Annotated in this window: 53 protein-coding genes, 2 tRNA genes and 1 riboswitch (1 of these 56 running past the window's edge); of the genes, 28 read left to right on the forward strand and 27 right to left on the reverse strand. The window is 68.2% G+C overall.

Annotated features, from left to right (window positions below; all coding sequences use genetic code 11):
• Window positions 1–340 precede the first annotated feature (340 nt).
• The 6 genes from AB0F17_RS31780 to AB0F17_RS31805 all read right to left on the reverse strand — a co-directional run bounded on the left by AB0F17_RS31780 (window position 341) and on the right by AB0F17_RS31805 (window position 8,304).
• Window positions 341–2,905, reverse strand: coding sequence for a valine--tRNA ligase (locus tag AB0F17_RS31780; protein WP_358030416.1), 2,565 nt, complete (start codon window positions 2,903–2,905; stop codon window positions 341–343).
• Between the two features lie 80 nt (window positions 2,906–2,985).
• Complete coding sequence (gene clpX / locus AB0F17_RS31785; RefSeq protein WP_358030419.1) at window positions 2,986–4,269, reverse strand: ATP-dependent Clp protease ATP-binding subunit ClpX; 1,284 nt, start codon at window positions 4,267–4,269, stop codon at window positions 2,986–2,988.
• Between the two features lie 174 nt (window positions 4,270–4,443).
• Window positions 4,444–5,067: an ATP-dependent Clp protease proteolytic subunit gene (locus AB0F17_RS31790; protein WP_214637437.1), complete on the reverse strand. Its 624-nt coding sequence runs from the start codon at window positions 5,065–5,067 to the stop codon at window positions 4,444–4,446.
• Window positions 5,068–5,077: 10 nt separating this feature from the next.
• Window positions 5,078–5,710: an ATP-dependent Clp protease proteolytic subunit gene (locus tag AB0F17_RS31795; protein ID WP_358030989.1), complete on the reverse strand. Its 633-nt coding sequence runs from the start codon at window positions 5,708–5,710 to the stop codon at window positions 5,078–5,080.
• Between the two features lie 174 nt (window positions 5,711–5,884).
• A complete protein-coding gene (gene tig, locus AB0F17_RS31800; RefSeq protein WP_358030421.1) occupies window positions 5,885–7,267 on the reverse strand; it encodes a trigger factor in 1,383 nt (460 codons plus the stop codon).
• A 170-nt stretch (window positions 7,268–7,437) separates the two neighbouring features.
• Window positions 7,438–8,304: a helix-turn-helix transcriptional regulator gene (locus AB0F17_RS31805; RefSeq protein WP_358030423.1), complete on the reverse strand. Its 867-nt coding sequence runs from the start codon at window positions 8,302–8,304 to the stop codon at window positions 7,438–7,440.
• Between the two features lie 248 nt (window positions 8,305–8,552).
• Here AB0F17_RS31805 and AB0F17_RS31810 point away from each other — a divergent pair, with 248 nt between their 5' ends.
• Both AB0F17_RS31810 and AB0F17_RS31815 read left to right on the forward strand, forming a co-directional pair.
• Window positions 8,553–9,014 carry an ATP-binding protein gene (locus tag AB0F17_RS31810; RefSeq protein ID WP_358030425.1) on the forward strand — a complete coding sequence of 154 codons (462 nt, stop codon included), beginning with the start codon at window positions 8,553–8,555 and terminating at the stop codon, window positions 9,012–9,014.
• 146 nt (window positions 9,015–9,160) lie between these two features.
• Window positions 9,161–9,994 (forward strand): M48 family metalloprotease, encoded by an 834-nt coding sequence (locus tag AB0F17_RS31815; protein WP_358030428.1) that lies wholly within the window; start codon window positions 9,161–9,163, stop codon window positions 9,992–9,994.
• A gap of 3 nt (window positions 9,995–9,997) precedes the next feature.
• Here the strand turns inward: AB0F17_RS31815 and AB0F17_RS31820 are convergent, their stop codons facing one another.
• From AB0F17_RS31820 to AB0F17_RS31830, 3 genes are all read right to left on the reverse strand, one after another.
• Entirely contained in the window at window positions 9,998–11,353 is a 1,356-nt protein-coding gene (locus AB0F17_RS31820) for a M1 family metallopeptidase (RefSeq protein WP_358030430.1), read from the reverse strand.
• Window positions 11,354–11,536: 183 nt separating this feature from the next.
• A complete protein-coding gene (locus tag AB0F17_RS31825; protein WP_358030432.1) occupies window positions 11,537–11,968 on the reverse strand; it encodes an SMI1/KNR4 family protein in 432 nt (143 codons plus the stop codon).
• A gap of 516 nt (window positions 11,969–12,484) precedes the next feature.
• On the reverse strand, window positions 12,485–13,060 hold the full coding sequence (locus AB0F17_RS31830; RefSeq protein ID WP_358030435.1) for a hypothetical protein: 576 nt from the start codon (window positions 13,058–13,060) through the stop codon (window positions 12,485–12,487).
• Between AB0F17_RS31830 and AB0F17_RS31835 the strand changes: the two genes are divergently transcribed.
• Window positions 13,053–13,583 (forward strand): hypothetical protein, encoded by a 531-nt coding sequence (locus AB0F17_RS31835; protein WP_358030438.1) that lies wholly within the window; start codon window positions 13,053–13,055, stop codon window positions 13,581–13,583. The genes AB0F17_RS31830 and AB0F17_RS31835 overlap by 8 nt on opposite strands.
• A gap of 413 nt (window positions 13,584–13,996) precedes the next feature.
• Here AB0F17_RS31835 and AB0F17_RS31840 read toward each other — a convergent pair.
• Window positions 13,997–14,073, reverse strand: a tRNA-Pro gene (locus AB0F17_RS31840).
• Window positions 14,074–14,162: 89 nt separating this feature from the next.
• On the opposite strand from AB0F17_RS31840, the gene AB0F17_RS31845 reads away from it, so the two are divergent.
• Window positions 14,163–14,236 (forward strand) — tRNA-Gly (locus AB0F17_RS31845).
• Between the two features lie 51 nt (window positions 14,237–14,287).
• Here AB0F17_RS31845 and AB0F17_RS31850 read toward each other — a convergent pair.
• From AB0F17_RS31850 to AB0F17_RS31890, 9 genes are all read right to left on the reverse strand, one after another.
• Complete coding sequence (locus AB0F17_RS31850) at window positions 14,288–15,304, reverse strand: tyrosine-type recombinase/integrase (protein WP_358030440.1); 1,017 nt, start codon at window positions 15,302–15,304, stop codon at window positions 14,288–14,290.
• A gap of 191 nt (window positions 15,305–15,495) precedes the next feature.
• Window positions 15,496–15,747, reverse strand: a complete 252-nt coding sequence (locus AB0F17_RS31855; protein ID WP_358030443.1) for an excisionase family DNA-binding protein — start codon at window positions 15,745–15,747, stop codon at window positions 15,496–15,498.
• On the reverse strand, window positions 15,744–17,324 hold the full coding sequence (locus AB0F17_RS31860) for a replication initiator (RefSeq protein WP_358030445.1): 1,581 nt from the start codon (window positions 17,322–17,324) through the stop codon (window positions 15,744–15,746). Before AB0F17_RS31860 ends, AB0F17_RS31855 begins: the two co-directional genes overlap by 4 nt.
• Before the next feature lie 29 nt (window positions 17,325–17,353).
• Window positions 17,354–18,778 carry an FtsK/SpoIIIE domain-containing protein gene (locus tag AB0F17_RS31865; RefSeq protein ID WP_358030447.1) on the reverse strand — a complete coding sequence of 475 codons (1,425 nt, stop codon included), beginning with the start codon at window positions 18,776–18,778 and terminating at the stop codon, window positions 17,354–17,356.
• Window positions 18,779–18,865: 87 nt separating this feature from the next.
• Window positions 18,866–19,186 (reverse strand): hypothetical protein, encoded by a 321-nt coding sequence (locus AB0F17_RS31870; protein ID WP_358030449.1) that lies wholly within the window; start codon window positions 19,184–19,186, stop codon window positions 18,866–18,868.
• A complete protein-coding gene (locus tag AB0F17_RS31875) occupies window positions 19,183–19,449 on the reverse strand; it encodes a hypothetical protein (protein WP_358030451.1) in 267 nt (88 codons plus the stop codon). The genes AB0F17_RS31870 and AB0F17_RS31875 overlap by 4 nt, the downstream gene beginning before the upstream one ends.
• Window positions 19,446–19,865, reverse strand: a complete 420-nt coding sequence (locus AB0F17_RS31880) for a plasmid replication, integration and excision activator (protein ID WP_358030454.1) — start codon at window positions 19,863–19,865, stop codon at window positions 19,446–19,448. The genes AB0F17_RS31875 and AB0F17_RS31880 overlap by 4 nt, the downstream gene beginning before the upstream one ends.
• A gap of 111 nt (window positions 19,866–19,976) precedes the next feature.
• Window positions 19,977–20,711, reverse strand: a complete 735-nt coding sequence (locus tag AB0F17_RS31885) for a GntR family transcriptional regulator (protein WP_358030456.1) — start codon at window positions 20,709–20,711, stop codon at window positions 19,977–19,979.
• A 273-nt stretch (window positions 20,712–20,984) separates the two neighbouring features.
• Window positions 20,985–21,269: a hypothetical protein gene (locus AB0F17_RS31890; protein ID WP_358030460.1), complete on the reverse strand. Its 285-nt coding sequence runs from the start codon at window positions 21,267–21,269 to the stop codon at window positions 20,985–20,987.
• A gap of 341 nt (window positions 21,270–21,610) precedes the next feature.
• On the opposite strand from AB0F17_RS31890, the gene AB0F17_RS31895 reads away from it, so the two are divergent.
• Together AB0F17_RS31895 and AB0F17_RS31900 are read left to right on the forward strand one after the other, a co-directional pair.
• Entirely contained in the window at window positions 21,611–23,005 is a 1,395-nt protein-coding gene (locus AB0F17_RS31895; RefSeq protein WP_358030462.1) for a helix-turn-helix transcriptional regulator, read from the forward strand.
• Window positions 23,002–23,544, forward strand: a complete 543-nt coding sequence (locus tag AB0F17_RS31900) for a flavoprotein (RefSeq protein WP_358030465.1) — start codon at window positions 23,002–23,004, stop codon at window positions 23,542–23,544. Before AB0F17_RS31895 ends, AB0F17_RS31900 begins: the two co-directional genes overlap by 4 nt.
• Before the next feature lie 1,204 nt (window positions 23,545–24,748).
• On the opposite strand, the gene AB0F17_RS31905 is transcribed toward AB0F17_RS31900, so the two are convergent.
• Window positions 24,749–24,961, reverse strand: a complete 213-nt coding sequence (locus AB0F17_RS31905) for a hypothetical protein (protein ID WP_358030468.1) — start codon at window positions 24,959–24,961, stop codon at window positions 24,749–24,751.
• Between the two features lie 367 nt (window positions 24,962–25,328).
• Here AB0F17_RS31905 and AB0F17_RS31910 point away from each other — a divergent pair, with 367 nt between their 5' ends.
• The 8 genes from AB0F17_RS31910 to AB0F17_RS31945 all read left to right on the forward strand — a co-directional run bounded on the left by AB0F17_RS31910 (window position 25,329) and on the right by AB0F17_RS31945 (window position 32,186).
• A complete protein-coding gene (locus AB0F17_RS31910) occupies window positions 25,329–25,889 on the forward strand; it encodes a flavoprotein (protein ID WP_358030471.1) in 561 nt (186 codons plus the stop codon).
• Between the two features lie 100 nt (window positions 25,890–25,989).
• Complete coding sequence (locus AB0F17_RS31915; protein WP_358030473.1) at window positions 25,990–26,253, forward strand: hypothetical protein; 264 nt, start codon at window positions 25,990–25,992, stop codon at window positions 26,251–26,253.
• A 44-nt stretch (window positions 26,254–26,297) separates the two neighbouring features.
• Window positions 26,298–26,933, forward strand: a complete 636-nt coding sequence (locus AB0F17_RS31920; RefSeq protein WP_358030475.1) for a uridine kinase — start codon at window positions 26,298–26,300, stop codon at window positions 26,931–26,933.
• Window positions 26,934–26,951: 18 nt separating this feature from the next.
• Window positions 26,952–28,262: a TrpB-like pyridoxal phosphate-dependent enzyme gene (locus AB0F17_RS31925; RefSeq protein WP_358030477.1), complete on the forward strand. Its 1,311-nt coding sequence runs from the start codon at window positions 26,952–26,954 to the stop codon at window positions 28,260–28,262.
• Window positions 28,263–28,520: 258 nt separating this feature from the next.
• A complete protein-coding gene (locus tag AB0F17_RS31930) occupies window positions 28,521–29,300 on the forward strand; it encodes a DeoR/GlpR family DNA-binding transcription regulator (RefSeq protein WP_214637422.1) in 780 nt (259 codons plus the stop codon).
• Window positions 29,297–30,367, forward strand: a complete 1,071-nt coding sequence (gene galT, locus AB0F17_RS31935; protein ID WP_358030480.1) for a galactose-1-phosphate uridylyltransferase — start codon at window positions 29,297–29,299, stop codon at window positions 30,365–30,367. The genes AB0F17_RS31930 and galT overlap by 4 nt, the downstream gene beginning before the upstream one ends.
• Before the next feature lie 69 nt (window positions 30,368–30,436).
• Window positions 30,437–30,578, forward strand: a riboswitch (cyclic di-AMP (ydaO/yuaA leader).
• Window positions 30,579–30,584: 6 nt separating this feature from the next.
• Window positions 30,585–31,556 carry a hypothetical protein gene (locus tag AB0F17_RS31940; RefSeq protein ID WP_358030483.1) on the forward strand — a complete coding sequence of 324 codons (972 nt, stop codon included), beginning with the start codon at window positions 30,585–30,587 and terminating at the stop codon, window positions 31,554–31,556.
• A gap of 36 nt (window positions 31,557–31,592) precedes the next feature.
• Window positions 31,593–32,186, forward strand: coding sequence for a hypothetical protein (locus AB0F17_RS31945; RefSeq protein WP_358030486.1), 594 nt, complete (start codon window positions 31,593–31,595; stop codon window positions 32,184–32,186).
• A gap of 9 nt (window positions 32,187–32,195) precedes the next feature.
• Here AB0F17_RS31945 and AB0F17_RS31950 read toward each other — a convergent pair whose 3' ends face one another.
• The 3 genes from AB0F17_RS31950 to AB0F17_RS31960 all read right to left on the reverse strand — a co-directional run bounded on the left by AB0F17_RS31950 (window position 32,196) and on the right by AB0F17_RS31960 (window position 34,237).
• Window positions 32,196–32,573: a M55 family metallopeptidase gene (locus tag AB0F17_RS31950; RefSeq protein ID WP_358030489.1), complete on the reverse strand. Its 378-nt coding sequence runs from the start codon at window positions 32,571–32,573 to the stop codon at window positions 32,196–32,198.
• A 5-nt stretch (window positions 32,574–32,578) separates the two neighbouring features.
• On the reverse strand, window positions 32,579–32,821 hold the full coding sequence (locus AB0F17_RS31955) for a M55 family metallopeptidase (protein WP_358030491.1): 243 nt from the start codon (window positions 32,819–32,821) through the stop codon (window positions 32,579–32,581).
• A 111-nt stretch (window positions 32,822–32,932) separates the two neighbouring features.
• A complete protein-coding gene (locus tag AB0F17_RS31960; RefSeq protein WP_358030493.1) occupies window positions 32,933–34,237 on the reverse strand; it encodes a site-2 protease family protein in 1,305 nt (434 codons plus the stop codon).
• Window positions 34,238–34,385: 148 nt separating this feature from the next.
• Here AB0F17_RS31960 and AB0F17_RS31965 point away from each other — a divergent pair, with 148 nt between their 5' ends.
• Entirely contained in the window at window positions 34,386–34,994 is a 609-nt protein-coding gene (locus tag AB0F17_RS31965; protein ID WP_358030496.1) for a response regulator transcription factor, read from the forward strand.
• Between the two features lie 185 nt (window positions 34,995–35,179).
• On the opposite strand, the gene AB0F17_RS31970 is transcribed toward AB0F17_RS31965, so the two are convergent.
• A complete protein-coding gene (locus AB0F17_RS31970; RefSeq protein WP_358030498.1) occupies window positions 35,180–36,295 on the reverse strand; it encodes a PP2C family protein-serine/threonine phosphatase in 1,116 nt (371 codons plus the stop codon).
• 118 nt (window positions 36,296–36,413) lie between these two features.
• Here AB0F17_RS31970 and AB0F17_RS31975 point away from each other — a divergent pair, with 118 nt between their 5' ends.
• Both AB0F17_RS31975 and AB0F17_RS31980 read left to right on the forward strand, forming a co-directional pair.
• Window positions 36,414–37,640, forward strand: coding sequence for a GNAT family N-acetyltransferase (locus tag AB0F17_RS31975; RefSeq protein WP_358030501.1), 1,227 nt, complete (start codon window positions 36,414–36,416; stop codon window positions 37,638–37,640).
• Window positions 37,641–37,670: 30 nt separating this feature from the next.
• Window positions 37,671–37,817 (forward strand): hypothetical protein, encoded by a 147-nt coding sequence (locus AB0F17_RS31980; protein WP_358030503.1) that lies wholly within the window; start codon window positions 37,671–37,673, stop codon window positions 37,815–37,817.
• Here AB0F17_RS31980 and AB0F17_RS31985 read toward each other — a convergent pair.
• Window positions 37,814–38,281, reverse strand: a complete 468-nt coding sequence (locus AB0F17_RS31985) for a ribose-5-phosphate isomerase (protein ID WP_358030506.1) — start codon at window positions 38,279–38,281, stop codon at window positions 37,814–37,816. The two genes, AB0F17_RS31980 and AB0F17_RS31985, sit on opposite strands and share 4 nt — an antisense overlap.
• Window positions 38,282–38,384: 103 nt before the next feature.
• Here AB0F17_RS31985 and def point away from each other — a divergent pair, with 103 nt between their 5' ends.
• Together def and AB0F17_RS31995 are read left to right on the forward strand one after the other, a co-directional pair.
• Entirely contained in the window at window positions 38,385–38,870 is a 486-nt protein-coding gene (gene def, locus AB0F17_RS31990) for a peptide deformylase (protein ID WP_358030508.1), read from the forward strand.
• Between the two features lie 9 nt (window positions 38,871–38,879).
• Window positions 38,880–39,608, forward strand: a complete 729-nt coding sequence (locus AB0F17_RS31995; protein ID WP_358030510.1) for an SDR family oxidoreductase — start codon at window positions 38,880–38,882, stop codon at window positions 39,606–39,608.
• Here AB0F17_RS31995 and AB0F17_RS32000 read toward each other — a convergent pair.
• Both AB0F17_RS32000 and AB0F17_RS32005 read right to left on the reverse strand, forming a co-directional pair.
• Window positions 39,605–41,008: an aldehyde dehydrogenase family protein gene (locus AB0F17_RS32000; RefSeq protein ID WP_358030512.1), complete on the reverse strand. Its 1,404-nt coding sequence runs from the start codon at window positions 41,006–41,008 to the stop codon at window positions 39,605–39,607. The two genes, AB0F17_RS31995 and AB0F17_RS32000, sit on opposite strands and share 4 nt — an antisense overlap.
• A 137-nt stretch (window positions 41,009–41,145) precedes the next feature.
• On the reverse strand, window positions 41,146–41,649 hold the full coding sequence (locus AB0F17_RS32005; protein WP_358030514.1) for a disulfide bond formation protein DsbA: 504 nt from the start codon (window positions 41,647–41,649) through the stop codon (window positions 41,146–41,148).
• Window positions 41,650–41,857: 208 nt separating this feature from the next.
• On the opposite strand from AB0F17_RS32005, the gene pepN reads away from it, so the two are divergent.
• From pepN to AB0F17_RS32050, 9 genes are all read left to right on the forward strand, one after another.
• Window positions 41,858–44,416, forward strand: a complete 2,559-nt coding sequence (pepN, locus tag AB0F17_RS32010) for an aminopeptidase N (RefSeq protein ID WP_358030517.1) — start codon at window positions 41,858–41,860, stop codon at window positions 44,414–44,416.
• A 132-nt stretch (window positions 44,417–44,548) separates the two neighbouring features.
• Window positions 44,549–45,748, forward strand: a complete 1,200-nt coding sequence (locus tag AB0F17_RS32015) for an ROK family transcriptional regulator (protein WP_358030520.1) — start codon at window positions 44,549–44,551, stop codon at window positions 45,746–45,748.
• Window positions 45,745–46,701, forward strand: a complete 957-nt coding sequence (locus AB0F17_RS32020) for a sugar ABC transporter permease (RefSeq protein WP_358030523.1) — start codon at window positions 45,745–45,747, stop codon at window positions 46,699–46,701. The genes AB0F17_RS32015 and AB0F17_RS32020 overlap by 4 nt, the downstream gene beginning before the upstream one ends.
• Complete coding sequence (locus AB0F17_RS32025; protein WP_358030526.1) at window positions 46,694–47,500, forward strand: carbohydrate ABC transporter permease; 807 nt, start codon at window positions 46,694–46,696, stop codon at window positions 47,498–47,500. The genes AB0F17_RS32020 and AB0F17_RS32025 overlap by 8 nt, the downstream gene beginning before the upstream one ends.
• A gap of 11 nt (window positions 47,501–47,511) precedes the next feature.
• Entirely contained in the window at window positions 47,512–48,774 is a 1,263-nt protein-coding gene (locus AB0F17_RS32030) for a sugar ABC transporter substrate-binding protein (protein WP_358030529.1), read from the forward strand.
• An 18-nt stretch (window positions 48,775–48,792) separates the two neighbouring features.
• Window positions 48,793–49,866 carry a glycoside hydrolase family 15 protein gene (locus AB0F17_RS32035; protein ID WP_358030991.1) on the forward strand — a complete coding sequence of 358 codons (1,074 nt, stop codon included), beginning with the start codon at window positions 48,793–48,795 and terminating at the stop codon, window positions 49,864–49,866.
• Complete coding sequence (locus AB0F17_RS32040; protein WP_358030532.1) at window positions 49,863–52,112, forward strand: TIM-barrel domain-containing protein; 2,250 nt, start codon at window positions 49,863–49,865, stop codon at window positions 52,110–52,112. Before AB0F17_RS32035 ends, AB0F17_RS32040 begins: the two co-directional genes overlap by 4 nt.
• Window positions 52,113–52,125: 13 nt before the next feature.
• On the forward strand, window positions 52,126–55,398 hold the full coding sequence (locus AB0F17_RS32045) for a TIM-barrel domain-containing protein (RefSeq protein ID WP_358030534.1): 3,273 nt from the start codon (window positions 52,126–52,128) through the stop codon (window positions 55,396–55,398).
• Window positions 55,395–57,671 carry the 5' portion of a TIM-barrel domain-containing protein gene (locus AB0F17_RS32050; RefSeq protein WP_358030537.1) on the forward strand. 552 nt of this gene lie beyond the right edge of the window, so 2,277 of the gene's 2,829 nt are visible here — the first part of the coding sequence; its start codon is at window positions 55,395–55,397; the stop codon falls past the right edge of the window. Before AB0F17_RS32045 ends, AB0F17_RS32050 begins: the two co-directional genes overlap by 4 nt.

Consider the following 57,671-nt stretch of genomic DNA (forward strand, 5'->3'; position numbering starts at 1 on the left):
ACGGGGTTGTGCATCATGCACTGGCTTTTAACACACTGTTGAGTTCTCAAGAAACGGACGCGTACTCCCCAACCTGCGAGAGGCGCTCATTTCGTCTTCCGAAGTTTACCAGACCCGGACGATTCTTGTCAAATCGGCCGATCCGGTTCGTTCCGGGGCAACCCTGCTAACTTACCCTAACTTCTCGTCCGTGTCCAATCGCTTGCGGACACAGCCTAAAGATCGGGAGTGATCAGAGAGTTTGTCAGGGCTACTGCCCTGCGTTGAAGACTCTAGCAGCCCCAGCGGGGGGGAAGACCCAACTTCGGTAACGAACAGGTCTTCCCCCGGTGTGTCTCGCTCAAACACCCAAACCGGCGAGCTGGCTCTCGAGCCGCGCGATGTCGGCCGCCGACTGCTCCGCACGCCCTCTGACCTTGGCGACCACGTCCTCGGGCGCCTTGGCCATGAACTGCTCGTTGCCCAGCTTGGCCGTGGCCTGGGCCGCATCCTTGCGTGCGGCCGCCAGATCCTTCTCCAGCCGCTTGCGCTCGGCCGCCACGTCGATGGCGCCCGCGGTGTCGATCTCCACGGTCACCCCGCCCACGGTGAAGCGGGCGGTGGCCGAAAAGGCGTCAGACGGCTCCGTCAGCCGCAGGAGCGAGCGAATAGCCCCCTCCTGCCCCGTGAGAGCCGTGCCGGCCAGTCCGAGCCGCGCGGCCACCTTCTGGCCGGGCTTCAGCCCCTGATCCGAACGGAACCGCCGAACCTCCGTCACCAGCTCCTGCAGAGCGACGATCTCCGCCTCAGCCGCCGGATCGCTACGGCCGGAGTCGACCTGCGGCCACGGTGCCACGACGACCGACTCGCCGCCCGTGACGGCCCGCCACAGCTCCTCGGTGACGAACGGCACCAGCGGGTGCATCAGCCGCAGCAGCGTGTCGAGCACATGGCCCAGCACGAGCCGCGTGTGCTCCAGCCCCTCGCCGAGCTGGATCTTGGCCAGCTCCAGATACCAGTCGCAGACCTCGTCCCACGCGAAGTGGTAGAGCAGATCGGACGCCTTGGCGAACTCGAACTCCTCGAAGGCCGCGTCGGCCGACGAGATCACACTCTGCAGCCGTGACAGGATCCAGCGGTCTGCCGCCGTCAGGTCGAGCCCGTCGAGGGAGCCGGTGGCCGCGCCGTTCATCAGCGCGAAGCGCGTGGCGTTCCAGATCTTGTTGCAGAAGTTGCGCGAGCCGGCCGCCCATTCCTCGCTCACCGCGACGTCGGCGCCGGGGTTGGCGCCGCGCAGCAGGGTGAAGCGGGTGGCGTCGGCGCCGAAGCGCTCGATCCAGTCGAGCGGGTCGACGACGTTGCCGAACGACTTGGACATCTTCTTGCCGTACTGGTCACGGACCATGCCGTGCAGCGCCACCACACGGAAAGGCGGCTCGCCGTCCATGGCGTACAGGCCGAACATCATCATCCGCGCGACCCAGAAGAACAGGATGTCGTAGCCCGTGACCAGCACGGACGTCGGATAGAAGCGCTCGAGCTCCGGCGTCGCGTCGGGCCAGCCCAGCGTGGAGAACGGCCACAGGCCCGAGGAGAACCAGGTGTCGAGCACGTCGGAGTCCTGGACGTAGCCGGCGGGCGGGTCCTGGTCGGGGCCCACGCACACGACCTCGCCGGACGGGCCGTACCAGACCGGGATGCGATGCCCCCACCAAAGCTGGCGCGAGATGCACCAGTCGTGCATGTCGTCGACCCAGTCGAAGTAGCGCTTGGCCAGCTCGGGCGGGTGGATGCGGGTGCGTCCGTCACGCACCGCGTCACCGGCGGCCTTGGCCAGTGGCGAGACGTTGACGAACCACTGCAGCGACAGCCTCGGCTCCACCACCGTCTTGCAGCGCGAGCAGTGGCCGACCGAGTGGACGTATGGGCGCTTCTCGGCGACGATCCTGCCCTCGGCGCGGAGCGCGGCGACCACCGCGGGGCGCGCCTCGAAGCGGTCGAGTCCCTCGAACGGCCCGTGTGCGGTGATCACGCCACGCTCGTCCATGACGGTCAGCGACGGCAGCGAATGGCGCCGGCCGATCTCGAAGTCGTTGGGGTCGTGAGCCGGCGTCACCTTGACCGCACCGGTGCCGAAGGCGGGGTCGACGTGCTCGTCGGCGACCACAGGGATCTGGCGGCCGGTGAGCGGCACCTCGACCAGCGTGCCGATCAGGTGGGCGTAACGCTCGTCTGAGGGGTGCACGGCCACGGCGGTGTCGCCGAGCATGGTCTCCGCGCGGGTGGTCGCCACCACGATCTCGTCGGAGTAGCGGATGGAGACGAGCTCGCCGTCGTCCTCGCTGTGCTCCACCTCGATGTCGGACAGGGCGGTGAGGCAGCGGGGGCACCAGTTGATGATGCGTTCGGCCCGGTAGATCAGCCCGTCGTCGAAGAGCCGTTTGAAGATCGTTTGGACGGCCCGCGAGAGCCCTGTGTCCATGGTGAAGCGCTCGCGCGACCAGTCGACGCCGTCGCCGAGCTTGCGCATCTGGCCGAGGATCCGGCCACCGGACTCCTCCTTCCACTGCCAGACGCGCTCCACGAACTCCTCACGCCCGAGGTCGTGGCGCGACAGGCCCTGCTTGGCCAGCTCGCGCTCGACGACGTTCTGGGTGGCGATGCCCGCGTGGTCCATGCCGGGCAGCCACAGCGTCTCGCGCCCCTGCATGCGGGCCCGGCGGGTGAGCGCGTCCTGGATGGAGTGGTCGAGCGCGTGCCCAATGTGCAGGACGCCGGTCACGTTCGGCGGGGGAAGGACGATGCTGTACGGCACGCGCGGGCTGCCCGGGTCGGCGTGGAAGAAACCTCCGGTTACCCAGCGCTCGTAGCTCCGGGTTTCGACGTCGGCCGGGGTGTACTGGGTAGGCAGCTCTGGCGTTGTCACAGTGACCAATTCTAGGGAAGGAGGAAAGCGAAACGCCCCGGGGAGTGATACTCCACGGGGCGCTTGCCGAAGGGAACGGATCAGGCGGACTTTTCCCGCGGTGCGCGCTGCTGCTTCGCGGCGAGCTGGTCGCGGGGTACGAGCGTCGGGATGGCGTGTTCGAGCACCGACTCGCGGGTGATGACCACGCGCGCGACGTCCTGGCGCGACGGCACCTCGTACATCACCGACTGGAGCACCTCTTCGAGGATGGCGCGCAGGCCGCGGGCGCCGGTGCCACGCAGGATCGCCTGGTCCGCGATGGCCTCGAGCGCGCCGTCGGTGAACTCCAGCTCCACGCCGTCGAGCTCCAGCAGCTTGCGGTATTGCTTGACCAGCGCGTTGCGGGGCTCGGTGAGGATCTGGATGAGCGCCTCGCGGTCGAGGTTGTGCACCGAGGTGATGACCGGCAGACGACCGACGAACTCGGGGATCATGCCGAACTTCAGCAGGTCCTCGGGCATCACGTCGCCGAAGATGTCGGCCATGTCGACCTCTTCCTTCGACCGGATGATGGCGTTGAAGCCGATGCCCTTCTTGCCGATGCGCGACTCGATGATCTTTTCCAGACCGGCGAAGGCGCCGCCACAGATGAACAGCACGTTCGTCGTGTCGATCTGGATGAACTCCTGGTGGGGGTGCTTGCGACCGCCCTGCGGCGGCACGCTCGCGGTCGTGCCCTCCAAGATCTTGAGCAGCGCCTGCTGGACGCCCTCACCGGAGACGTCACGCGTGATCGACGGGTTTTCGCTCTTGCGAGCGATCTTGTCGACCTCGTCGATGTAGATGATGCCGGTCTCGGCCTTCTTGACGTCGTAGTCAGCGGCCTGGATGAGCTTGAGGAGGATGTTCTCGACGTCCTCGCCGACGTATCCGGCCTCGGTGAGGGCCGTGGCGTCGGCGATGGCGAAGGGCACGTTGAGCATCTTCGCCAGCGTCTGCGCGAGCAGCGTCTTGCCCGAGCCCGTGGGGCCGAGCAGCAGGATGTTGCTCTTGGACAGCTCCAGACCGTCGTCTCTACCTCGGTCGCCGGACTGCACCCGCTTGTAGTGGTTGTAGACCGCCACCGAGAGCGCCTTCTTCGCCTTGTCCTGACCGATGACATAGGCGTCGAGGAACTCGTAGATCTCCCTCGGCTTGGGCAGGTTGTCCCACTTGAGCTCAGAGGACTCCGAGAGCTCCTCTTCGATGATCTCGTTGCAGAGATCGATGCACTCATCGCAGATGTAGACGCCTGGACCGGCAATGAGCTTCTTGACTTGCTTCTGGCTCTTCCCGCAGAAAGAGCACTTCAGCAGGTCTCCCCCGTCGCCGATGCGTGCCACCCCAGATACTCCTTTGCGTGGGACCGCCCTGCTCCCGCGATCCGTATCTACCGGACCGGGTCCGAACCGCTCAGGTTTCGACGTTACCGTCTTCTGGGCCCTCGGTGAGCCCCCTGGCGGCGAGTCGCACCGGAACGTGCCCTATTGGGCAGCGCTCCGGTGCGTCACATCTCATCAGGAAGCGACGGCCTGAGCTCGTTTCTTCCTCGACGGGATGATGTCGTCGATCAGACCATACGCCTTTGCCTCGTCCGCGTTGAGAATTTTGTCGCGTTCGATGTCCTTTCGGACTTCCGCAGGGCGCTTTCCGGAGTGCTTCGCCACGATCTCCTCCAGGAGGGAGCGCATGCGAAGGATCTCGCGGGCCTGAATCTCGATGTCGCTTCCCTGGCCGCCACCCTCGGTGGAGGGCTGGTGGATGAGCACCCTGGCGTTGGGAAGCGCGAACCGCTTGCCCGGGGTGCCACCGGCCAGCAGCACGGCCGCGGCGGAGGCGGCCTGGCCCAGGCAGACGGTCTGGATCTCCGGCCGGACGAACTGCATCGTGTCGTAAATCGCCGTCATGGCGGTGAAGGAACCGCCCGGCGAGTTGATGTAGATGCTGATGTCACGGTCGGGGTCGAGCGACTCCAGCGTCAGCAGCTGGGCCATCACGTCGTTGGCCGACGCGTCGTCGATCTGCACTCCGAGGAAGATGATGCGATCCTCGAAGAGCTTGTTGTACGGATTCATCTCCTTCACGCCATAGGACGTGCGTTCGACGAAGGAGGGGAGAACGTACCGGCTTTCGATGTTCAATTCAACTCCCCTAGGACACGGCGCCCTGCGAGGGCACCTGCCTCGCGCTGCGCACGACGTGGTCGATGAAGCCGTAGTCCTTGGCCTCTTCAGCTGTGAACCAACGGTCTCGATCGGAGTCGGCCTCGACCTGGTCGAGCGACTGACCCGTGTGGAACGCGATCCGCTCGGCCAGGGTCTTCTTCACGTAGAGCATCTGCTCCGCCTGGATGGCGATGTCGGCGGCGGTGCCACCGATGCCACCGGACGGCTGGTGCATCATGATGCGCGCGTGTGGCAGCGCGTAACGCTTGCCTCTCTCGCCCGCCGACAGCAGGAACTGCCCCATGGAGGCGGCCAGCCCCATGGCGACCGTGGCCACGTCGTTGGGCACGTATTCCATCATGTCGTAGATGGCCATGCCGGCTGTCACCGACCCGCCAGGCGAGTTGATGTACAGCCAGATGTCACGGTCCGGATCGTCGGCCGCGAGCAGCAACAGCTCGGCACAGATCCGGTTGGCGATCTCGTCGTTCACCTCCTGTCCGAGCACGATGATGCGCTCACGCAGCAGGCGCTGGTAAAGCTGGTCCTCAAGCCGGAAGGACGAGCCGTTCTCACGGCCTCGCGACTCAGGCTGATAGAAGGTCGGCGGGCTGGTCACAGCGTCACCTTCCGATGCGTCGTAATCGATTGGCTTTGCCTGTGACCCTAACGCGCGGGGCACACAGGTCATGCCCCGTCTGCCTGCTGTTCGCTGACGGCGCAGGTGCGGGCGTCCAGAGCAGTGCGAAGCCCCCGAACCATCCGGATCGGGGGCTTGGCGCCGTTTCTGGGGCTAGGCGTCGGCCTTCTCCTCAGCCGGCTCGTCGGCGGGCTCCTCTTCGACCTCCGCGCCGTTGAGCTCGGTGTAGATGGCCTTGAGGTCCACCTCGTTGCCCTCGGAGTCGACCACCTTGGCGGCGTCACCGACGACGGACTTGGCCTTGTCACGGACGATCTCGACCATGGCCAGCGTGAGCTGGTCGTTGTCGGCCAGGTGCTGGGCCAGCTGGTTGGGCTGGACGCCCATCTCCATGGCCCGGCGGACGACGAAGTTGGTCAGCTCCTGCTCGGAGACGCCCAGCTCCTCGCTCTTGACGATCTTGTCAAGGACGAACCCGACCTTGATGGCCTTGGCGGAGCTGCTGTCGAACTCGGCGAAGCGCTCCTCCTCGGTCGTCTGGTAGAGGCGGAAGAAGGCCTCGCGGCTCAGCCCGCTCTCGGAGATCTGGTGCTCGAGGTTGTGCTTGCGAGCGTCAACCTCGGCCTTGAGCGCGCTGTCGGGGATCGGCATCTCGATCTGGTCGAGCAGCGCGTCGAGGGCCTTCTCGCGGGCCTGGACGACCTGGTCCACCAGCTTGTTGCGGCGGGCCTGCTCGCGGATGCTGTCCTTCAGCTCGCCGAGCGTGTCGAACTCGCTCGCCAGCTGGGCGAACTCGTCGTCGAGCTCGGGCAGGACCTTCTCCTTGACCGTCTTGACGGTGATGATGACGTCGGCTTCCTCACCGGCGTTCTCACCGCCGACCAGCTCGGTCTTGAAGCTCTTCTCCTCGCCCGCGGACATGTCCACGAGCGCGTCGTCGAGGCCCTGCAGCACAGAGCCGGCACCGACCTCGTAGGAGACCTCGTTGGCCTGCTGCTCCTCGATGTTGGCGCCGTCGATCTCGGCACGCAGGTCCATCACGACGAAGTCGCCGGCGGCCGCGGGGCGCTCGACACCGGTCAGCGTGGCGAAGCGCTGGCGCAGCGCGTCGAGCTGGCTGTCGATGTCCTCGTCGGCGACCTCGGCGGAGTCGACGGTGACCTCGGCGCCCGCGTAGTCGGGGACGTCGAAGTTGGGCCGGACGTCCACCTCGGCGGTGAACTCGACCTGCTCGCCGTCCTCGATCTTGGTGATCTCGATGTCGGGCTGGCTGACCGGGAAGACGTCGACCTCGTCGACGGCCTGGCCGTACAGCTTGGGCACCGCGTCGTTAAGGGTCTCCTCCAGCACCACCGCGCGGCCGAAGCGCTGCTCGATGATGCGGGCCGGAACCTTGCCAGGGCGGAACCCGGGGACGCGCACCTGCTGCGCGACCTTCTTGTACGCCGCATCCAGGCTCGGGCGCAGCTCTTCGAACGGCACCTCGACAGTGAGCTTCACCCTGGTCGGGCTGAGCTCCTCGACAGCGGTCTTCACGGGGTGGTCTCCTTGATCAAGCTTCGAGTGATCGCGGGCGCGTCCAGTTTTGGTACGGCTCACGCGCCGCGCCCACATGAGCGGCGCTGGGCATGCTCCGCCTTGGCGGGATCCAAGCGCCGTTCGCCAGTCTAGGGTAGATGCGTACCCAACGACGACGAGACGACCCGTCAGAACTCCTCGGCGATCACCCGCAAGAGCTCGACGGTCTCATCGGGCGTGGTGCTGACGGCGCAGAGCCGCTCCATCACCTCGGTGTAGCGGTCGACATCCTCGCGTTTGTCCAGGTAGAGAGCGCTGGCGAGCTGTTCGACGTACACCACGTCCGGCAGGTCGTGATCGGGGAAGCGCAGGACGGTGAACGCGCCGCCCTCGGCACTGTGTCCGCCGAAACTGAACGGCATGACCTGGATGGTGATGTTGGGCTGGCGCATCAGGTCGATGAGGTGTTCGAGCTGAGCCCGCATCACCTCGGCGCCGCCGATGGGGCGGCGCAGCGCGGCCTCGTCGATGACCGCCCAGAAGACCGGGCCGTCGGGCCTGTCGAACATGCGCTGGCGTTCGAGCCGGAGATCCACCCGGCGGGCGATCTCCTCCACGCTGATGCCGGCCGAGCCCGCGGTGACCACCGCCCGGGCGTATTCCTTGGTCTGTAACAAGCCGGGGACGAACTGGACCTCGTAGGTCCTGATCCTGGCCGCGGCCTCCTCGAGGCCGACGTACGCCTGGAACCACGTGGGCAGGATGTCGTTGAACCGGTGCCACCAACCGGGTTCGTTCGCCGTGGCCACCAGATCGAGTACGGCTGCGCGTGCCTGGTTGTCCACGACCCCGTAAAGAGTCAGCAAATCGGCCACGTCGCGCTCCTTGAAGCCGACGCGACCCAGCTCCATGCGGCTGATCTTGGATTCGGACCCCCTGATGAGGTGGCCCGCCTCCTCGCGAGTAACGCCTTTCCCCTCCCTGAGCCTGCGCAGCTGGGAGCCCAGGAGGATGCGCAGCGCCGTAGGGCCGGAACCCGGCTGGTTCTGCGTCACTCTGCCTCCTATCAAGGTCCGCACACACAGTGACACCACATTGCCGCGTATGACAAGGTCTCAACCTGGTGTCCGAATTGGATACCCCTACCGGTAACCGCCCATGCGGCTGCACATTGCACATGCACGTGCATTTGGGTCTTGCAGCGACCGGGAGTCGTGTCCCATGATGGCCTAGTGCATATTGGGCCAAACATGCACGAACCCAATAGCTATCGGGAGGTATCGGCGGGATGGTGGAGGACCCCTTGGCCACTGCCGACTGCCTGCAGATCACCCGTGACGTGGGGTTCGACAGCCTGTTGAGCGCCGGGAAGCCGTACACGACCTCGTGTCCGCTGCCCTTCCAGGCCGACTCGGTGAAGACCGCCAGGGACGTGACGCGCTCCACATTACGCGGATGGGGTCTGCCGGAACTGGGCGATGACGCCGCGCTGGTCGTGTCCGAACTGGTCACGAACGCGGTCAGGTACGCGATGTACGCCAGAGGCCGGCGGGAGATCCAGCTACTGCTGATGCGGGTCGTCCCCCACGTGCTGCTGGCCGTGGCCGACCCGAGCGACGAGATCCCCACCCCCAAGGAGCCCGACTTCATCTCCGAGAATGGTCGTGGCCTCTACATCGTCGAAACCTACAGCCAGTGCTGGGGCTGGGACCCGCTGGCTCGGGGTGGCAAAGCCGTGTGGGCCCTCTTCCGTACCGAGGCCTGATTTATTACCCTTTCTTGAAGTGAAGGGGAGTACCTCCGAACACGCCTGATCGTCATGACGGCCCTCTCGGCCCGGTCAGGTGGGCCCTGTGTGGCGAGGGAGACCTTCTGGCCCGTCGTTGTCGGCTGGAGGTTCCGAAGGTGCGCATGCTCATCCCTATGGCCCTGCTGGTGGCCATCTACTCGGCTGTTCTGGCCGGTCTCGTGCTGATAGCGGTTCCCGTCCTGTACGTCGCCCTCGGAGCCGTCCTCGTCCTGCTCGTGCAGTGGTGGTCCACCGAGGCCATGGCGCGGCGGATGACCAGGGCCCGGTACGTCACGGCCGAGCAGGAACCGGAGCTGCACGCCGTACTCGATCGGCTCTGCGCCCTGAGCGACGTGGCCAAGCCGCGGCTGGCGATCAGCCCGTCGCCCGCCCCGAACGCCTACACGGTCGGCCGGTCACGGCGCAGCTCGACGATCATCGTCACCGAGGGGCTGCGCGCCCGCCTGGAGCCCGGTGAGCTGACCGCGGTGCTCGCGCACGAGATCGCGCACATCCGGCACCAGGACGTGGCGGTGATGACGCTGGCGAGCTCGTTCGCGATCGCGCTGGCGACGTTCGCCAAGGGCACCGGGCGGGTCGCGGTGCAGGCTCCGGGGTTGTTCTTGGAGGAATTCCCCTTCGGGCTGTTCATCGGGCTGGCGATGCTGGTGGGCGGTGCCGCCGCGGGGCTGGCCAGCTTCCTCGCGCACCTGCCGCTGCGCTGGCTCAGCCGCTCCAGGGAACTGGCCGCCGACCGCGCCGCCGCCGACCTGCTCGGCCAGCCGGGCCTGCTCGCCTCGGCGCTGCTCAAGGTGCACGAGGAGGACGGCATCCCCCTGACGGACCTGCGGCGCGGGGTGCCGGCGTTGGGGTTGGTGGCCGGCCGTACGAAGAAGGGCCGCCTGATGGCCACGCACCCGCACGTGCACGTACGGGTGCGGCGGCTCATGGGCTAGCCCTTACGAGGTCGTCGGCGTCGTCGGCGAGTCGAGCCAGTCGTCGATCAGGGCGGTGAAATCCTGCCCGGTCCGATTGTTCAGCCACGACACGAACGACGCCCGGTCCTGCGTGGTCCCCTTGTGCTCCTGCACCCACGCTCGCAGCGTCGCGAAGAACCGCTTGTCCCCGAGCTGCTTGCGGATCTCGTGCAGCATCAGCGCGGGAGCGTAATACACGTTGCTCGCCCCGAACATGTCCGACTTGTAGTGCCCGGGCGGCCCCGCCTGCCTGCGCAACTCCCCGTCGAGTGCCCGAGCGTCGCTGAGATAGGTCTCCAGCTTCTTGGACCCGTGGTCGGAGGCCCACTGCCACTCGAAGTACATCGCGAAGCCCTCGTTCAGCCACAGGTCCCGCCAGGTCCGGGGCGTGACCGCGTCACCGAACCACTGGTGCGCCATCTCGTGCGCCACCACATTGGGCGTGAGGAATTCGGGGGCCAGCGTCACCATCTGCTGGGTCTCCATCCCCGAGTCACTGGTGACGACCACACCCGCGCTGGAGAAGGGGTACGGTCCCAGCCGCTTCTCCAGCCAGCGCAGGATCGCCGGCGTCTGCCGTACGACGGGAAGGTATTTCGACTGGTCGCCCTTGCGGAGCCAGTATGTGATCGGGATCCCGCGCGGCCCCTTGTCGTTGAAGCGATCGTAGTGATCGATGGTGAGCAGCGTGACGTAGCTGGCCACCGACTCGGTCGAACGCCAGCGGTAGGTGTTCCCCTTACGGCCCTGGAACCGCCCGTGCGCCACGGCCGCCCACCCGCGCGGCACCGTGACCGCCACGTCGTAGCGCGCCTCGTCGGACGGCTGGTCGTTCACGGGGAACCAGGTGAAGGCCCCGTACGGCTCCTGCAACGCCCACGCCGACCCATCGCCCGCCGAGCGGAACCCGAGTTTGCTCGTGTCGGAGCGGTACTGTCCGGTGCGTACGGGCTCGGGAGTGCCGTGATAGCGCACGGCCACCTCGACCCGCTTGCCCGCCGCCACCGGGGAGCGCAGCGGGATCACCAGGTCGTCACCCGGATGCCGGGCCTTGACCCGCTTGCCCGCGACCGTCACCTCGTCCACCCGCAACGCGTGGCCGAAGTCGAGCGCGATCTTGTCGATGTCCTTGACGGCTCTGACCGTGAGCAGGGCCTTACCGGTGAGCAGCCGCTTGGACGGCTTCCAGTCGAGCTCCAGCCCGTAGTGGAGGACATCGATCGCGGGATTGCCGTAGGCGGGGTAGACGGGGTCCGCCACCGGCTCCGAGCGACCCTTGTCGGGCGCGCCCGGCGCGGCGACGGCCGCGACGAGTAAGAGGGAAATGATCGAATTCACCGCGCCAAGGTAGTACGCCGTGGTTTGTCGCGATACCGGGCAACAACACGCGGAGGGCCACTCGCCCCCGATGCCGCGATTCGAACAGGCGGCGGAGGCGCGCCGACCCAGACATTCGGGCATGCGACTACGCGGCCGCCGGGCCTTCACCTGCTTGAGGCGCTACTGCCTGGCGTCAGCGCATCAGCGCTGGATACGACCGATCAACGACCAGTCGATGTACTGCTGGAGATCAGATGCCACCCAGGAACGGCTGTCGTCCTCGTGGTCCCACACGTAGACGTCCGACCTCCCCTCGCCATCCAGCAGCGGGACGCCGAAGAGATCACCGTTCCCCGCCTCTCCGAAGAACAGCAATCCGTCGAATGGCATATAAAGCTCGCGGAAGCCGGGGGAGGTGCGAAGGCTCTGATTGTGCTCCCTGATCAACTTGGCCGGGCACACGATGTGAGAGCCGTACTCGTCCTCGATCCCATCGGTCTCGCGGAGCAACTGAGCGAGTGCCTCTGGAACGGGCCGCCCGATGGCATCCTCGATCCCCGCGATGCTTTCCGAGACGGCCGGCGAACCGACCGTCAACTTGTCCGCCTGGGAGTGTGCGGCCAGCCACTCCAACCACATAAAGAGATCACCTCAAGGCCCATCTTTCCGCATGGCAACCGCAGTCCGCCGCGGCCCGGTTTGAATTTGGTAGATCTTTCTACATAGTTCACGATATATGGCATTTCAGACTAAACCTCTGACCTGGGCTTTTACTCCAAGCAGAGCTCTTAGTCACCCCTTTAGGGGCACTTGACCTGCGGAAATGGCAAGGTACTCTCGCCCTACCACAGGCTTCCGGTTTAGCCACATCAGTCCTTAATCATCACTTCTGTCAGGATCTGTATGGGTAAATCCGGCCCAGTCCGGGAGGTCCCACACTTCTATGACAGCAGAGATTCAGAAGGTCATCGACGCGGCCTACAACTTGGCCTCGTGGTACCAGACCACCGAGGCACGGCCCGGCCCCCACGGGCCCCAAGAGCAACCCGCCGACCGAACCTCCGAGGCAAGATCCGGCACCCAGGAACGACCGGACCACCAGTCCACCGATGTGCAGCCCAATGCGCAGATCACCGACGACCAACCCGGTCACCGGACGCCCCACGAGCAGTCCGGCAGGGACGAGGGCCAGCAGCGGTGGCCCGACCACCACACTGACCTGACCACTCCCCAGCCAACCTCTGACACACCAACAGCCACACCCACCTCGACATCCGACACACCTTCGACCACAGCTACTCCACGGCCCACTTCAGACACACCGACTGCCACCCCCACCTTCGATACGCCTTCCTCCACGCCCACCACCACTACGTCGGATTCGTCATCAGCCACCCCCACCCCCACAGCATCCGACTCCCCTTCAGCCACCCCCACCCCCGCAACATCCGACTCGCCCTCCCCCACAGACACCCCCACGACGTCGGACTCGCCGTCAGCCGCGGCCACCTCCGAAGCCGAGCCGACCGCCACCTCTACTGAAGCGACGACCACCGCTTCGTCCTCACCCACGTCAACCGCGACCCCCACAACCGAGCTCGCCATCGCGGAGGACACCGCTGCCACGCCAACGGCGCCCAGCACCACTCCAGGAGCCTTCCCCACGCACCTCAACGCCGCGATCACCAGCTCCCCGCCGAGCTTGTCCACTCCAACGGTGATCACCTCGGCCGTGGTGGTCGTAGCGGCCCTGCTGGCCGTGCTCACGATGCTGGTGGTCAAGGCCCGCCGCGGGACCCGCTTGGCCACCGCCGGATACGTGGAACCCATCCCAACGCCCACCCCCCACCGCAGCCCCGCCGAGCCCGACGAGTGGAGGCGGCAACTCCTGGAAGTCATCGAGGCCGCCGCCCTCGGCGAACAGGAAAGTGCCCTACCCGGCGCACTCTACGAACAGGAGAGCCCGCGACCCGCGGCCAGTCCGCCCGTACTCGGCTCCGGCACGGACCCTCAGGAGACCGCCGCCTGGACTCCGCCATTCCAGCCCTTCGGTCCCCCCCGCCCCCTGGAGTCGCCCGATCGCGTCGTCAATCCCCCCGAGACCTCTCTGTTCAACCTCTTCGCCCAGGCCGAGAACGACTCCGACTCGGAGGACCACGGACGCATGCGGCGCAGCGAACACTCCGCCACCGATGAAGGTGCCGCCGACGACACCCCGCCGGAAGCCACCGGTCACTCCACCCCGTAGCCGGCGGCGAAGGCGGCCAGCCGGGGCACTGCGGCCCAGCTTCGGGTCCAGGGCCGTGCGATCAGCCGTTCCACACCCAGCGCGATGCGTCCATCGTGCGACCCATACCGCGAGGAAGCGCAGTGAGCGTGCCGTTCTGGTGGTGGGCAGACCGGCCGGGCACATCGTGCGGGGATGATCATCTCCGAGCCGGAGCGTGGCGGCCCCCGAATCTTCGATGGAAGTTTCTGGGGGCCGGCGGGGACGCTCCCATCCATGAGCCGTCTCCGAACGGAAGGGGCGTTGCGGTTTACCGGAAGCAGATCCGTCCCGTAGTGCTGACCGGAGCCGTGGCGATGGACCGCATCTCCCGACCGTCGAGGGAACGTCAGACAAGCAGAAAACCCCCTCCGATATGGAGGGGGCCTCTGAGCTGGTCGGGGCGACAGGATTTGAACCTGCGACTTCTTGCTCCCAAAGCAAGCGCGCTGCCAAGCTGCGCCACGCCCCGTCTCGCCGGGTACGCACGCGCTCCGTGACTCCGGTACGCTTACGCCCTGACGACCGGTTGAAGTCTAGACCAGACTTCGACTGGTTCGCGCGGACGTAGCTCAATGGTAGAGCCCTAGTCTTCCAAACTAGCTACGCGGGTTCGATTCCCGTCGTCCGCTCCACACGACAAAAGGCCAGGTCATCCGCATGGGTGGCCTGGCCTTTTGCGATCTTCACTTCTTTTTTTGGATCTTCCGTGCCCGTTGCGTGCCCGATCCCTTCTTTCCGCGTGTCTTGCGTGCCCCCTTCAGCGCCTTGCCGAGCGCCTGGGCGATGGCCTGGTCACGTTCCTGTGTCGCGTGCTGGTAGATCAGCGCGGCTCGGGTCGAGGAGTGGCCCATACGGGTCATCAACTCCCGCAGGCTCGCTCCTGTGGATGCGGCCAGGGTGTTTCCCGCATGCCGTAGGTCGTGGAAGTGGACATTGGGGAGCCCCACGGCAATCTGAACCTTGTTCCAGATGCGCCGGAAGGCCGAGCGCCGCAGGACCCCGCCCTTGGGGCCGATGAAGACGTGACCGTTGTCCCCCGGTTCGGCATACTGCTCCAGGTGGCTCCGAAGGTCGGGGATGATCTCCGAGGGGATGGCGACAATCCGGCGACCGGCTCGCGACTTGGGCGTCTCATCCACGAGCGTGCCGCCGTTCAGTTCCGCCAGCGTGCCCACGACTCGTACAACTCTCGACTCCATATCGAGGTTCGTACGACGGAGCCCAGCCAGTTCGCCCCACCGGAGGCTCGTGAAAGTCCCGAGGAGGACCAGCGAGCGGTATCGCTCTGGCACGGTGTCGGCGATCTCCAGGACCTTGGCCAGCGGGATCACCGGCCGCTCCGGCGTGTCAGCAACGGAGGCTCCCTTGATCCGGCAGGGACTGCGTCTGATCAACTCGTCGGCTACTGCCGTGTTCAGGATCGACTTGAGGAGCTGGTACGCCTTGGCGACCGTGGACTGTCCCGTCGCTTGGAGACGTTCCTTGCGCCACTGACGGACGTCCGCGTCCTTGATGTCGCCGAGCTGCCGATTGCCGAAAGTCGGCATGAGGTGGTTCTTGAGGAGACTCCGGTAGAGCCCCTCCGTCGTTCTCTTGATCACCCGATCGTCGATCCATTGGGTGGCGTAGACCTCGAACGAGACCATGCCGCCGTCCGGGTTCATCCAGTCGCCACGCTGGATCTCCGCCTCTTTGAGCACGAGCCAGCGATCTGCCTCGCCCTTCGTGGCGAAGGTATACGGCGCTGGTCGGTCTGCTGCGTCAGGCCCGAGATATCGCGCCTGGAAACGACCTGAAGGAAGCAAACGGACGCGACCGAAGCGCCTCTTGGGGGAGTTGGACCTGGCGGACCGCTTGGGCTCTTCAGGGGTGGCGAGTACGGTCTTGGCCATTACGCGGCCCTCCTGCGGCGCGTGGTGATCGGCTCGACGAGTCCCGCAGCGATGAACGCTTCCAGCGCCGCTTCGGGGATGCGGACATTGCGTCCGATGTGGATGAAGGCGATCCGCCGCTCTTCGATCAGTCGGCGGGGGAAGCGGACCGAGGTGTTCAGCCGTTCGGCCGCCTCTTCGACGGTGAGCAACCGGCCCCGAGCCAGCTCCGGAAGCAGCGACAGGGACTCTTGTGCGAGCTGCCCCTTCATGCCGCTCTTCCCTCTGGCGCAGTTGCCGAAGGATCTTGGCCGTCTGCTTGGGCCTGGAGCCGGGCGAGGTGAGCGCGCCAGCGTTGGCGTTCGGCGACCGACCGCAGGAGGCGTACGGCCAGCGGCGCGAGATTGGCGTCACCGGCCGGGACCGGCTTCCACACGTAGCGGTGCGGGTCTGGTGGCTGGTCGCTCTGGCCGAGGGCTTCCAGGACCCAGGTGCGGCGGTCCTGCTTGTGTTCGGCCAGGGTCTTGTTCGACCACTTGCGGGAGACCAGGACGCGTCGTCCGGCGTAGCCGAGGTGGTCGGGCTTGTGGGCCTTGCCCCGGCATCGGCCCGGCGTCATGCCCGGCTTGGCGTTCTTGGGCTGGACTCCGTAGCGCAGCCAGTTGGGGCAGGTGGGGGAGCAGGGTTCGAAGCGCAGCGCCTTCCCCATCCGTGCGGCGTGATCTTTGTGGGCCTGGTCGCCGGGGTGGAGACTGTCGTTGATCGATTTGGTCAGGTACTTGGACAGGTAGCGGATGCACTGGTCGGAGTCCGGGGTACCGGCCAGCACGCCCTGAACGTCGACTTGGACGCCGAAGCGGGAGACGTGCAGAGGTTCAGCCGCCTGGTCGTGGTCGAGCTGGTCCAGCGCCTCTTCCCAGGTGGGCAGTACCTCGCCGGTTGCCGGGTCGAGGTAGCCGACTTCGTCCTCCCACACGGGCAGGCGATCACCGTCGAAGACGACCCGGTCGGTTGGTGGCCACCACACCTGGTGGTAGGTGGCGGCGGCGATCTGCTTGACCTCCGCACGCGGCAGGGTGCCGCGAATGGCCATGTGCAGGTGCGGAGCGAGGCGTTTCTGCGGTTCGACCGCCGCGAAGTACTGCACGTCATAGCCAGCGACGCGGCGAAGATTCTGCACGAACCGGTCCACCAGCTTGGCGAAGTGCAGCGCGTCACGAGCGGCCCGCCCGTAGTCGTAGCTGTCCGGATCGACCGGGACGCCGTTCTTGATCTTGCCGTAGGAGGGGAGGGTGAGGGTGACGAAGAGCGAGGGCCGGTAGGTCTTGCCGTCCGAGCTGGTGAACGTCCGGCCGAGTGTGCTTTTGGTCATCGCGCGCCTGGGCAGGTCTGGGGCATCCTGGCGCCGCTTGGTCGAGCGGTTGCGCTTGGCAGCCGTCCGCCCCAGGACGTTGCCCCGCATGTCCGCCTCGTTGATCTCGGCGTCGATGCCCTCGATGGCGGTGTCCCAGTCGGCCGTGTCCTCACCAGTGGACGCGGCCCGCTCCCGCTGTGCTTGGGCATCGGCGCGGAATTCGATCAGCCAGCGTTGGGCGTCGTTCGGCTGGTCGGGGGTGATGGCGGGTTCGTGGTCGAGGTGCCAGCCTTCCCGGCATTGCGCCATCCGGAGCTGCCGGTTGCGTTTGGCACACGGCGGGCACTTGGCCTCCAGAGTGGCCCCACACGGCGCGTCTACGACCTCCCACTGACCGGTGTGGGTGTCGAGCCGCTTGAGCGGCACCGGCCGGATACAGACGCCGTACTGCTTGGCCACCTCCACGGCCACCTCACGGGCCAACGGTTGCGCCATCCGCACGGCGCGAGGTAGAGCACGGTCACTCATTGCTGCTCACCGCCCGCGTAGGCGGCGACCATCTCGCGGATATCGGAGTCGGTGACGTAGGCGGCGCGGACCCGGATGGGGTCGGGTGAGGTTTCCAGCCGGACGTAGCCGATGCCCGCGCCCAGCTCTGGGACGGGTGAGATGTGGTCGGCCAGCGCGCCGCGATCCCGTGCGCCGTCGCCGAGCACCATGTCGACTTGCTCGGATTCGTCGAGGCGTAGGGCGATCTTGTCGGGGAACAGGTTGCGGATGTTCATCACCTCTTTGCGCGGGTCCTGGAGCGCCGCTAGGACGCCGATGCCGACCGCCCGCCCCTGGGTGGTGAGAGTGGCGAGTGCGGCGGAGATGCGCCGTTTGAGGTCGCGGTCGGCCTGGTAGGCGGTCAGGAACGCCACCTCGTCCACGACGACCAGGACGAACGGATCATCGGTGGTGGGGGTGTGGTTGCGCTGGATGCCGCCGAAGCGTGCGGCCCGTTCCTGCATCACCTTGACGGCTGCTTCCAGCAGGTCGGCGCACTCCTCGGGGGTGGCCGCGTAGCGGGGACCGAACAGGGCGCGGCCGAAGGACAGTTCCATCAGCTTGGGGTCCAGTGCCCAGAGCTGGACCAGGCCCGCCCGCAGCGCCGGGAGCAGGGCCCGGATGACGGACCAGATGATCGACCCTTTGCCCGCGCCGGTAGCCCCGGCGAGCAGGATGTGGGTGCTGAGGATCTTCAGTAACCAGGGGGTGCCGTCCTCGCGGGTGCCGATGGCGACCGGCCCCACGGTTGGCGTCTCGGGGATGGGCAGCGCCGGTATCACGGTGGCGAGGGGGTCGCGTCGGGGGAAGGTGAGCAGCAGCCGACCGGCCTTGGCCACGGCCACCCGGCACGAGGGGGCGCCGAAGCCGTGCGCGAGATGTTCGATGCGATCAGCCCAGTCCTTGACGGCTTGCCCGTCGAGCATGCGCACGCTCACCAGGTCGGCCCAGGAGGTGCAGGTGACCTTGCCGAGCCGGGGCAGGTAGTCGCGGCCCATCACGTGCCTGCCGAGCCCGGACACGATCATGACCGGTTGCCAGTGGCGCCGGTAGATGAAGACGAGCCGCCACCAGGCCAGCAGCCGCCAGCCGACCAGATGCACGAACGAGGTGCGATTCGTGAGCGCCCAGGCCAGCAGAGCGACCGGGACCGGAGTGCAGAGCAGCAGCGCGACCCGCCAGCCGTACAGCAGCGTCAGCGTGATCGGGGTCGAGATGAGGAGCATGGCGACGGGGTGGCGCCACGTGGTGCGGACGAGCCCGACGAGGAGCCGCCAGGCGAAGATGATCAGGGTGATGATGGCGGGGGTGGTGACCACGGCCGGGCGGAAGACGATGGCCGTGTCCGGGGTGGTGGTGACCAGGTTGCGTGCCTCGTCACCGGGAAGCCTGCGGAACATAAGCTTTGGTGCCTCTCGTGATGTGGAGTCAGGGGAGAACCGAGGGGCCGCCGGAAGTTGCTGCTTCTGGCGGCCCCGCCTTGCCTGTCAGGCCGCCGTCTGGTCGGTGGCCTTGCTGGTGGTGTCGGACGATGACGGGTCGGTGTGCAGGCGCTCGCAGTCGGCCAGGTAGCGCGCTGCGGCGTTGAACAGCTCACGGGCCAAGGTCACGTCCTGGTCGCTGACGGGTCCGGCTCCGTTGGTGCTGATCGATACCGTCGCGTCGGCGCTGGACAGGTCCAGGACCGGGCGGCCGTTGACGAGCAGGTTGTACAGGTGGATCTGGGCGGTGTGGAAGGACACGCCGACGCGGGGAGCCTTGCCGGGGGTGAGGCACATGTTCACGTGGGTGTAGGGCTCGTTGTTCATGCCGCCGCCTCCGGGGTGTCGGTGTGGCCGTAGAAGCGGCGTTCGACTGAACGGGCGTAGCGGGCCGTCTCGCGGGCGAGCTGGTGGGCGAAGGCCAGATCGGCGGCCGTGACCGGTCCGTCGCAGGTGAGCAGGACGGTGGTGGCGCCGCAGTCGAGTGCCAGCACCGGCGAGCGGTAGGGGTAGCGGTGGTGGGTGGCCGTGGCGTGGTGGGCGGTGGTCAACCGGATCACGCTGCGGCGAGGCGTCCGGCGGCGGGTCATGCCTGCCCTTCCTTGGCGGCTGGAGTCCGATGGGCGGGAGTGGTGGTGGCCGCGTGCATCTGGCGGACGCGGATCGAGTACGACAGTCGTCCGGCCGCGTTGACGTAGGGGGTGACGGTGATCTGGTCGAAGAGGACCGGGGTGAACGGCATGCCTGGCGTCGCCGTGGGCGGGACCGGCTGGACCGGGGAGAGGATCTTGACTGCCACGGTCTTCTGTGCGGGCTTGAGGGTGGGGTCGCCGTCCATGACTGCGACCTGCCAGACGGGTTCGCCGGAGTGCTTGTCGCGGGCCTGGACGAAGCGTCCGTTGGTCGAGGCGTCGAAGTCCTTGACCGGCTCGACCTCGCCGACGATGTAGCAGCCGTGCGGGAAGAGCATTTGGTAGGTGACCGGGATGGGGCCTTGCAGAGCCATCTCAATTCCTTCTGTCGAGTGATAGGCACTTAACCTATCAAGCACTTCGAAGATAAAGAGAGCCCGCTTGATAGGTCAAGTGCCTATGCGGGCTCTGTTGGGAACACTTCCCTATCCGATTGGATAGGCGTCGTCCAGCTCATGTCGATCAGCCGGAAGCAGCACCTCGACCACCAGCAGCGGACGGCCGGACGCCTCACGTACCGCGCCGAAGACGGCCAGCAACGGCGTGCCCTTGCCCATGCCGAGCTGCCGCGCCTCACCGGCCGCAGGCATGCGCGCGGTGATCTGCTCAACCACGTGATCAAACCGGACGCCCTTGCGCGCCTGGAGATGCTCGCGCAGCCCTTGCGGCAACGGCGCCTCGCTGGTCAGGTCGGTGCCTTGCGACAGCTCGGCAGGCAGCCACAGCGACACCAGCATGCTCGGCTCACCTTCATCGGTGATCAGCCGCCGCCGCAGGAACACCTTGCCCTTGTCGGGCAGCTTCAGCAATGCGGCGATCCGGTTGGGCGGGGTCACGGTGGCGACCTCGACCACCTCGCCCGCCGAGTCGAGCTCCGGCCGGATCAGATACGCCTGTCCGGGACGGTCCCGCTCGACAGCGGTCATCGCCGGACGGCCGCGCACGAACCGGCCCTTGCCTTGCTGGGAGTCGATCCAGCCTTGTTCGCGCAGCACCCGCAGCGCGGCCACCACGGTCGGCCGGGACACGCCGAACTCCTGGATGAGCTGGTTCTCACTGGGCAGCAGAGCGCCGGGAGCGTAGGTTCCGGACTCGATACGCCGCTGAAGTGCCTGCACGAGCTGTGCATACTTCGGCGGCACGGACTCAAGAGACATCATGACCGTCCTGCACCTGACAGGTTGTTTTACCAAGTTGGAGCGTAGCCCGGCACAACCCTGCCTGTCTACGTCGGTCCATGTAGCGCGCACGCCATACCTCGCCATACCGGCAAATGACCCCGACAGACAGGGCGCGGGCGGACCTTCAGCGGACGGAAGGCCCGCACAGGGTTCCGGCGCTCCTGTCTGCCGGGGCGATGAGACGCGGCGAGGGGCTGGAGAGCGCATCCACCCGACCCCCTCGGTCGGGTTGACCTCCTCGCCGCGCCCGTCTCAGGGCCGTCGCACGTACTCGGCCAGCTCCCGTGCCGCACCGGCCGGATCATCGACGGGATGGCGCTTGTTGGCGTTGTCCCAGGAGTAGTAGCCGCCGCCGTAGCCGACGAACACCCACACCGGCATGCCCGGCTTGGGTCGATGCACCATGAGCGCGCTGTAGTTGTCGCGTAGCTCAGCCTGGATTCCGATTTCGGCCAGCAGGTCATGCAACCGCGTCAGCTTGTTCGCCTCGTCCTGCGCCTTGATCAGCTCCGCCACGGTGGCCATGATCGGATTCATCTCCCGTTCCCTTCGTCCTGGCCGGTTCCGGCGCAGTCGAGACACGGCAACTCCCCACTGGCTTGCTCGGAGTCCTCATCGCCCACCAGCAGCGCCCGACGCGGGGTACGTCGCTTGGTCCCACGTCCCCGGCACGCTAAACAGGGCCGCATCTCGCTGGTCTCGTCTGGCCGGATCACCGTCGCCATCTCCTCGATTACCGGCCTTCCCTGTGCCGGGAAGCCGCGTGACGTACCTTGTTGATTGATGGCAAGTCCACCGGCAAACGGGCTGGATGAGACCCTCTATGCAGGCCCCCTTTCAGCCCCCTTTTCGATCCCCCATCGGAAAGCAGAGCGCATATGACGGATGCGACCCCGAATGATCGACTTCGGGCATGGCGCGAGGACGCGGATCTGACCCGCGCCGAAATGGCCAAGATGATCAATCTCAGCAAGAGCGGGATAAAGCACGGTCTGACCTGTGACGAAGAGCGCATCCGACGCTGGGAAGCAGGGGAGGTCCTCTGGCCGCATGAGCCGTACCGGCTAGCGATCAAGGAGGTCACGCACGGGGACCTCGAAGACCTGGGGTTCATCCCCAGACGCGGTGGACCAGCAAGGAAGCCAGCGGAACGCCGTTCAGGAGAGGTTGACAAACAAGGCCCCGAACCCCGCACGATGGATCTCGCTGGACGGGGGGAGGTGGAAGACGACGTGCGACGCCGGGAATTCGTCGGCCTTACGGGGGCCGCACTGTTCACCGCAGTTCTCGGGCAGGACGAGAGCGTCACCGACGCCAGCCGTCATGTCGAGTCCCTCGCCGCCGTTCTTATCGATTACTCGGGGCCCGCAGACGGCCCTATCGACCTCGCAGCGCTGTCCAGCGCCGTCGTAGCGGCCAAGCAGGATTACCAAGCCTGCCGCTACTCGCAGGTCACCGCAGCCTTGCCCGCGCTTCTCCAAAGCTTGCGCGCCGCCTGCGCGACCCTGGACGGAGATGCCCGGCTACGCGCCTTTGCTCTATCGGCCGAAGCTCACCACGTCGCCGCTTCCATCCTGCTCAAGCAGGAGGACAAGGGCCTGGCCTGGCTTGCCGCAGACCGCAGCGTCCAAGCAGCCCACGCCAGCCAGAGCCCCCTCATGATCGGCTCCAGCTCTCGCATCATCACCCATGCCCTCATGGACGGTGGTCACCACCAGGCCGCCACCGGCGCCGCCCGTACCGCCGCCACTCGCATGGACGCAGACCTCAATCAGCCATCACCCGCCGAACTGTCCATCTACGGATCACTCCTGCTCAGGGGAGCCGTCGCAGCCGCCCATAGCGGCAACCGCCACAACATCGCCGAACTCCTGGACGAAGCCGCCGAAGCAGGCACCCGACTCGGCACCGACGCCAACCACATGTGGACCGCGTTCGGCCCGAACAACGTCCTGTGCCACCGCGTGAACATCGCCCTGCGACTCGGCGACGCAGGCAGCGCAATCACCTACGCCCGCCAGGTCGAGATTGATCAGCTCCCCATCAACGAGCGCAAAGCGACGCTGCTCCTCGACACCTCCCGCGCGTTCCTCATGTGCGGCCAGCACGACAAGGCCCTGCACATCCTTCGCGCCGCAGGCGAAGTGGCCCCTGAGGAGGTCTCCGGCCGAGCCCCAGCCCTGCGCCTGGTCCGTGACATCCTGGCCACCGCACCGATCAGCGTGCGCCGTGAAGCCCGCGAGTACGCCGAATCCCTAGGGGTCAGCGCGTGACCCACCCCGGCAAGGTCCTCTACATCATCGTGTGCGCAGCCGGACCGGCCGGACACGTCGGCCGCCTGGTAGGCATGGCCCAGGACGACGGTTGGACCGTCCAAGTCATCGCCACCCCGCCAGCTCTGGATTTCATCAACGTCCCGGAGCTGGAACAGCAGACCGGCCGCCCCGTCCGCAGCCAATACCGCGCACCAGGCGACCCCAAGTCACCACCGGCCGACGCGATCGTCATCGCCCCAGCCACCTACAACACCATCAACAAGTTCGCCCAGGGCATCGCCGACACCTACGCGCTCGGCGTGCTGTCCGAAGCCCCCACGCTCGGCATTCCCGTCGTTGTGCTGCCCTTCGTCAACAGCGCACTCGCCACACGCGCCCCCTTCGAGCGCAGCATCAACGACCTACGTGCCGAAGGCGTTCGCGTGCTGTTCGGCCCAGGCCAGTTCGAGCCGCATGCCCCCAACTCCGGAGGCAGCCGCATCGACGCCTACCCCTGGAAACGCGCACTCACAGAGCTTGCCGAATTGATCTCATAGGGATCAAGCGGCGGCGCGGCGCGCCGCCGTACGCCCCGCGCCAGCGTCCCGCGCTGCGCGTGCGGCCTGGAGGCCGTTCTCGCGCGAGCGCCGCGCGGGGCATCGCCGTACGGCCGCCCCGCCGTACACCCTGAACCCGCCGACCAAGCGCCGCACCGCCGCACAGACTTGTCCGCGCCGTCGCCGGCCGAACTCGCTCGCGCTCGCCCTACGGGTGCCTACGGCATTCCGCCGGCCACGCCGCTCCGTCGTCATGGCAGACGTTCAAGCATGCCTCCGGCGGGGGCCTCCGGTTCCGGGATGATCGCGACGAACACGGGGCAGTCGGTGGTTTGGGTAAGCCTGATCTTCCCGTCGCCGTCGCCCAGGACAAGTCCAGCAGGCCAAGGGCGGGAGGCGAAGGTCGTTCTTCCAGTGGGGAGCTCCACCTTCACCTCCCGCCCTTGGCCCGCTCCCCTGACGGGTGGGACGACGGCGACGGGAAGATCAGGCGGAGGTGGTCGGCCGGGGTCGAAATCCATCCAAGAGCGCTGCCGGTATCTGACGGTCTACCCTTGATCGGAAGAGTGAAGGGAAAGCCCATGATTAGGCACAAGGGGCGATACCGCTGGAGAACCAGGCTTCGCGGACGGTTGCCGTGGCGTCTCATCGATCTCGGCGTTGTAGGGAAGGACCGCCGTGATTGTCGTGATCATGAGTGGTACAACCATGACGATCAAGTGGATCGCTGCTATCACTGCGAGGTTGGCGAGCGCTCACACGTCGCCTGAAGGGCGGGACGCCACGCCACGGTGGGCAGCGCGTGCCCGCTACGTGCCCGACGGTGCGGAGGTTCACGGGGAATGGCGGTGTGCCCTGGACAGCCGGAATCTCCCTCCGCCTGCACCGCAGCAGCTCACAGAATCGCGTGCCGAAATCTTCCAAACTAGCTACGCGGGTTCGATTCCCGTCGTCCGCTCTCACGACAAAAGGCCAGGTCATCCGTATGGGATGGCCTGGCCTTCGGGATCTTCGCTACATCTTTCCGATCTTCCGTGCCCGATGCCTTTTCCGGGGTGTCCCCACGCTGGTGGTGGACGTCCCGAGACGGCATGAGCGGGCAGGCAGGGTGACGTTCGCGTTAGAGGTGGTCCGCGGTCGGCTCGTGTTCAGCGGAAGCTCGGCGCTGCTGGAACCGGCCTTCTTCATCGGAAATCGGCTTGGTTCATGCGTAGAGGAACCAGTAGCCGTTCTCATAGGAGCACCGGTAGGAGGTCCACCAGCCCCACTGGATGCCCAGGTTCCCGCCGTTGTAGCAGTCGGACTGCAGGTAGTAGGCGTACCGGATGCTTTCGGCCTGCGCGGGTCCGGTGGTCATGGACAGCAGCACGCCGGTGGCCAGAGCGGCGGAGACGAGTAGGGCCCGTACCTTGCGCATCCGATTCCTCCAAGAGGCATCGTACGAGGGACGCAGTCGCGGAGAACCCGCGGACCGCCGACTGGCTCACGGCTTGGTGAGCGGTATTCGCACTATCGCATCGGCGACCGGCGCGGGACAGGTCCGCAGTCCCTCTGCCGAGTCGTTGCGGGCATGACCACGGTCGATGGGGAGGGCGGCGTGTGGAGAGCGTGAAAGGTTCATTCCGCCCTGGATCGTGAGGCAATCGCAGCCCACCGTGCCCACTGCTGAGGCTTGGCGCGCCTGGGGAGCGAGACTGGTACGCGGGGGCGAGGCGCCGGAGATGGCCTGGTATCTGTGGTTTGCTCGAAGCTCGCGAATACGCCGAGTCCCTGGGAGTCAACGCGTGAGCCGATCCGGCGAAGTCCTCTACGTCATCGTGTGCGCGGCCGGGCCGGCCGGGGACGTCAGCCGTCTGGTCAGCATGGCTCAGCGGGAAGGCTGGATCGTGCAGATCATCGCCACGCCCGCCGCGCTCGCCTTCATCGACAGGCCGGCGTTGGAGCGGCAGACCGGCCGGCCCGTCCTCAGCCAGTACCGCAGGCCGGATGAGCCGAAGGCGCCACGGGCGGACGCGATCATCGTTGCGCCGGCGACCTACAACACCGTCAACAAGTTCGCCCAGGGCATTGCCGACACCTATGCGCTCGGCCTCCTCGCGGAGGCCCCGGGGCTCGGGATTCCGGTCGTCGTCATGCCCTTCGTCAACAGCGGCCTGGCCGCACGCGCGCCGTTCGTACGCAGCATCGATGAACTGCGCGCCGAAGGCGTCCGTGTGGTGTTCGGCCCCGGCCAGTTCGAGACTCCCGCCCCGAGCTCCGGAGACGGCCCGGGCTCCGGAGATGACCTCATCGACGCCTACCCCTGGAAACGCGCGCTGGCCGAACTTGGCGAATCGGGCTCTTAGGAGTCGTCGCGGTCGGTTTCGCCTGTTTTCGCGCCTCGTGAGCCAAGCTCGGTTACGCTCATGATCTCGGAAAACGGGGCGTGCCCGATAGGGAGGCCGTATGGCGGACAAAGGGATCACGACGATTGGCCGGTGCTACGGCTGCAAACGCACTTTCGGCTTCAACCCGGAACGGGTCACCATGTTCCTGGTCGACCCCGACACCGCACTTCCCCCGAACATGACCCCGACGGGCACAACGCGCGAACCCACACCGGAATCGCTGGCCCGGGCGAGGCACGTACCCGTCTGCCCCGACTGCGTGCGCAGGGCCGAGCGGGCCAATCAGGACGACGGGTCCACGTGGCCGCGCGGCACCGCCTGATCAACCCGCGTTGAGCCACGGTAGGACCGCGTAGGCTCGGATCGATGCGTGCGCGAGCGATCTCCCGAGCGGCCCTGGTCGAGGAGTTGGCCGAGCGGATCGCGGGTCTGCCGCGCGGGTCCTACGCGCGGGTCGCCGTCGACGGAGCGCCGCCCGCCCACCCCGAACGGCTGGCGGACGAGCTGGTCGCGCCGCTCAGGATGCGGGGCAAGGCCGTGTTGCGGGTGTCGGCCGCCGATTTCCTGCGGCCCGCGTCCCTCAGGCTCGAGTACGGCCGTACGAACCCCGACGCCTTCTACGACGACTGGCTCGACACGGGAGCGCTGACCCGGGAGGTGCTCGGGCCGCTCGGGCCTCAGGGGTCCGGCAAGGTGCTGCGAGCGCTCTGGGACAGCCGGGCCGACCGCGCGTACCGCCTGCCGTACCAGACGCTGCCCGAAGGGGCTGTGCTGCTGCTCGACGGGACGCTGCTACTGGGGCGGGGGCTGCCGTTCGAGGTGAGCGTGCATCTGTGGCTGTCCGAGGGGGCGCTGCGGCGGATGACCGGGGAGGACGAACGGTGGCGGCTGCCTGCCTACGCGCGCTACGAGCGGGAGGCCGATCCGCTGCGGGCCGCCGACGTGGCGGTGCGCGCTGATCATCCCGCGCGTATGGCGGTGCTGATTGAGGGAGCGCGGTAACCGGCGCACACTGAGTCGGTGACTCCCAGCAACTGGTACAACATCGTTCCCGATCTGCCCGCGCCGCCGCCTCCGCCGCTGCATCCGGGCACGCGGCAGCCGGTGGGACCCGACGATCTGGCGCCGCTGTTCCCGATGGAGCTGATCGGCCAGGAGGTGAGCACCGAGCGGTATGTCGCCATCCCGCAGGAGGTGCTCGACGTCTATCGGCTCTGGCGGCCGACCCCGCTGCTCCGGGCGCGCCGGCTGGAGAAGGCGCTCGGCACGCCTGCCCGGATCTACTACAAGTACGAGGGCGTCTCCCCCGCCGGGTCGCACAAGCCGAACACCGCCGTCCCGCAGGCGTACTACAACGCCCGCGAAGGCGTACGACTGCTCACCACGGAGACCGGCGCGGGACAGTGGGGCTCGGCGCTGGCCTTCGCCTGCGCGCAGTTCGATCTGGAGTGCCAGATCTGGATGGTCCGCGCTTCCTATGATCAGAAGCCCTACCGGCGCTCGCTCATGCAGGTGTACGGCGCGACGGTGCACGCCAGCCCCTCGACCGTGACCGGGTCGGGCAGCAAGGTGCTGGCGGACGACCCCGACTCGCCCGGCAGCCTCGGCATCGCGATCAGCGAGGCGGTCGAGGTGGCGGGCGCGAACCCCGACGCCCGCTACGCGCTCGGCTCGGTGCTGAACCACGTGCTCATGCACCAGACCGTGATCGGTGAGGAGGCGCTGGCCCAATTGGAGGAGATGCCCGATCTGATCATCGGCTGCACCGGAGGCGGCTCGAACTTCGCCGGGCTCACCTTCCCCTTCCTGCGCGAGAAGCTGGCCGGGAACCTCGACGTGACGCTGCGCGCCGTCGAGCCCGACGCCTGCCCGTCGTTCACGCGAGGCGTCTACGCCTACGACTTCGGCGACACGGCGGGCTTCACGCCGCTGCTCAAGATGCACACGCTGGGCCACGGGTTCGTGCCTGATCCGATCCACGCGGGCGGGCTGCGCTATCACGGTATGTCGCCGTTGCTGTCGCACATGTACGAACTCGGCCTGTTCGAGGCGGTGACCAAGTCGCAGACCGAGTGCTTCGAGGCAGGTGTGCGCTTCGCGCGTACCGAGGGCATCCTCCCGGCACCCGAGCCGACGCACGCGCTGGCCGAGACCATCGCCGAGGCGCTGCGGTGCAGGGAGAGCGGCGAGGAGAAGGTGATCCTGACCGCGCTGTGCGGGCACGGCCACTTCGACCTGGCCGCATATGATCGTTACCTGTCCGGGCGCATGCAGGACTACGCCCTCCCGCAGGAGCGCATCGATGAGGCCCTGCACGACCTGCCCGGCTAGGCAGCTTCACCGGCCGGGGTGAAGGGAGCTCACCGCGGCCGGTCTGCCGTCAGTTCGCGTTGGGGCGCTTGCCGTGGTTGGCCTTCTTCTTCTTGCGTGCCTTGGTCTTGCGAGATCGCTTGGCCATGGATGCCTCCAATGATCGGGTTCGCATTCTCAACGTCTCGCGCCAGGGTCTACCGCACAAGCAGTGCGACCTAACATTCCCCAACATATCCGTGTCATAATTTGGTGGAATCTGTTGGAAGGAGCGGGGGCGTGCTCGCACAGCAGCGCCAGCAGGCGATCCTCGAACGCGTGCGCAGCAGCGGCGGGGTTCGGGTGGCCGACCTCGTTCGCGAGCTCGGCGTCTCTGACATGACGGTCCGCCGCGACCTCGAGGTGCTCGCCGAGCGCGGGCTGCTGGAGAAGGTGCACGGCGGCGCGACCGCGCTGGGGCCCGGCTCGACCGAGGAGCCGGGCTTCACCGCCAAGTCCGCCCGCCAGCAGCAGGAGAAGGAGGCCATCGCGCGCCGCGCCGCCCAGCTCGTACGGCCCGGCACCGCGGTGGCGCTCTCGGCCGGGACCACGACCTGGGCCCTGGCCCACCACCTCATCTCGGTGCCCGAGCTCACGGTCATCACCAATTCGATCCCCGTGGCCGACGTCTTCCACCGCAACCCGCGCGCCGACCGCACGGTCGTGCTGACCGGCGGCGTACGCACACCGTCCGACGCCCTCGTCGGCCCGGTCGCGGTGGCCGCGATCCGGAGGCTGCACGTGGACACGTTGTTCCTCGGGGTGCACGGGATGAGCGTGCGGGCCGGGTTCACCACGCCCAACCTGCTGGAGTCGGAGACCGACAGGGAGCTGGTGACCGCGGCGCACCGGCTGGTCATCCCCGCCGACCACACCAAGTGGAACACGGTCGGCATCAGCACGATCGCCGAACTGACCGAGGCCGACGTGGTCATCAGCGACTCGGGGCTGCCCGAGGAAGCACGCATGGAGCTGGGCGAACGCGCCGGCGAACTGATCATCGCGGAGGACTCGCAGTGAAACGCACCATCACCCACCTGGCCGACGGCCGAGAGCTGATCTACTTCGACCGGCGCGACGACGCCGACCGGAGCGCGATCGACAGGCGGGCGCTCGACCCCAGGCCGGTGGCGTCGGAGCTGCGCTACGATCCGCTCACCGAGGAGTGGATCGCGATGGCGGGGCACCGCCAGACGCGCACGTTCCTGCCTCCGGCCGACGAATGCCCGCTGTGCCCGTCGTCTGAGACACGGTCATCGGAAATCCCGGCACACGAGTATGACGTGGTGGTCTTCGAGAACCGCTTCCCCTCTTTCTCCGGAAATTTCGGGACTTATGAGGATGCCGGGGGGCTCAGTGAGGTCCGGCCAGGGGTGGGGAGGTGTGAGGTGGTGTGCTTCACCTCCGAGCACTCGTCGTCGTTCTCGCGGCTCTCCGACGAGCAGGTGGGCCTGGTCATGGAGGCGTGGGCCGACCGTACGGCCGAACTGTCGGCGATCGAGGGCGTGGAGCAGGTGTTCTGCTTCGAGAACCGGGGCGAGGAGATCGGCATCACGCTGCCGCACCCGCACGGGCAGATCTACGCCTACCCGTACGTGACCCCGCGGACCAAGCTCCAGCTCGGCGCGGCCTCACGGCACCGTGGCGGCAACCTCTTCGCCGACGTGCTGGCGGCCGAGCGGGCCGCCGGGGTGCGTGTGGTGGCGGCCAACGAGCTGTGGACGGCGTTCGTACCCGCCGCCGCCCGGTGGCCGTTCGAGGTGCACGTGTATCCGCACAGGCAGACGCCGGACCTGGCCGCGCTGACGGAGGAGGAGCGCGCCGCCTTCGCTCCGCTGTACACGTCCGTGCTGCGGGCGCTCGACGGGCTGTTCGGTGTCGCGATGCCGTACATCTCGGCCTGGCACCAGGCGCCGGTGCGGCAGGACCGTGACCTGGCCTATCTGCACCTGGAGCTGTTCAGCATCAGGCGGGCGCCCGGGAAACTCAAGTATCTGGCGGGCTCGGAGTCGGCCATGGGCGCGTTCGTCAACGATGTCCTGCCGGAGGAAGCCGCACGCATGCTTCGATCACAGGTAGATCTCTAATTGATTTCCGCTTGGAGTCGCCATGACCTTGGGTTTACCACTAATATCCCCTGAAGCACCGACCGAAATGGTCGTTGCTGGCCTAATCCCGGGTGCGTGACCTGGGAACCGGGGACCCATCGCATTTGGGGTGAATCCACTTCGGTGGTAAGGCGGCATCTCCCTGCCCGAACCCGTCAGCTAACCCGGTCGGCAGTCAGGGAGAGGAACCCCTCACGTGGCGACTGCGTCCCCCACGGGTCTTGCCATCGGTCTCATCACCGCCACCTGTGTGGCCTTCGGAGCCTTCACGGCCGTACCGGCTTCGGCCGGGCCGGCCGCGCCCAAGCCCAGCGAAACCAAGCTCCGCGCGGAGCTGAAGGAGCTCGACCAGAAGGTCGACAAGCTCATCGAGACCTACAACCTCAAGCGCGTCGAACTCGCCAAGGCGAAAGAGGACTCGGAGACGACCAAGAAGCGGCTCGCGGCGGCGGATGCCAGCCTCGTCACCGCCCAGAAGCGCGTCGCCGAGCTCGCGCAGCTGCAGTACCAGAACGGCACCGGCTCGCTGCCGAACCTCACGTTCCCGAGCGACAGCTCCAGCGCGGCGGTGCTGGAGCAGCTCACGGCCTCGCAGCAGGCGATCGTGCAGAGCGTGGCCACCCTGAGGAACCTGAAGCAGGCGACCGCGGACCAGGCGACCGCTCTGGAATCGAAGATCCGCGATGACGCGGCCAACGTGGCCAAGCAGCGGGACGACGCGCAGGACCTCATCAAGGACATCCAGAAGAAGCTGAAGGGCCTCATCCCGTTCGGCCCCGGCCGCCGCTCGGACGGCAGCTGGGCGCCCGAGCTCCCGGCCGGCACCGACAACATCACCGCCCGCATGCGGGTGATCCGCGGGCTGATCCAGAAGGACTTCTCACTGCCGTTCGAGGTCGGCTGCTTCCGCTCGGGCGGCGGCGGCGAGCACCCGCTGGGGCGCGCGTGCGACTTCATGATGAGCACCGGCGGCAGCATGCCCAGCGGGGCCAACCAGGCACTCGGCGACCGCATCGCGGCCTGGGCGATCGAGAACAAGAACAAGCTCGGGGTCAAGTACGTCATCTGGAAGCAGCGGATCAACCAGGGCTCGGGCTGGAGCCCGATGTCCGACCGCGGCAGCATCACCGAGAACCACTTCGACCATGTACACATCTCGATGTTCTGACAAGGGGACCCGCGGCCGAGAAAGGTTGATCGCCTCATGTTCGATGACATCGTCTCTCGTTACCACGACATGCTGGATTACCTCGGACTCGACACCTTCGCGTACACGGTGACGGTCCCCGACTCCGGGGTTCTGTCGGTCGAGGATGCCGTGAGGCGCCTCCACTTCGACCAGGCTCCCAATGAGCCGCACCGCAGGGGCGCCCTCCACCTCTATCAGGTCGGCTCCGGGGTCGTCACTCTGGACTGGGTCAACCTCGGTGACCGTGAGCAGATGATCCAGAGGCTCGCCGGCGACGGCTTCCGGCATTGGTACGTCTCCTTCGACATCAACGGCAGCACCAGCATGTACGTCCGGTACGGGATCGCCGAGGGATACCTCGACCATCCCGAGCCAGCCTCCTTGCCCTCCACACCATGGACCGACCTCCTCGGCCCCCTCATTCCCTTCACCAAGATCCTCGCCGGCGGCTATGACAGCGAGGGCGCGGAGGCATCAGTGGACATCACGGCGGCGTGCCTGGCCGTGGTAGAGCTGGAAAGCGGCGTTCGCCTCGACGAGAACTTGATGCACAGCGCTCATTCGGCGCTGCCGATCCCCCTACAGGCCCTGGCACCGGCCGGCAGCTGAGGTGGTGATTCAGCGGCTGAGATAGTGGCTGGTCAGCGCGGACCAGACGATGAGCACGTCCAACGCCGTCCTGGGACTGGCAGCCTGATAGCGGACCGTACGCGCGCCCGTCCGCTCGGTGCCCGGGACCAGGGCGGCCAGCTCCGCGGCGCCATTGGGCCGTAGTTCGGCCTCGATGGCCAATTCGTCGGGGATGGTCACCGGCCGAATGGCTCCCGAGAGGGCACTTGCCACGGCGCGGGCCGCCCCGGCGGCGATGGCCTCCCGGGCGACCGCCGGGTGCTTGCTGCGCGTGGCCGTGCGTCCCAGCGCTGTCTTCACCGGGACGGTGACCACACCGGGGAACGCCTTCTCCGCGACCGCGCAGATCACGTCGTCTCCTGTCACCAGCCCTACCGGGACGCCCACGGCCGCGGCCGGTCGAGCTGCTCGCCGAGCAGGTTGTCGGCCGGGCCGTGGCTGTCGTTGACCACCACCGACGTGGCGCCGCCGTCGAAGGCGCCGGCCACCGCGGCGTTCGCCTCCGCCGTCATCAGTGCCCGCGCGATCGGGTAATCGTGTCCACCTGGGTGGATCTGCTGCTTCGTGGCGATGCCCGCGACGCCTTCTAAGTCCACCGATATCAGCACGTCCACCTGAAAACCTCGCCCTCGCAGTGACCCCGTCCCCACCCATCCTGCCCGTCCTTACGGCGGGCGGAAGAAGTGCTCGGGGTCATCGGGAGCCGCGGCGCACCAGAAGGCGGGTCAGCCGGTGAGTGTGAGCGGGTTGATCAGGTCGGCGTAGACGAGCAGGCCGGCCATGATGATCATGACGAAGGCCAGGGCGTAGGTGAGCGGGAGCACCTTGGCGATGTCCACGTACCCGGGCTCGGGGCGGCGCCTGACGCGGGCATAAGCGCGCTTGAGGCCCTCCCAGAGGCCGCCCGCGATGTGGCCGCCGTCGAGCGGCAGCAGCGGGATGAGGTTGAACATGCCGATCGCCAGGTTGAACCCGGCCAGCAGATTCACCAGGAAGGCGACCTTCTTCTCGCCCGACAGATCGGAGGAGAGGATCTCGCCGCCCATGCGCCCGGCGCCCACGACGCCGACCGGGCCCTCGGGGTCGCGCTTGTCGCCGGAGAAGGCGGCGTGCCACACGCCGACCATCTTCTGCGGCAGGTTCAGCAGCGATTCGGCGACCCGGCCGGTGAGCTGGCCCATGTACCCGATGACGACGCCGACGCTCTGCTGCTCCATGACCTCGGTGGGCATCACGCCGAGGAAGCCGACGTTCTTGTCGATCTTCTTCGGGTCGGTGGGCGACGGCCGGTCCTGGGCGATGAGCGTGACGTTGAGCGTCATCGGCTGGCCGGCGCGGACGATGCCGACGGCGACGGGGCCGGGGCCGTGCGAGCGGATCAGGCGGGTGGCGTCGTCCCAAGTGTTGATCTTCTGGCCGCCGAAGGAGACGAGCCGGTCCCCGGGCTTCATGCCGGCCTTGGCGGCCGGTGTCGGCTGGTCGGTGGCTCGGCAGTCGGTCCGCTGCTCGCTGATCGGGATCACGCAGGTGTTGGTCTGCGGCGACACCACGGGCGTCAGCGCGGGCAGGCCGATGCCGACGAGCAGGACGGAGAAGAGGATGAACGCCAGCACGAAGTTCATGAACGGGCCGCCGGACATGATGATGACCTTCTGCCACCACTTCTTCCGGTAGAACACCCGGTCCTCGTCGCCCGGCCGCACCTCTTCCTGCGCCACGTCGCGGGCGGACTCGATGAGGCCCTGGAACGGGCCCGTCGAGCTGCTCCTCAGCTTGGCCGGATCGTCGCCGGGCCGTGGCGGCAGCATGCCGATCATGCGGATGTAGCCGCCCAGGGGGAGCCACTTGATGCCGTACTCGGTCTCGCCCCGCCGGATGGACCAGGCGGTCGCGCCGAAGCCGACCATGTACTGGGGCACCCTGACGCCGAAGATCTTGGCAGGCACGAAATGGCCGAGCTCGTGCAACGCGACCGACGCCATCAGCCCGATCAGGAAGACGATGATCCCCGCGAGGTAAAGCCAGTTCATCTAGTCCCGCTCCAGGGCAGACAGAAGGTCCCGACAGCCCCCAGAGTAGTCGAAGTCCTCACACCTCGATGGCTTGCGCACCCTTTGCGGACCCGGCAGATTACGTTGACAGTACGCGATCAAGCGATCACTCTGGGAGATGACGGAGGTGGGAGCCTTGATCCGGATTCTGGTCGCCGAGCATCTGCCGCTGGTCCGGCGCGGACTGGTCGCTTCGCTCGACGCGGAGCCCGACCTGAAGGTGGTCGCCGAGGTGGCGGACGCGGAAGGCGTCCTGCCCGCGGCGGCGGCGTGCGCGCCCGACACCGCGGTCATCGATCTGGACCTGCCCGGCGGGGGCGGCCTGTTTCCCGCGGCCCGGCTGCGCGAGCAGGGGTGCCACGTGCTCATCCTGTCGGCGCAGGCCAAGCCCGGTCAGGTGCGCAGGGCGTTCGCCACGCACGCGCTCGGCTTCATGAGCCTCGACGTCGCGCCCGAGCAGCTCGCCGAGAGCCTGCGACTGGTCGCCGCCGGGCGCCGCGCGGTCGATTCCGACCTGGCGATCGCCGCGCTCCAGTCGGCCACCAACCCGCTGACCAGGCGCGAGCTCGACGTGCTGCGGATCGCGGCGGGCGGGGCCCGTTCGACGGAGATCGCCGACCAGCTCTTCCTGTCGGTCGGCACCGTACGCAACCACCTGTCGCGGATCATGTGCAAGACCGGGGCCCGCAATCGCATCGACGCGGTACGCATCGCGAGCGACTCGGGCTGGCTGTGAGAACTGGCCGCGAGGACTGGCCGCGAGAGCGGGCTGTGCGGACTGGCCGCGAGGCTGCTGTGAGGACCGGGTCCCGGTAAAGCCGCGCCGCTCCACCGGGACCCGGAGCGGTGAACCCTTCGAGGATCTCAAGATCGATCAGGCGCTGCCAGTGACCGCGTTCATCGCTTGACCCGTGTGATTCGTCACGGGCGCCAGATGAGAACCAGCGCGCAGTCGTCGTTGTGGCCCGACGCCATGGCGTTGACCAGGGCGCGAGCGCCGTCGCGGAATCCCGAGGGGAGCAGCCGCTCGGCCTCCCCGAGCAGCTTGTCGAGCCCGGCGTCGATGTCGCGTCCCGGCTGCTCGATCAGCCCGTCGGTGTAGAGCAGCAGCGCGTCGCCCTTGCGCAGGGTGCCGCTGTCGGGCTCGCAGTGCAGGTCGGGGACCACGCCGAGGACGACGCCTTTGGCGGTGGCGACCTGCCAGTTGCCCGTGCCCGCGTCGAACTTGACCACCGGCGGGTGGCCGGCCGAGGTGATCGTGTAGTCGCCCGTAGCCAGGTCGAGGCGTACGTGCACGGCCGTCACGAAGCCCTCGTCACCGCGCTGGCGGTGCAGGTAGGTGTTGCAGGCCGGCAGGAAGTCGACGCCTGAGCCGAGCAGCCCGCCGAACGTGCCGGACAGCAGCAGCGCTCTGGTGCCCGCGTCGACGCCCTTGCCCGACACGTCGACGAGCGCGATCTCCACCTCGTCGTCATTGCGCATGGAGACCAGGAAGTCGCCGCCGAAGGAGGAGCCGCCCGCCTGCTTGAGCACGACCTTGCCGCCCCAGTCCTTGGGCAGCGGGGGCAGCTCGCCCTGGCTCCTGAGCCGGTCGCGCAGCTCCAGCAGCATGGCGTCGCCGCGCAGCCCCTGCACGCCGAGCTTGCCGCGGGTGCGGGCCATCAGCACCGCCAGCACCGTGGTGAAGCCGATCGTCACCATGAGCCCCATGCCGATCTGGCCGATCCCGAGCGTCCCGGCGATGTAGCCGAGCGAGATGACCACCGCGACGAGCAGCTTGATCAGGCTGCCCAGCCGGAGCTGCAACCCGCCCACGAGGAGGATGAGGATGAGCAGCGAGGGCGAGAACCATTCAGTCGAGATCTGCGCAGCCAGCAGTCCGATGACGAGCGTCAGCATCGTCAACGTGACCGTCAGGTTGCGGTCTCGGGCCAAGGAGCCTCTCCTGAGGAACCGGACCGCGGACACCAGAAACGGCACCCGCACAAGGAATGCGCGGAGCCGTGGTGGAATCAGCGGCGCCGGACGGGAACTCATGATGCGCCTGACTGTATCGGTCTGGCCTCCCTTTGGGCAGCCCACTTGACCAAGGCCTTGATCAGTAAGGACGTATATTGGGTGGCCCTCCCCCTTTGCCCGCTCCTACCTTGGACGGATGACGTATCCGATCCGTCCGGTGGACGAGGCCGAGTGGCCGGCGTTCGCCGATGTGCTCTCCGAAGGGTTCGGCTGGACGCCGCATCCCCAGGAGTCAGAACGATTCAAGGCGCAGACCGAGTTCGATCGGACGCTCGCCGCGTTCGACGGCGATGTCATGGCGGGGGTCACCGCCGTCTTCTCCTTCACCATGACGGTCCCCGGCGCGCAGATCCCGGTCGCGGGCGTGACAGCCGTCAGTGTGCTCCCCTCCCATCGCCGTCGCGGCGTGCTGTCGGGCCTGATGCGCAGGCAGCTGTCCGACGTACGCGAGCGCGGCGAGTCCGTCGCCGCCCTGTACGCCTCCGAGTCCGTCATCTACGGCAGGTTCGGGTACGGCAGAGCCTCGAGCGAGATGGGGTTCAGCGTCTCCAAGCACGGCTCGGCCTTCGTCGCGAACGCCCCCACGGACCCGTCACTACGCATCAGGGTGGCCAAGCCGGCCGAGGCCCGAGCCGAGTTCGAGCGGCTGTTCGCCTCCGTCGTGCCTACGCGCCCTGGGCGTTATCTCCGTAACGAGCAGTTCTGGAGCGCCGTACTGGCCGACGAGGAGTTCGACCGGCACGGCAACGGGACGCTCCGTTCGGTGATCGCCGAGGATGACCGGGGCGTGCGCGGGTACGCGCTGTTCAGGATCAAGGCGAACTGGGACGACGACGGCGTGCCCAACGGGCTGCTGAAGCTGCAGGAACTGGAGGCGGCCGACCCCGCCGCCCGCGCGCTGCTGTGGCGCAGCGTGCTCGATCGCGATCTGGTCTCCCGGGTGGAGGGCGGCCGGCCGGTGGACGACGCGCTCATCGCGCTGCTCGCCGACCCGCGGCAGCTCCGGGCGAGCTGCGCGGACGAGCTGTGGGTACGCCTCGTGGAGGTGGACAAGGCGCTGACCTCGCGGGCGTACTCGTCGGCCGTCGACGTGGTGATCGAGGTCGAGGACGACGTGTGCCCGTGGAACGCCCGCCGCTGGCGGCTCAGCGCCGACACCTCCGGCGCCGAGTGCGAGCCGGTGGAGGACGAGCCCGACATGTCGCTGCGCGTCTCCTCGCTCGGCTCGGCGTACATGGGCGACGGCCTGCTCGCCGCGCAGCTCGACGCGGGGCTGCTGCGCGAGCACTCGGCGGGCTCGGTGCGCAGGCTCGACGCGGCCATGGCGTGGAGCCCCAAGCCATGGACGGGACTGTCCTTCTGACGTCGGCCCCTCTGACGTAGGCTCGCGAGCATGGCACTGCAGAGCTTGCAGATCACCGCGATCACCGCAATGCGGGCCCGCGACGTGTCGCAGCCCTCCAAGGAGCAGCAGGAGGCCGCCGATCGGCGGCCCCTGCGTGACGAGATGCCCAAGCGCGAACCCAGGCGGAGGGCTTAGGGCAGAGAGGGCAACTGGCCGATCGTCTCGTAGGTGGTCACCTGCGCGATGCGGCGGGCGTGCCGCTCCGAGCCGGAGAACTGCGTGGCGAGGAAGGTCTCCACGAAGCCCGTCGCCTCGTCGGCGGAGTGCATGCGCGCGCCGAGGGAGACCACGTTGGCGTTGTTGTGCTCGCGGGCGAGCCTGGCCGTCTCCTCGCTCCAGGCCAGGGCGGCCCGGATGCCCCGCACCTTGTTGGCGGCCATCTGCTCGCCGTTGCCCGACCCCCCGATGACGATGCCCAGGCTGCCGGGATCGCCGGCGACGCCCTCGGCGGCCCGCAGGCAGAACGCCGGATAGTCGTCCTCGGCGTCATAGACGAACGGACCGCAGTCGGTCACGTCGTGGCCGTGGTCCTTGAGCCAGGACACGAGATGGTTCTTGAGCTCATAGCCGGCATGGTCGGCACCGATGTAGACACGCACGCGACCAGTCTTCCACAGCGCCGCCCGCGTCCCTCGCACCAGAGCGTCGGCTGGCTAGAGTAAGGACTCATCGGTTATCCAGTCCTTACGGGAGCAGACCATCATGCGCGAGATCCGCGTCGTCGGCGATCCTGTGCTGCGCACGCCCGCCGAGCCCGTCGAAGGCTTCGACCGCGAGCTGCGCCGCCTCATCGACGAGATGTTCCAGGCGATGTACGCGGTGGACGGCGTCGGCCTGGCCGGACCGCAGATCGGGGTGTCGCGGCGGCTGTTCGTCTATGACATCAGCGGACGCAAAGGGCACATGGTCAATCCCATCCTGACCGTGGACGATCCGGAAGAGGCGCTGGACGAGGAGGGCTGCCTGTCGGTGCCCGACCAGCAGACGGGCACGCCGATCTACGCCCCGGTGGCGCGGGCCTCGGGCGTGACCGTCGAGGGATTCGACCGGCTCGGCCGCCCGCAGCGGGTCAAGGCGCGTGGCTCGCTGGCCCGCTGCTTCCAGCACGAGAGCGAGCACCTCGACGGGAAGCTGTACGTCGACCGGCTGCCGAAGACGGAGTCCCGCAAGATCATGCTCAGGACGTAGGTTGACGGCATGAGCGATTTTTCGGGCAAGGGCGCACTGGTGACAGGTGGCTCCCGGGGCATCGGCCGGGCCATCGTCGAACGGCTGGCCGGTGACGGGGCCGATGTGATCTTCACCTATCGCAGCGACTCCGAGGCGGCCAAGCAGGTGGCCGCGGCGACCGGAGCGCATGCCGTACAGGCCGACCAGGGGGACAGAGCCGATCTGGACCGGCTGTTCGCCGAGGCGGAGGAGCGGTTGCCCGGGCTGGATATCCTGGTCGGCAACGCGGCGCAGACCGGCAAGGGGCTCATCGCCGATATCACGGACGAGACCTACGAGCGGCTGTTCGCGGTCAACGCGCGCTCGACGTTCCTGGCCATCCAGTGGGCGGGGCGGGTGATGCGCGACGGGGGGCGGATCATCACCCTCTCGACGCTCAACACCCGCGTGCCCGGCCCGGGGATCTCCCTCTACGCGGCGAGCAAGGCGGCCGTCGAGCAGTTCACCAAGGTCGCGGCGCGCGAGCTGGGCGGGCGCGGCATCACGGCCAACATCGTCTCCCCCGGCGCGACCGACACCGACATGCTGCGCGACAGCAACCCGCCCGAGGCGCTTCAGGGATTGCCCGCGCTCACCGCGTTGCAGCGGCTGGGGCAGCCCGACGACATCGCGGCCGTGGTCGCGTTCCTGGCCGGGCCCGACGGACGGTGGATCACGGGTCAGAATCTGCTGGCGACCGGCGGAATGCTGCTCTAAAGCTGCATTGCCTTGATCTCCAGAAACTCCTCCAGCCCGTGCTCGCCCAGTTCGCGGCCGATGCCCGACTGCTTGTAGCCGCCGAACGGGGCGAGCGGGTTGAAGGCGCCGCCGTTGATCGCCACCTGCCCGGTGCGCAGCCTGCGGGCCACCGCGACCGCGTGTTCCTGGGTGCCCGCCCACACCGCGCCGGCCAGGCCGTAGGGGGTGTCGTTGGCGATGCGTACCGCTTGGTCCTCGCTGGTGTACGGGATGATCGACAGGACCGGGCCGAAGATCTCCTCCTGCTCGATCGTCATGCCCGGCTCGACCGCGGCGAAGACGGTCGGCTCGACGTAGAAGCCGCGCGCGTGCGGAGGTTCGGTGCCGCCGGTCACCAGCCTGGCGCCCTCTTCCTCACCGCGGTTGATGTAGCGGACCACGCGGTCGCGCTGGGCCGCGGAGACGAGCGGGCCGATCCGGGTGGCCTCGTCGAACGGGTCGCCCACGGTGTAGCGGCGCGCCGTGTCGACGGCCAGGTGGACCGCGTCGTCGTACTGGTCGCGGTGGACGATCATGCGGGTCCACGCCGAGCAGGTCTGGCCGGCGTTGATGAAGCAGTTGGCGATGCCGACCTTGACGGCGGCGCCCAGGTCGGCGTCGGGCAGGATCAGGTTGGCGGACTTGCCGCCGAGCTCCAGCGCCACCCGCTTGACCGACTCGGCCGCCAGCGACGCCACCCGGCGACCGGCGGCCGAGGAGCCGGTGAAGGAGATCATGTCGACCTCCGGGTGCGTGGCCATGGCCTCGCCCACCACCGGGCCGCGCCCGCTGACCAGGTTGAACACACCGGCGGGCAGGCCCACCTCGTGGAAGATCTCGGTCAGCGCGTACGCCGCCAGCGGCGCCACCTCGGACGGCTTGAGCACGACCGTACAGCCGGCGGCCAGGGCCGGGGCGACCTTGCAGATGATCTGGTGCAGCGGGTAGTTCCACGGGGTGATCGCGGCGACCACGCCCACCGGCTCCTTGACCACCAGCGAGTTGCCGACGCGCGACTCGCGCGGATGGCTCTCGGCCAGCCGGGCGTAGGCGGCCAGCACGCCCGCGGGCATCAGCGTCTGCACCTTGAGCGCGAAGCCCAGGGGTGAGCCCATGTCGGTCGCGATGGTCTTGGCGATGTCGCCGGCCCGCTCGGTCAGCAGCTCGGCGACGGCGGCCAGCAGCTTGCCGCGCTCGGCGGCGGGCGTGGCCGACCAGGAGGGGAAGGCGCCGCGCGCGGCGCGCACGGCCGCCTCCACGTCCTCGGGGGCGCCGGCCGGCACCCGGTCGATGATCTGCTCCGTGGCCGGGTTGACGACCTCGATGGGCTCGCCGGAGACCGAAGCGGTCCAGGCACCGCCGATGTACAGCTGACGCATAGCCCCCATCCTTGCGCGCCCGCCGTCGCAAAGCGAGGGCGTGGCGCCTCGTGCGGCTCCTCCAAAGGAGGGTACGGCTGGGCGCCAAGGATGGATGCGGATTGCGCCGCTATATTTCAGCCACTACGAGCTGAAAGTCAGTCGAAGCTCGGTCGCCGGGTGCGCGAGCGCTTGAGCTCGAAGAAGTCGTCGAACTCGGTGACCAGCAGCACGCCGTCCCAGAGCCGGCCCGCGTCCTCGCCCCGCGGGATGGTGGTGACCACCGGCCCGAAGAAGGCGTTGGCGCCGACGCGGATGACGGGTGTGCCGACCTCCTGGCCGACCAGGGTGATGCCCTCGTTGTGCGACTTGCGGATGGCCTCGTCGTACTCCGTCGAGTCCATGGCCTCGGCGGCGAGAGCCTTGTCGAGGCCCACGGCCTCGAGCGACTCCTCGGCGATGGCGAGCAGGGTGCCGAGCTCACGGTCGCGGCCGTCGTTGTGCAGGCGGGTGCCGAACTCGGTGTAGAGGCGGCCGATGTACTCCTCGCCGTGCCGGTCGGCGGCGGCCGCGATGACGCGGATGAGCTGCTGGCCCTTGGCGCTCGACACGCGGTAGTCGTCGGAGACGTCCTTGTCCTCGTTGAGAACGTACAGGCTCATAATTCGCCAGCGAGGATCAATCGGACGGACCTTCTCGACTTCGAGTAGCCATCGTGACGTCACCCAGGCAAATGGGCAGAAAGGATCGAACCAAAGCTCTACGGGGGTCGTGTCTGTCACGAGGGCCATAACCTGGGGTATCGATGTCCTATTCCTTGCGTGGCAGGATACCGACAAAATATGACGAAGTGGCGAAAAGGAGTGGAACTTGGCAGGCAACCTGACCCGGGACGAGGCTCGCGAGCGCGCCCGGCTGTTGAAGGTCGAGTCGTATGAGGTCGCACTCGACCTGACCGAGGGAGACGAGCGCTTCGAGAGTGTCACGACCGTCCGGTTCAGCAGCACCCAACCGGGGTCGGCCACGTTCATCGATCTCCACGGCGCGCACGTCCGCAAGGTCACGCTCAACGGTGACGACCTCGACGTCTCCGCCTACGACGCCGACAAGGGGCGCTTTCCGCTCCCCTCCCTGGCCGAGTCGAACGAGCTGCGCGTCGACGCCGACTGCGTCTACATGCGCAGCGGCGAGGGACTGCACCGCTTCGTCGACCCGGTGGACCAGAAGATCTATCTCCACAGCCAGTTCGAGACGGCCGACGCGCACCGCATGTACGCCTGTTTCGACCAGCCCGACCTCAAGGCCACCTTCCAGCTCACCGTGCTGGCCCCGGCCGACTGGGAGGTCGTCTCCAACGCGGCGGTCACCTCGACCGAGCGGCTGCCCGAGCAGGTCGGCAAGCACGGCGCGGTGCCGGCGGCCAAGCGCTGGCTGTTCCCGGCCACGCCGGTCATGTCGACCTACATCACGGCGCTGGTGGCCGGGCCGTACCACAAGGTGAGCTCCGAGCACGACGGCATCCCGCTGGGCATCTACTGCCGCGCCTCGCTCGCCGAGCACCTGGACTCCGACAACATCCTGGAGGTCACCCGGCAGGGCTTCGACTTCTTCCACCAGGTGTTCGGCGTCCGCTACCCGTTCGGCAAGTACGACCAGCTCTTCGTGCCCGAGTTCAACGCCGGCGCGATGGAGAACGCGGGCTGCGTCACGTTCCTGGAGGACTACATCTTCCGGTCCAGGGTCACCGACGCCGTCGTCGAGCGGCGCGCGGAGACGATCCTGCACGAGATGGCGCACATGTGGTTCGGCGACCTCGTGACCATGCGCTGGTGGGACGACCTGTGGCTGAACGAGTCGTTCGCCACCTACATGTCGGTGCTCGCCCAGTCCGAGGCGACCCGGTGGGGCAAGGGCGCCTGGACGACGTTCGCGAACGTGGAGAAGTCCTGGGCCTACCGCCAGGACCAGCTTCCGTCCACGCACCCGATCGCCGCGGACATCCCCGACATGCAGGCGGTCGAGGTCAACTTCGACGGCATCACGTACGCCAAGGGCGCCTCGGTGCTCAAGCAGCTCGTCGCCTACGTCGGGCTGGACAACTTCCTGGCCGGGGTGCGCGACTACTTCGGCGAGCACGCCTGGGGCAACACCGAGCTGAAGGACCTGCTCGGCGCGCTGGAGCGGACCTCGGGTCGCGACCTGTCGTCGTGGTCGAAGGAGTGGCTGGAGACCTCCTGGGTCAACACGCTGCGCCCGTCGTTCACGGTCGCCGACGGCCGCTTCGAGACCTTCGAGGTGCTGCAGGAGGCGCCCGCCGACTACCCGACGCTGCGCTCGCACCGCGTCGCGGTCGGCCTGTACTCGCTGGCCGACGGCGTGCTGACGCGGACCAAGCGGGTCGAGCTGGACGTGGTGGGCGCCAAGACGAGCGTCGCGGAGCTGGTCGGGGAAGAGCAGCCCGACCTGGTCCTGGTCAACGACGACGACCTGACCTACGCCAAGATCCGCCTGGACGAGCGGTCGCTGCGGACGCTGGTCGACGGCGGCATCGCCGCCTTCACCGAGTCGCTGCCCCGGGCCCTGTGCTGGTCGGCCGCGTGGGACATGACCCGCGACGGCGAGATGTCCACCCGTGACTACGTCAAGCTGGTCATCTCGGGCATCGGCACGGTCAAGGACATCACGGTCCTCCAGACCGTACTCCGGCAGGCGCGGATGGCCGTGCAGCAGTACGCCGACCCGGCGTGGCGGGCCGAGGGCCTGTCGCTGCTGGCCACCGAGCTGCGGTCGCTGCTCGCCACGGCGACGCCGGGCTCCGACCCTCAGCTCGCCTTCCTGCAGGCGTTCGCGCCCACGGCCACGTCCGACGCCGACCTGGCGATAATCTCGGGCATCCTCGACGGCTCGGCCGTGCCCGAGGGGCTGACCGTCGACACCGACCTGCGCTGGACGCTCATCCACGCGCTGGTCGTCGGCGGCAAGCTGAGCGGTGCCGACATCGACGCCGAGCTGGCGCGCGACGCCACCGCCACCGGCGAGCGGTCCGCCGCGCTGTGCCGGGCGGCCATCCCGACGGCCGAGGGCAAGGCCGCCGCGTGGGCCGCGATCGTGGGGGGCAAGCTGGCCAACCACATCGCCCGTACGACGGTCAGCGGCTTCCAGGATCCGCATCACCCGGAGCTGCTGGCGCCGTACCGGGAGAAGTATTTCGCGGAGATCGGCCGGATCTACCGGGAGTGGACGTTCGACCAGGCGCAGACGTTCACGGTCGGCTGCTTCCCCTCGCTGCTCATCGAGCCCGAGACCGTGCGGGCGGCGGAGGACTACCTGGCCAAGGAGCAGCCGCCGCAGGCGCTGCGCCGGATGATCCTGGAGGGCGCCGACGGCGTCAGCCGCGCGCTGCGCAACCGCGCGAAGGACGCGTCCTAGCGCGTAGCTCTTGAGAAGGGGGCCTCCGGTGACGGAGGCCCCCTTTCTCGTTCCCGGACTCTTGACAGCGGCCCGCCACGGCTCCATATTTTCACCACTAACTTTATTTCTAAAGAAAGTCGCTCTCATCACATGGCAGGTACTGATCGCGGTGATCTCACCAGGACGGCGATCCTCGCGCTGCTCGGCACCGTCGGGCCGCTGAGCCGCACCGAGATAGCGCGCGAGCTGGATCTGAGCCCGGCGAGCGTCACGCAGCTCACCCGCGAGCTCATGGGCTACGGCATGCTCGAGGAGCTCGACCTCAAGCCGTCGCGCGGCGGGCGGCCCGCCCAGCGGCTCGGGCTGGTGGGCAGCGCGGGCCGGGCGCTCGGCATCAAGGTGACGGCCGACCATCTGGTGCTGGTCGACGTACGGCTCGACGGCGAGGTGCTCGGGGCCTGGGAGTGCGCGTTCGACCCGTCCTCCCCCGAGGCGCTGGACCGGCTGGCCGACGCCGTCGAGTCGGTGGTCTCGGGCACCGGGCACGGGCTGACGGCGCGTACGTCCATCTCGACCGGCGACGGACAGGTGCCGCCACTGCTCGGGATCGGGGTCGGGGTGCCCGGCAGCGTGGAGGACCAGGCGGTCGGCACGGTCAACGCGCCGACCCTGGGGTGGCAGGCCATGCCGGTGGGCGAGCGGCTGCGGCGGCGGCTCAAGCTGCCCGTGCTGGTGGAGAACGACGTCAACGCCCTGGCGGCGGCCGAGCGGCTGTACGGCAGAGGGCGGACCCATCGGGACTTCCTGGTGCTGACCATCGGGCGCGGCGTCGGCGCGGCGATCGTGGCCGACGGGCGGGTGTACCGGGGCGCCAGGGGCGGGGCCGGGGAGTTCGGGCATGTGCCCGTCGATCCGGCGGGGCCTTTGTGCGGGTGCGGGGCGCGCGGGTGCCTGGAGGCGTACGTCGGCTCGGCGGGCCTGCTGGCCGCGATGCGTGCCAGGTCCGGGACGGCGAGCGAGCAGGTGGCTCGGGAGGTGTTCGCCGAGGCGGGGGCCGTGCTCGGGCGGGCCGCGGCGGGGCTGATCAACGTGGTCGATCCCGAGGTCGTGGTGGTGCTCGGCGAGGGTACGGCCGACTGGCCGCTCTGGCGGGCCGGGTTCGATCCGGCCGTCAGGGCGCAGTTGTACCCGGGGCGGCGGGACATCTCGATCGAGGTGGAGAGCTGGGACGACACCAGTTGGGCCCAGGGCGCGGCGGCCCTCGTGCTGGCCACCCCCTTCGACGCCGCCGGGGCCGCCGGGGAGCAGGGCCGCCTGGTGCGGGCCCGCCTGATCGGGACGACGCCATGACCGCCGGCCGCACGGACGCCATGACGGCCGACCGCACGGACTCCGGCCCCGCCCGCCGTACGGACGCCAGGACCGCGCCGCGGCGACGGTGGCGGTACGCCGGGACCGTGGCCGTGTTCCTGCTGCCCAGCCTGATCCCGCTGACCCTGTACACGCTGATCCCGATGGTCGCCTCGTTCTGGACGAGCCTCCACGAATGGGACCTCATCACCGAGATGCGCTGGGTCGGCCTCGGCAACTACCTCGAACTGCTCGGCGACGCCGGGACCAGGGCCGCGTTCCTGCACACGCTGTACTTCATCGCCGGTTACCTGCCGCTCGTCTACCTGGGCGGGCTCGGGCTGGCGCTGCTGCTGAACCGGGCGATGCCGGGGCGCGGGCTGCTGCGCGGCGTCTACTTCCTGCCCGTCATCACCAGCTGGGTCGTCGTGGCGCTGATGTGGAAGTGGCTGCTCAACCCGGCCAGCGGGGTGGTCAACTGGGCGCTGGGGCTGTTCGGCGTCAGCGGGCCCGGCTGGTGGACCGATCCCGACTGGGCGATGCCGTCGATCATCTTCGCCTCGGCCTGGAAGGACCTGGGCTTCGTGATGATCATCCTGCTGGCGGGGCTGCAGGCGATCCCGAAGGAGTTCCAGGAGGCCGCCATGGTCGACGGGGCGACGGCCTTCCGCCGGTTCAGGCACATCACGCTGCCGCTGCTGTCGCCGTCGTCGTTCTTCGTGGTGGTGATCTCGCTGATCAACGGCTTCCAGGTCTTCGACCAGGTGAAGATCATGACGGGTGGCGGGCCCGGCGGCGCGACGCAGGTCGTCGTGTCGCAGATCTACGACCTCACCTTCAGGTACGGCCGGGCGGGCGCGGCCTCGGCGCTGTCGTGGCTGCTGTTCGCCCTGGTGCTGCTCGTGACGATCGTGCAGATCCGGGGGCAGAGGCGGTGGGTGACCTATGGGTAAGGCGATCCGCTACCTGCTGGTGGGCCTCGGCGCGGTGGTCATGCTGTTCCCGTTCGCCTGGGCGGTGATCACGTCGATCACGCCGAGCGACGCGGTGCTGGCCGTGCCGCCGGACTTCACGCCGGACGGCGCGAGCCTCGACGCGTACGGCAAGCTGCTCGACACGCTGCCCTTCTGGCGGATCGTGGCGAACAGCGCCTGGATCGGGGCGGCCTCCACCACGCTGCAGCTGGTCACCAGCGCGATGGCCGCCTACGCGTTCGCCAGGCTGCCGTTCCCGGGCCGGGGGGCGCTGTTCTCCGTCTATCTGGCGACGCTGATGATGCCGCTGCCCGTGCTGGTCGTGCCGCTGTTCATCGAGATGCGGACGTTCAACCTGGTCGACACGTACTTCGCGCTGCTGGCGCCGACCATCGCGTCGGCGTTCGGGGTGTTCCTGCTGCGGCAGGCCATCAACCAGGTGCCGAGGGAGTTCGACGAGGCGGCCGTGCTGGACGGCGCCGGACATTTCCGCATTTTTCTCTACGTGGTGCTGCCGCTGATCAGGCCGGCGCTGGCGACGTTCGCCATCTTCGGCTTCATGGCCAGCTGGAACAGCTACCTCTGGCCGCTGATCATCATCAAGTCGCCCGAGTTCATGACGCTGCCGCTGGGCCTGGCCACGCTGCACGGCCAGTTCACCACCGAGTGGGACGTGGTCATGGCGGGCTCGGTGATCAGCGTGGTGCCGATCCTCATCCTGTACGTCTTCGCGCAGAAGCACGTCATCGCCAGCGTCGCGCAGAGCGGGCTCAAGTAAAGGAACCCCCCATGTCACAGAGAATCAGGGTCGCCGCTTCCCTGGCGGCCGCCGCGCTGCTCGCCACCGCCTGCTCCCAGGGCTCGGCGACGAAGGCCCCGTCCGGCGAGGGCGGCAAGGTGACGCTGCGGTACTTCACCTTCTCGGCCGCGCCCGACCACGTGAAGGACCTGGACAAGATCGAGAAAGCCTTCGAGAAGGAGAACCCGAAGATCGACGTGGTCGTGGAGACCGCGCCCTTCGACGAGTACTTCACCAAGCTCCAGACCAGCATCGCGGGCGGCACCGCGCCCGACACCTTCGAGCTCAACTACGAGAACTTCGTCACCTACGCCAGCGCGGGCTCGCTGCTCGACCTCGACACGGTGAAGGGCGACGGCGACCCGTCGGTGTACGCCAAGGAGTCGCTCGACGCCTTCCAGCGCGACGGCAAGCAGTACGCGCTGCCCGCGTCGTTCTCCACGGTCGTGCTCTTCTACAACAAGGACCTGTTCGACAAGGCCGGAGTGGCCCCGCCGACGGCCGACTGGACCTGGGCCGACGAGCAGGCCGCCGCCGCGAAGCTGACCGACAAGAAGAAGGGCGTCTTCGGCGACTTCCAGCCGGTGCAGTTCTTCGAGTTCTACAAGACGCTCAAGCAGGCGGGCGGCGAGTTCCTGTCGGCCGACGGCAAGAAGTCGGCCTTCAACGGCCAGGCGGGGGTCAAGGCGGCGCAGTGGCTGGTCTCCAAGGTGGGCAAGACGATGCCGACCGAGGCGGAGATCGGCGGCACCGCCGACTACGACACGAACCTCTTCAAGTCCGGCAAGCTCGCCATGTGGCACAACGGCATCTGGCAGTTCGCCGGGCTGAAGGACGCCACCTTCACCTGGGACGTGGTCGTCGAGCCCGGTGACGCCGCCAAGGCCAGCGCCGTCTTCCACAACGCCGTCGCCGCCTCCTCGGGCACCAGGCACGGCAAGGAGGCGTGGGCCTGGGCCCGGTTCCTGTCGTCGTCGAACACCGCGGCGACCACCCGCGTCGAGTCGTCCTGGGAGCTGCCGCCGGTCGCCGACCAGGCGGTGCTGTCCGGCTACCTCAAGGACCCCAAGCCCGCCAACCGCCAGGCGGTGTTCGACTCGCTGAAGTCGATCGCGCTGCCGCCGGTCATCAAGCGCCAGCAGGAGATGCAGGACGCCGTGACCAAGCAGCTGACCGAGGCCGCCGCCGGGCGCAAGACGGTGGAGGAGGCGCTCAAGACCGCCGCCGCCGACGTCGACGCCCTGCTGTCTTAGGAGAGTTCGTTGTCCCTTGTGTCGCACAGCCTCGACGTGATCCAGAGGCTTCAGTCCCCCACCGGCGCCTACCCGGCGTCGCCCACCTTCTCCGCCTACCGCGGCTACTCGTGGCTGCGTGACGGGGCGTTCATCGCCGAAGGGGTGAGCAGGCACGGCGACGCCGCCGGTGCGGACGCCTTCCACGCCTGGTGCGCCCGGGTGATCGGCGACCGGGCGGGGCAGGTCGACTCGCTCGTCTCGCGGGCGGGGCGCGGTGAGCCGGTCTCGCCGGCCGAGATGCTGCCGACCCGGTTCACGCTCGACGGTGTGGACGGGGACGTCGACTGGTGGGACTTCCAGCTCGACGGGTACGGCACGTGGCTGTGGGCGCTGCGGGAGCACTCCTTCCGGCAGGGCAGGGCGGTTCCGGGGGTGGAGAAGGGGGTGCGGACGGCAGCCCGGTATCTCACTTCGTTCTGGGACATGCCGTGTTACGACTGGTGGGAGGAGCACGTCGAACAGCGGCACGTGGCGACGCTGGGGGCGGTGCACGCGGGGTTGCGGGCGGCCATCGCGCTGGGCGTGCTGAGCGGGCCGGAGTCGGCGGCGGCCGGACAGGCGGTGGACGGCATCGCCGCCCTCGTGACCACCGAGGGCCTGGTCGGCGGGCGTCTCACGAAGTGGCTGGGCAGTGACGCCGTGGACGCCAGCCTGCTCGCGTGCGTCGAGCCGTTCGGGCTCTACGCGGCCGATCATCCGGTCGGCGCGGCGACGGTGGCCGAGGTGGAGCGGCAACTCGCCGTGGACGGCGGGGTGTACCGGTACCTGGCCGACACCTTCTACGGCGGCGGGCGGTGGGTGCTGCTGGCCGGGTTCCTCGGCTGGAACCACGCGCGGGCCGGGCGGCGCGAGGCGGCCCTGCGGTATCTGGACTGGATGGCGGCCCAGGCGACCGCCGAGGGTGACCTGCCCGAGCAGGTGTCCGACCGGCTGCTGGCGCCCGGGCGGCTCCAGGAGTGGCTGGACCGGTGGGGCACCGTGGCCACGCCGCTGCTGTGGTCGCACGGGATGTACCTGATTCTCGCCGACGAGCTGGGGGTGCGGGCATGATCCGGCATCGGCCGTACGGGGCCGGGCATCCGTACGCCACGACCGAGGACCAGCGCGTACCGGCCTGGCCGATGGACGGCGAGGTGGTGGAGCTGCGGGTGCGGGCTTCGGCGAAGGTCGTCTCGGTGGTGTGCGAGTGGGCCGCCGACGGGACGGCGCCCGTCGAACTGCCGCTGACCAGGTCGGGTGCCGCACCGGACCCGGACGCGGCGGAAACAGCGGAGGCGGAGGAGGCAGCGGCGGAGACCGTTGACGGCGGGCATCTGGCCGCGGCGCAGGCCAGGGCCGCGCGGGCCGCCGCCGGGTCGTGGGTGGCGCGCTCGCCCGTGCTGCGCGCCGGGCCGCGCTACGCCTACCGGTTCCGGGCCGCGATGGACGATGGTGCGAGCCGTACCAGCGGGTGGTTCGAGGTGACGGCGGCGGCGTGGGGCCGGACGGGCGGGAAGCTCGTCGTGCGCGGTGCCGACCGGGTGGTGCCGGGGAGCGTGCGGTGGCTGGTCGGCGGTGACGGCGCGCGGCGGGTGCGGTTCGAGCTGGCGCTGGCCGACGGTGAGCACGTGGTGGGGTTCGGCGAGCGGTTCGACGCGGTGGACCAGCGCGGACGGCGGCTGGACGCGGTGGTGTTCGAGCAGTACAAGGCGCAGGGGGCGCACGGCAGGACGTACCTGCCGATGCCGTTCGCGCTCGTGGTCGGCGGGACGGCGAGCTGGGGGTTCCACGTCGAGACGTCCAGGCGGACCTGGTACGACGTCGGCGCGTCCCGGCCGGACCGGCTGGTCGTGGAGGCTGAGGTGGGGCCGGACGGCGAGCCCGCGGTGCGCCTGTACGACGGCGAGACCCCGGCCGATGTGCTCCGGGACTTCCTGGAGGAGGTGGGGCGGCCGACTGAGCTGCCCTCGTGGGTGTTCCGGCTGTGGGCCAGCGGCAACGAGTGGAACACCCAGGACCGTGTGATGGCCGAGATGGACCGGCACCGCGAGCACGACATCCCGGTCGGCGCGCTGGTCATCGAGGCGTGGAGCGACGAGACGACGTTCACCGCCTTCCGCGGTGCCGCGTACGAGCCGTCGGAGGAGCCGCACCGCCTGGCGGACTACGCCTTTCCGCCGGACGGGCCGTGGCCGGATCCCAAGGGCATGGTGGACGAGCTGCACCAGCGGGACGTCAAGGTGCTGCTCTGGCAGATCCCGCTGCAGAAGATGCGCCCGCACCCACGGCACCAGGCCGCCGTGGACGCCCGGCAACTGGTCGAGAACGGCTACGGCGTCAGGGAGGCCGACGGCCGCCCGTACCGGAACCGGGGCTGGTGGTTCCCGCTGGCGCTCATGCCGGACCTGTCGTCGCCCGAGGTACGCGACTGGTGGACGGCCAAGCGGGCCTACCTGGTGGACGAGGTGGGCGTGGACGGGTTCAAGACCGACGGCGGCGAGCACGCGTGGGGCCACGACCTGCGTTACGCCGACGGGCGCAGGGGCGACGACGGCAACGGCCTCTTCCCCGTGCACTACGCGCGGGCCTTCGGCGAGCTGCTGGAGCGGTACGGCAAGGCGCCCGTGACGTTCAGCAGGGCCGGATTCGCCGGGTCGCAGCCGCACGGCGCGTTCTGGGCCGGGGACGAGGACTCGACCTGGGCGGCGTTCCAGTCGTCCATCAGGGCCGGGATCACCGCCTCGGCCTGCGGGATCGTCTACTGGGGCTGGGACCTGGCCGGGTTCTCCGGTGACCTGCCCGATGCCGAGCTCTACCTGCGGGCAGCCGGGGCGTCGGCGTTCATGCCGATCATGCAGTACCACTCGGAGTTCAACCACCACCGCGTGCCCGTCAGGGACCGCACCCCGTGGAACGTGGCCGAGCAGACCGGCGACGACCGGGTGCTGCCGGTCTTCCGGCGGCTGGCCAAGGTCCGCGAGCGGCTCGTTCCGTACCTGACGGGGCAGGCCCGCCAGGCGGTCGGCGGCGGGGCGCCGCTGATGCGCGGGCTGTTCTTCGACCACCCGGACGACCCGCGCATCTGGGACCGTCCGCTGCAGTACAAGCTGGGCGACGCGCTGCTGGTCGCGCCGGTGACGGCGCCCGGCGTCACGGAACTGCCGGTCTACCTGCCACGGGGCGAGTGGGTCGACGTCTGGACCGGCCGCACCCATCGCGGCGGGCGCGAGGTCACGCTGCCCGCGCCGCTCGACCGTCCGCCGGTCCTCTGTACGGCGGAGCACTGGCCACACCTCTCCCCCGTGTTCACGACCTGATAGGAGCTCCCCCGTGATCCGGTTACGGTCGGGCGTCATCGTCGCGGTGATCGCCCTGCTGGCCTCCCTCGTGACCGTCCCCGCGTACGCGCTCGACGGCATCTTCCACAACCCGACCGGAATCGACGACCTCTACTCCAGCGAGCCGACGGAACGCGCGCCCCGCGACCCGATGGCCGGGGACGCGGTCCAGATCAACGCCACCACCTGGCCCATCGAGACCGGCCAGACCGTCTGGGTGACCTGGACCAAGAACGGAACCGCCCAGACCCCGATCGGCGCCGCCTGGGACCACAACAGCGGTAATAACAGCTACTGGAAGATCAACCTGGGCACCTTCGCCCGGGGTGACAAGATCTCCTACACGGTCAACGCGGACGTGAACGGGGGCGGGCAGAAGAGCACGGGCCCGTTCGCGTTCGCGGTCACCTCGTGGAGCACGGTGACGAACGTGACCGGCTACACGAACAACAGCACGTCAGTAGATGTCACGACCGGCGACAGCGCGGGGAGCTTCACGCCGAAGATCCGCTTCGCCTTCCCGGCGCTCGACCGCTTCCGCACGCAGATCGCCCCCAGCGGGCAGGGTCTGAATATTTCCGGCGTAACCGGCTACACGGTGACCGACTCCGCGAGCACTCTGACGATCTCCACCACGAGTCTGGTGCTGAAGATCCAGAAAACGCCCTACCGCATGTCGGTCTACAAGGGCGACGGGACGACGCTGATCACCCGGCAGTACGACCCGGCCACCTTCAGGAACATCGGCTGGGCCAGCGACGGCGCCACCACGGTCACCAAGATCGAGGACCACTTCATGTCGCCGTCGGGCGAGCGGTTCGAGGGATTCGGCGAGCGCTACGACCGCCTCGACCAGCGCGGCACCGACGTGCACAACTACGTCTACAACCAGTACCGCGACCAGGGCAGCACCCGGCGCACCTACCTGAGCGTGCCGTTCTTCCTGAACTCCGCCGGTTACGGCGTCTACCTCCCCAGCACCCGGTACGCCATCTTCAACCTCAACACCCACCTCAGCGACCTGGCGGGGTTCACCGCCGACACGGGCGGCGCGCTCGACTCGACGCTGGACTACCACTTCTTCGCCGGCACGCCCGCGGAGATCGTGGACGACTACACCGCGGTCAGCGGCCGGCCGGAGCTGCCGCCCAAGTGGGCGTTCGGCGTGTGGATGTCGGCCAACGAGTGGAACACCCAGGCCGAGGTCGAGAGCGAGCTGGACAAGGTCGGCACGAACAGGATCCCGCACACGGCGATGGTGCTGGAGCAGTGGAGCGACGAGGCCACGTTCTACCTGTGGCACGGCGCCACGTACACGCCTTCTACCGGCGGCGGGAAACTCGCCTACAGCGACCTGACGTTCCCGGCGGGCGGCGAGTGGCAGGACCCGAGGGCCATGGTCGCCAACGCCCACGGCAAGGGGATCAAGATGATCCTCTGGCAGATCCCGGTCTTCAAAGAGAACTTCGACACCAATCCCCCGGCCGCGCCGCAGCAGCATCTCAACGACAAGAGCTACGCCCAGACGCAGGGATATGTCGCGAAAAATCCGTCTAACGCGCCGTATCGGATTCCGACCGGGCAGTGGTTCGGCGACAGCATGGTCCCCGACTTCACCAGCGCGGCGGCGACGAGCTGGTGGATGAGCAAGCGCGACTACCTGATGAACGACGTCGGCATCGACGGCTTCAAGACCGACGGCAGCGAGGCGATCTTCGGCAGGGGCGTCACGTTCGCCGACGGCCGCAAGGGCGACGTGATGCACAACGCCTATCCGAACGCCTACACCAAGGCGTACCGCGACTACGTCAAGGCCGAGAACGCGGACAACGTGATCTTCAGCAGGGCGGCCACGTCCGGCGGTCAGCAGAACTCGATCTTCTGGGCCGGTGACCAGAACTCCAGCTTCGCAGCCTTCCAGGAGGCGGTCAGGGCCCAGCTCAGCGCCGGGCAGTCCGGCGTGCCGTACACGGCCTGGGACCTGGCGGGCTTCACCGGTGACTTCCCCAGCGCCGAGCTCTACCTGCGGGCGGCGGCGCAGGCGACATTCTCGCCGGTCATGCAGTATCACTCGGAGAAGTCGAACCCGGGCACGTCCGAGGCCCGCACGCCGTGGAACGTGCAGGCGCGCAGCGGCGACACGACGGTCGTGCCGACCTTCCGCAAGTTCGCCGACGTCCGGATGAACCTGATCCCCTACCTCTACACCGAGGCCAAAGCCGCCTCGACCACCGGGGCGCCGATGATGCGGGCGATGAGCTTCGCCTTCCCCGGCGACGCGACGGCCGCGGCGCAGGACCAGCAGTACCTGTTCGGCTCGCAACTGCTCGTCGCGCCGGTCACCACGCAGGGCGCGACGTCGAGGAACGTCTACCTGCCAGCAGGCGAGTGGTACGACGTGTGGAACGGCGGCCGCTTCACCGGCCCCGGCACCAAGTCCTACGCCACGGCGCTCGACACGATCCCGGTCTACGCCAAACCAGGCGCGATCATCCCGCTCAACCTCAACACGGACTACGAACTCGGCGGTGAGATCGGCAACAGCGTCACCAGCTATCCGAACCTGGTCTTCCGGATCTACCCGTCGGGCAGCTCGTCGTACTCCTACTTCGAGGACTCGGCGAACGCGAACCGGACGATCAGCTCGGCCGAGAACTGGGCCGGGCACCAGGTGACCGTGACCGTGCCCGCCCTCACCACGACCGGCACGCTGCAGGTGGCGAGCACGAAGCCCACCTCGGTGACCGGCGCGACCGCGCGGGCCACACTGGCCGCGCTCCAGGCGGCGGCCGAGGGCTGGTGGTGGGACCCGGTGCAGCAGCTCACCTACGTCAAGCTGGCCGCCAGTACGTCCAGCAGGACCGTCACGCTCAACGGCGTGGACAAGGCGGCGTACGAGGCGGAGTTCGGCACGGGCACCGGCACGACGACCAACACCGACCACGCCGGGTTCACCGGCACCGGGTTCGCGGACGGCTTCGCGAGCTCGGGCGACGCGGTGAGCTTCCAGGTCAAGGCGGACGCGGCGGGCAGCCATCAGCTCAAGTTCCGCTACTCGACCACGGTGGCGAGCACCAGGACCGTCTACGTCGACGGCGTCTCGGCGGGCACGCTCACCCTGCCCGCGCAGGCGAACTGGGACACCTGGGCCACCGCCTCGCTCACCACGACCCTCACCGCGGGCGCGCACACCGTCAAGATCGCCTATGACGCGTCCAACACCGGCGGCATCAACCTCGACAACCTGGTGGTGGCAAGGCCATGAAACGCGCACTGGTCATGCTCGCGGTCCTGCTCGGCACCTTCCTCGTCGCGGGCGAGGCCCAGGCGGCCGTCCAGCGGGTGCAGTTCACCAGCGGATCGACCTACCTGATCGTCGAGTTCCTCGACGACGACCTCGTCCACTTCGAGCTGGCCTCCGGGACCAGCCCCGGCACCGGATCGGCGCTGTTCACCACGCCACAGGTGGCGAAGAAGGACTACACCGGACCGTCCACCTTCAGCCAGAGCGGCAACACGCTGACCACGGCCTCGATGAAGGTCGAGGTGACGGCCGGCACGCTGTGCGTGCGGGTCTCGGATCCGACCAGGCAGTTGTACGAGGCGTGCCCGCGCAACCTGACCCAGGCGTGGAAGGGCCTGACGATCACCAAGGGGTCGATCCAGAACGCGTACGGGCTGGGCGAGCAGTTCTTCATGGGCGGCAGCTCGGACGGCGACTGGGTCGGGCGCAGTCGTACCCCCGGAGGCACGTACGGCAACGCCATGGCCTACGACACCGACAACGGGCCCGTGGGCAACGCGCAGATCCCCGTGCTGTTCGGGGTCGGCGCGGCGAACCTGAACTACGGGCTGCTGCTCGACCAGGTCTACAAGCAGGAGTGGAACCTGACCGGCGACCCGTGGACCGTCGACACCTGGGGCGACCAGCTCAGGTGGTACACGATGACCGGACCGGACCTGCCCGACCTGCGCAAGGACTACATGGAGCTGACCGGCCGGCCGCCGGTGCCGCCGAAGAAGGCGTTCGGCATGTGGGTGTCGGAGTTCGGCTACGACAACTGGGCCGAGATCGACAACCGGCTGAACGGGCTGCGGGCCGCGAAGTTCCCCGTGGACGGGTTCGTGCTGGACCTGCCCTGGTTCGGCGGAGTGACGGCCGGATCCGACAACACCCGCATGGGCACGCTTTCCTGGGACACGACCAACTTCCCCAACCCGACGACCACTATTTCCGATTATCAGGCGACCAAGGGCATCGGCCTGATGACCATCGAGGAGTCGTACGTCGGCCAGAACCTCGCCGAGCACGCCGACCTCACCACCCGCGGCTACCTCGTCAGGGCCGGCTGCGCGACCTGCTCACCCGTCTACCTCACCACCAACGACTGGTGGGGCCGCGGCGGCATGATCGACTGGACGCAGGACGCCGCGGCCGACTACTGGCAGACGACCAAGCGCCAGCCGCTCATCGACCAGGGCATCATGGGCCACTGGCTGGACCTCGGCGAGCCGGAGATGTACGACGCCGCCGACTGGACGTCCGGCGTCCTGCCCGGCAAGCACGCCCACGCCGACTACCACAACCTCTACAACCTCAAGTGGGCCGAGAGCATCGCCAGGGGCTACTCCTCGAGCACGAAGCGGCCGTTCGTCCTGGCCCGCTCGGGCGCCGCCGGGATGCAGCGCTACGGCGTGGCCATGTGGTCGGCCGACATCGGCTCCAAGCTGACCGCGCTCGCCCAGCAGCAGAACGCGCAGTTGCACATGTCGATGTCGGGCATCGACTACTACGGCTCCGACATCGGCGGCTTCCGCCGCGAGATGCTCGACTCCGACCTGAACGAGCTCTACACGCAGTGGTTCGCCGACGGCGCCTGGTTCGAGGTGCCGATCAGGCCGCACACCGAGAACCTGTGCAACTGCGCGCAGACCTCTCCGGACTCGATCGGCCACCCGGCCAGCAACCTGGCCAACCTCCGGCAGCGGTACGAGCTGGCGCCGTACTACTACTCCCTGGCCCACCGGGCCTACCTGTACGGCGAGCCGGTGGTGCCACCGCTGGTGTACCAGTACCAGAACGACGCGAACGTCCGCGAGATGGGACATGAGAAGCTCATCGGCCGCGACCTGCTCGTAGGCGTCGTCGCGGGCGCGAACGAACGCAAGCGGGACGTGTACCTGCCCGCGGGCTCCTGGTTCGACTACTCCACGGGCGAGAAGCTCACCAGCACCGGCCAATGGTTCACCGACCGGCCGCTCTGGGTCGGCGGCGCGTTCCGCCTGCCGGCGTTCGCCAGGGCGGGGGCGATCATCCCGAAGATGTACGTGGACGACAAGACCATGAACGTGGTGGGCAAACGGACCGACGCCACCACCAGGAACGAGCTGGTCGCCCGGGTCTACGCCGACGCGACCGCCTCCAACTTCACCCTGTACGAGGACGACGGCACCACGACCGGCTACCAGAGCGGAGCCGTACGGACGACGCAACTGAGCCAGCAGCTCAGCGGCAGCACGGCGACCGTCACGGTGGCC

Origin of the sequence: Nonomuraea sp. NPDC026600, from assembly GCF_040638335.1 — a bacterium.
Classification (GTDB): Bacteria; Actinomycetota; Actinomycetes; order Streptosporangiales; family Streptosporangiaceae; genus Nonomuraea.

Bases quoted from the DNA above. Each gene is read 5' to 3' on its own strand.
- AB0F17_RS31815 (WP_358030428.1), top strand. From the start codon at position 9,161: ATGCTCATCCCTATGGCCCTGCTGGTGGCCATCTACTCGGCTGTTCTG.
- AB0F17_RS31855 (WP_358030443.1), bottom strand. From the start codon at position 15,747: ATGAAGGGGCAGCTCGCACAAGAGTCCCTGTCGCTGCTTCCGGAGCTG.
- AB0F17_RS31860 (WP_358030445.1), bottom strand. From the start codon at position 17,324: ATGGCGCAACCGTTGGCCCGTGAGGTGGCCGTGGAGGTGGCCAAGCAG.
- AB0F17_RS31865 (WP_358030447.1), bottom strand. From the start codon at position 18,778: ATGTTCCGCAGGCTTCCCGGTGACGAGGCACGCAACCTGGTCACCACC.
- AB0F17_RS31870 (WP_358030449.1), bottom strand. From the start codon at position 19,186: ATGAACAACGAGCCCTACACCCACGTGAACATGTGCCTCACCCCCGGC.
- AB0F17_RS31875 (WP_358030451.1), bottom strand. From the start codon at position 19,449: ATGACCCGCCGCCGGACGCCTCGCCGCAGCGTGATCCGGTTGACCACC.
- AB0F17_RS31880 (WP_358030454.1), bottom strand. From the start codon at position 19,865: ATGGCTCTGCAAGGCCCCATCCCGGTCACCTACCAAATGCTCTTCCCG.
- AB0F17_RS31885 (WP_358030456.1), bottom strand. From the start codon at position 20,711: ATGATGTCTCTTGAGTCCGTGCCGCCGAAGTATGCACAGCTCGTGCAG.
- AB0F17_RS31890 (WP_358030460.1), bottom strand. From the start codon at position 21,269: ATGAATCCGATCATGGCCACCGTGGCGGAGCTGATCAAGGCGCAGGAC.
- AB0F17_RS31895 (WP_358030462.1), top strand. From the start codon at position 21,611: ATGACGGATGCGACCCCGAATGATCGACTTCGGGCATGGCGCGAGGAC.
- AB0F17_RS31905 (WP_358030468.1), bottom strand. From the start codon at position 24,961: ATGCGCAAGGTACGGGCCCTACTCGTCTCCGCCGCTCTGGCCACCGGC.
- AB0F17_RS31915 (WP_358030473.1), top strand. From the start codon at position 25,990: ATGGCGGACAAAGGGATCACGACGATTGGCCGGTGCTACGGCTGCAAA.
- AB0F17_RS31920 (WP_358030475.1), top strand. From the start codon at position 26,298: ATGCGTGCGCGAGCGATCTCCCGAGCGGCCCTGGTCGAGGAGTTGGCC.
- AB0F17_RS31945 (WP_358030486.1), top strand. From the start codon at position 31,593: ATGTTCGATGACATCGTCTCTCGTTACCACGACATGCTGGATTACCTC.
- AB0F17_RS31960 (WP_358030493.1), bottom strand. From the start codon at position 34,237: ATGAACTGGCTTTACCTCGCGGGGATCATCGTCTTCCTGATCGGGCTG.
- AB0F17_RS31970 (WP_358030498.1), bottom strand. From the start codon at position 36,295: ATGAGTTCCCGTCCGGCGCCGCTGATTCCACCACGGCTCCGCGCATTC.
- AB0F17_RS31975 (WP_358030501.1), top strand. From the start codon at position 36,414: ATGACGTATCCGATCCGTCCGGTGGACGAGGCCGAGTGGCCGGCGTTC.
- AB0F17_RS31980 (WP_358030503.1), top strand. From the start codon at position 37,671: ATGGCACTGCAGAGCTTGCAGATCACCGCGATCACCGCAATGCGGGCC.
- def (WP_358030508.1), top strand. From the start codon at position 38,385: ATGCGCGAGATCCGCGTCGTCGGCGATCCTGTGCTGCGCACGCCCGCC.
- AB0F17_RS31995 (WP_358030510.1), top strand. From the start codon at position 38,880: ATGAGCGATTTTTCGGGCAAGGGCGCACTGGTGACAGGTGGCTCCCGG.
- AB0F17_RS32000 (WP_358030512.1), bottom strand. From the start codon at position 41,008: ATGCGTCAGCTGTACATCGGCGGTGCCTGGACCGCTTCGGTCTCCGGC.
- AB0F17_RS32005 (WP_358030514.1), bottom strand. From the start codon at position 41,649: ATGAGCCTGTACGTTCTCAACGAGGACAAGGACGTCTCCGACGACTAC.
- AB0F17_RS32015 (WP_358030520.1), top strand. From the start codon at position 44,549: ATGGCAGGTACTGATCGCGGTGATCTCACCAGGACGGCGATCCTCGCG.
- AB0F17_RS32020 (WP_358030523.1), top strand. From the start codon at position 45,745: ATGACCGCCGGCCGCACGGACGCCATGACGGCCGACCGCACGGACTCC.
- AB0F17_RS32025 (WP_358030526.1), top strand. From the start codon at position 46,694: ATGGGTAAGGCGATCCGCTACCTGCTGGTGGGCCTCGGCGCGGTGGTC.
- AB0F17_RS32030 (WP_358030529.1), top strand. From the start codon at position 47,512: ATGTCACAGAGAATCAGGGTCGCCGCTTCCCTGGCGGCCGCCGCGCTG.
- AB0F17_RS32040 (WP_358030532.1), top strand. From the start codon at position 49,863: ATGATCCGGCATCGGCCGTACGGGGCCGGGCATCCGTACGCCACGACC.